45 protein-coding genes, 1 tRNA gene and 1 pseudogene (1 of these 47 cut by a window edge) are annotated in these 54,639 nt (G+C 69.3%); 14 read left to right on the forward strand and 33 right to left on the reverse strand.

All coding sequences use genetic code 11. From position 1 onward, the window contains the following. Nucleotides 1-1,139, reverse strand: partial view of an ATP-dependent DNA helicase gene (locus CCR79_RS03085; RefSeq protein ID WP_207190278.1) — the 5' portion only. The gene continues 811 nt to the left of window position 1, outside the view; only the first 1,139 of its 1,950 coding nucleotides appear in the window; the start codon lies at nt 1,137-1,139; its stop codon lies beyond the left edge, outside the window. Continuing rightward, the gene (locus CCR79_RS03090) at nt 1,126-1,743 is read right to left on the reverse strand and encodes a tetratricopeptide repeat protein (RefSeq protein ID WP_207190279.1); all 618 of its coding nucleotides are present in this window, start codon (nt 1,741-1,743) and stop codon (nt 1,126-1,128) included. Before CCR79_RS03090 ends, CCR79_RS03085 begins: the two co-directional genes overlap by 14 nt. 179 nt (nt 1,744-1,922) lie before the next feature. Here CCR79_RS03090 and CCR79_RS03095 point away from each other — a divergent pair, with 179 nt between their 5' ends. Both CCR79_RS03095 and CCR79_RS03100 read left to right on the forward strand, forming a co-directional pair. Next, the gene (locus CCR79_RS03095; RefSeq protein WP_201168596.1) at nt 1,923-3,242 is read left to right on the forward strand and encodes a methyl-accepting chemotaxis protein; all 1,320 of its coding nucleotides are present in this window, start codon (nt 1,923-1,925) and stop codon (nt 3,240-3,242) included. 23 nt (nt 3,243-3,265) lie between these two features. Beyond that, nucleotides 3,266-4,732 (forward strand): methyl-accepting chemotaxis protein, encoded by a 1,467-nt coding sequence (locus CCR79_RS03100; protein WP_201168599.1) that lies wholly within the window; start codon nt 3,266-3,268, stop codon nt 4,730-4,732. A 45-nt stretch (nt 4,733-4,777) separates the two neighbouring features. Here the strand turns inward: CCR79_RS03100 and CCR79_RS03105 are convergent, their stop codons facing one another. From CCR79_RS03105 to CCR79_RS03125, 5 genes are read right to left on the reverse strand one after another with little or no spacing between them, the layout of a single operon-like run. Beyond that, nucleotides 4,778-6,028: an aminotransferase class V-fold PLP-dependent enzyme gene (locus CCR79_RS03105; protein ID WP_201168602.1), complete on the reverse strand. Its 1,251-nt coding sequence runs from the start codon at nt 6,026-6,028 to the stop codon at nt 4,778-4,780. Next, nucleotides 6,025-7,362: a Fe-S cluster assembly protein SufD gene (gene sufD, locus CCR79_RS03110; RefSeq protein WP_201168605.1), complete on the reverse strand. Its 1,338-nt coding sequence runs from the start codon at nt 7,360-7,362 to the stop codon at nt 6,025-6,027. The genes CCR79_RS03105 and sufD overlap by 4 nt, the downstream gene beginning before the upstream one ends. Nucleotide 7,363: 1 nt before the next feature. Further along, the gene (sufC, locus tag CCR79_RS03115) at nt 7,364-8,116 is read right to left on the reverse strand and encodes a Fe-S cluster assembly ATPase SufC (RefSeq protein WP_201168608.1); all 753 of its coding nucleotides are present in this window, start codon (nt 8,114-8,116) and stop codon (nt 7,364-7,366) included. A gap of 25 nt (nt 8,117-8,141) precedes the next feature. Then, a complete protein-coding gene (sufB, locus tag CCR79_RS03120) occupies nt 8,142-9,626 on the reverse strand; it encodes a Fe-S cluster assembly protein SufB (RefSeq protein ID WP_201168609.1) in 1,485 nt (494 codons plus the stop codon). A gap of 21 nt (nt 9,627-9,647) precedes the next feature. Then, nucleotides 9,648-10,100, reverse strand: a complete 453-nt coding sequence (locus tag CCR79_RS03125) for an SUF system Fe-S cluster assembly regulator (RefSeq protein WP_201168610.1) — start codon at nt 10,098-10,100, stop codon at nt 9,648-9,650. 167 nt (nt 10,101-10,267) lie between these two features. Here CCR79_RS03125 and CCR79_RS03130 point away from each other — a divergent pair, with 167 nt between their 5' ends. Beyond that, the gene (locus CCR79_RS03130) at nt 10,268-10,534 is read left to right on the forward strand and encodes a hypothetical protein (RefSeq protein ID WP_201168611.1); all 267 of its coding nucleotides are present in this window, start codon (nt 10,268-10,270) and stop codon (nt 10,532-10,534) included. A gap of 13 nt (nt 10,535-10,547) precedes the next feature. On the opposite strand, the gene uvrB is transcribed toward CCR79_RS03130, so the two are convergent. Continuing rightward, on the reverse strand, nt 10,548-12,578 hold the full coding sequence (uvrB, locus tag CCR79_RS03135; protein ID WP_201168612.1) for an excinuclease ABC subunit UvrB: 2,031 nt from the start codon (nt 12,576-12,578) through the stop codon (nt 10,548-10,550). 205 nt (nt 12,579-12,783) lie between these two features. Between uvrB and CCR79_RS03140 the strand changes: the two genes are divergently transcribed. Both CCR79_RS03140 and CCR79_RS03145 read left to right on the forward strand, forming a co-directional pair. Beyond that, entirely contained in the window at nt 12,784-13,968 is a 1,185-nt protein-coding gene (locus CCR79_RS03140; RefSeq protein WP_201168613.1) for a pyridoxal phosphate-dependent aminotransferase, read from the forward strand. Between the two features lie 140 nt (nt 13,969-14,108). After that, nucleotides 14,109-14,183, forward strand: a tRNA-Asn gene (locus CCR79_RS03145). Between the two features lie 119 nt (nt 14,184-14,302). Here CCR79_RS03145 and cowN read toward each other — a convergent pair. From cowN to katG, 5 genes and pseudogenes are all read right to left on the reverse strand, one after another. Next, nucleotides 14,303-14,566: a N(2)-fixation sustaining protein CowN gene (gene cowN, locus CCR79_RS03150; protein WP_201168614.1), complete on the reverse strand. Its 264-nt coding sequence runs from the start codon at nt 14,564-14,566 to the stop codon at nt 14,303-14,305. Then, entirely contained in the window at nt 14,559-14,729 is a 171-nt protein-coding gene (locus CCR79_RS13870) for a hypothetical protein (protein WP_338018482.1), read from the reverse strand. Before CCR79_RS13870 ends, cowN begins: the two co-directional genes overlap by 8 nt. Before the next feature lie 27 nt (nt 14,730-14,756). Beyond that, nucleotides 14,757-14,915 (reverse strand): annotated as a pseudogene (locus CCR79_RS13875) (2Fe-2S iron-sulfur cluster-binding protein); the annotation flags it as partial. 121 nt (nt 14,916-15,036) lie between these two features. Then, nucleotides 15,037-15,243 carry a dodecin gene (locus tag CCR79_RS03160; protein WP_201168617.1) on the reverse strand — a complete coding sequence of 69 codons (207 nt, stop codon included), beginning with the start codon at nt 15,241-15,243 and terminating at the stop codon, nt 15,037-15,039. Between the two features lie 109 nt (nt 15,244-15,352). Beyond that, nucleotides 15,353-17,527 (reverse strand): catalase/peroxidase HPI, encoded by a 2,175-nt coding sequence (katG, locus tag CCR79_RS03165; RefSeq protein ID WP_201168620.1) that lies wholly within the window; start codon nt 17,525-17,527, stop codon nt 15,353-15,355. A 209-nt stretch (nt 17,528-17,736) separates the two neighbouring features. Between katG and nhaC the strand changes: the two genes are divergently transcribed. Both nhaC and CCR79_RS03175 read left to right on the forward strand, forming a co-directional pair. Beyond that, complete coding sequence (nhaC, locus tag CCR79_RS03170; RefSeq protein ID WP_201168623.1) at nt 17,737-19,269, forward strand: Na+/H+ antiporter NhaC; 1,533 nt, start codon at nt 17,737-17,739, stop codon at nt 19,267-19,269. A 187-nt stretch (nt 19,270-19,456) separates the two neighbouring features. Further along, nucleotides 19,457-21,379, forward strand: coding sequence for a methyl-accepting chemotaxis protein (locus tag CCR79_RS03175; protein ID WP_201168626.1), 1,923 nt, complete (start codon nt 19,457-19,459; stop codon nt 21,377-21,379). 15 nt (nt 21,380-21,394) lie between these two features. On the opposite strand, the gene CCR79_RS03180 is transcribed toward CCR79_RS03175, so the two are convergent. The 4 genes from CCR79_RS03180 to putP all read right to left on the reverse strand — a co-directional run bounded on the left by CCR79_RS03180 (nt 21,395) and on the right by putP (nt 26,816). Then, nucleotides 21,395-22,249 (reverse strand): SDR family NAD(P)-dependent oxidoreductase, encoded by an 855-nt coding sequence (locus CCR79_RS03180; protein ID WP_201168629.1) that lies wholly within the window; start codon nt 22,247-22,249, stop codon nt 21,395-21,397. A gap of 69 nt (nt 22,250-22,318) precedes the next feature. Continuing rightward, nucleotides 22,319-24,532, reverse strand: coding sequence for a TonB-dependent receptor (locus tag CCR79_RS03185; RefSeq protein ID WP_201168632.1), 2,214 nt, complete (start codon nt 24,530-24,532; stop codon nt 22,319-22,321). A gap of 94 nt (nt 24,533-24,626) precedes the next feature. Further along, nucleotides 24,627-25,106, reverse strand: coding sequence for a tRNA (N6-threonylcarbamoyladenosine(37)-N6)-methyltransferase TrmO (gene tsaA, locus CCR79_RS03190; protein ID WP_201168711.1), 480 nt, complete (start codon nt 25,104-25,106; stop codon nt 24,627-24,629). 228 nt (nt 25,107-25,334) lie between these two features. Next, nucleotides 25,335-26,816, reverse strand: coding sequence for a sodium/proline symporter PutP (putP, locus tag CCR79_RS03195; protein ID WP_274519787.1), 1,482 nt, complete (start codon nt 26,814-26,816; stop codon nt 25,335-25,337). Between the two features lie 451 nt (nt 26,817-27,267). Here putP and putA point away from each other — a divergent pair, with 451 nt between their 5' ends. Further along, on the forward strand, nt 27,268-30,435 hold the full coding sequence (gene putA, locus CCR79_RS03200; protein WP_201168635.1) for a bifunctional proline dehydrogenase/L-glutamate gamma-semialdehyde dehydrogenase PutA: 3,168 nt from the start codon (nt 27,268-27,270) through the stop codon (nt 30,433-30,435). Nucleotides 30,436-30,815: 380 nt separating this feature from the next. Here putA and cysK read toward each other — a convergent pair whose 3' ends face one another. Next, nucleotides 30,816-31,796 carry a cysteine synthase A gene (gene cysK / locus CCR79_RS03205; RefSeq protein ID WP_207189799.1) on the reverse strand — a complete coding sequence of 327 codons (981 nt, stop codon included), beginning with the start codon at nt 31,794-31,796 and terminating at the stop codon, nt 30,816-30,818. A 185-nt stretch (nt 31,797-31,981) separates the two neighbouring features. Here cysK and phbB point away from each other — a divergent pair, with 185 nt between their 5' ends. After that, complete coding sequence (phbB, locus tag CCR79_RS03210) at nt 31,982-32,728, forward strand: acetoacetyl-CoA reductase (protein ID WP_201168638.1); 747 nt, start codon at nt 31,982-31,984, stop codon at nt 32,726-32,728. Nucleotides 32,729-32,772: 44 nt separating this feature from the next. Here the strand turns inward: phbB and CCR79_RS03215 are convergent, their stop codons facing one another. The 14 genes from CCR79_RS03215 to gyrA form a co-directional block, all read right to left on the reverse strand. Next, nucleotides 32,773-33,069: a ComEA family DNA-binding protein gene (locus CCR79_RS03215; RefSeq protein ID WP_201168640.1), complete on the reverse strand. Its 297-nt coding sequence runs from the start codon at nt 33,067-33,069 to the stop codon at nt 32,773-32,775. Between the two features lie 130 nt (nt 33,070-33,199). Continuing rightward, a complete protein-coding gene (gene pyrF / locus CCR79_RS03220; RefSeq protein WP_201168642.1) occupies nt 33,200-33,910 on the reverse strand; it encodes an orotidine-5'-phosphate decarboxylase in 711 nt (236 codons plus the stop codon). After that, nucleotides 33,907-35,076 carry a lipopolysaccharide assembly protein LapB gene (gene lapB / locus CCR79_RS03225; RefSeq protein WP_201168644.1) on the reverse strand — a complete coding sequence of 390 codons (1,170 nt, stop codon included), beginning with the start codon at nt 35,074-35,076 and terminating at the stop codon, nt 33,907-33,909. The genes pyrF and lapB overlap by 4 nt, the downstream gene beginning before the upstream one ends. Before the next feature lie 5 nt (nt 35,077-35,081). Continuing rightward, the gene (locus tag CCR79_RS03230; protein WP_201168646.1) at nt 35,082-35,375 is read right to left on the reverse strand and encodes a LapA family protein; all 294 of its coding nucleotides are present in this window, start codon (nt 35,373-35,375) and stop codon (nt 35,082-35,084) included. Between the two features lie 34 nt (nt 35,376-35,409). After that, nucleotides 35,410-35,718 carry an integration host factor subunit beta gene (locus CCR79_RS03235; protein ID WP_201168648.1) on the reverse strand — a complete coding sequence of 103 codons (309 nt, stop codon included), beginning with the start codon at nt 35,716-35,718 and terminating at the stop codon, nt 35,410-35,412. A gap of 73 nt (nt 35,719-35,791) precedes the next feature. After that, a complete protein-coding gene (gene rpsA, locus CCR79_RS03240; RefSeq protein ID WP_201168650.1) occupies nt 35,792-37,474 on the reverse strand; it encodes a 30S ribosomal protein S1 in 1,683 nt (560 codons plus the stop codon). A gap of 138 nt (nt 37,475-37,612) precedes the next feature. Beyond that, complete coding sequence (gene cmk, locus CCR79_RS03245; protein ID WP_201168652.1) at nt 37,613-38,296, reverse strand: (d)CMP kinase; 684 nt, start codon at nt 38,294-38,296, stop codon at nt 37,613-37,615. A 27-nt stretch (nt 38,297-38,323) separates the two neighbouring features. Continuing rightward, nucleotides 38,324-39,655, reverse strand: a complete 1,332-nt coding sequence (gene aroA, locus CCR79_RS03250; RefSeq protein WP_201168720.1) for a 3-phosphoshikimate 1-carboxyvinyltransferase — start codon at nt 39,653-39,655, stop codon at nt 38,324-38,326. A gap of 5 nt (nt 39,656-39,660) precedes the next feature. After that, a complete protein-coding gene (locus CCR79_RS03255; protein WP_201168656.1) occupies nt 39,661-40,536 on the reverse strand; it encodes a prephenate dehydrogenase/arogenate dehydrogenase family protein in 876 nt (291 codons plus the stop codon). Next, complete coding sequence (hisC, locus tag CCR79_RS03260; protein WP_201168659.1) at nt 40,533-41,678, reverse strand: histidinol-phosphate transaminase; 1,146 nt, start codon at nt 41,676-41,678, stop codon at nt 40,533-40,535. The genes CCR79_RS03255 and hisC overlap by 4 nt, the downstream gene beginning before the upstream one ends. A 3-nt stretch (nt 41,679-41,681) precedes the next feature. Beyond that, nucleotides 41,682-42,770 (reverse strand): prephenate dehydratase, encoded by a 1,089-nt coding sequence (gene pheA / locus CCR79_RS03265; protein ID WP_201168662.1) that lies wholly within the window; start codon nt 42,768-42,770, stop codon nt 41,682-41,684. A 9-nt stretch (nt 42,771-42,779) separates the two neighbouring features. Next, nucleotides 42,780-43,949: a phosphoglycerate dehydrogenase gene (locus CCR79_RS03270; RefSeq protein ID WP_201168665.1), complete on the reverse strand. Its 1,170-nt coding sequence runs from the start codon at nt 43,947-43,949 to the stop codon at nt 42,780-42,782. 5 nt (nt 43,950-43,954) lie between these two features. Then, a complete protein-coding gene (gene serC, locus CCR79_RS03275; RefSeq protein ID WP_201168667.1) occupies nt 43,955-45,034 on the reverse strand; it encodes a 3-phosphoserine/phosphohydroxythreonine transaminase in 1,080 nt (359 codons plus the stop codon). Nucleotides 45,035-45,108: 74 nt separating this feature from the next. Continuing rightward, complete coding sequence (gene gyrA / locus CCR79_RS03280; protein ID WP_201168669.1) at nt 45,109-47,670, reverse strand: DNA gyrase subunit A; 2,562 nt, start codon at nt 47,668-47,670, stop codon at nt 45,109-45,111. Between the two features lie 81 nt (nt 47,671-47,751). On the opposite strand from gyrA, the gene CCR79_RS03285 reads away from it, so the two are divergent. Then, entirely contained in the window at nt 47,752-49,479 is a 1,728-nt protein-coding gene (locus CCR79_RS03285) for a potassium/proton antiporter (protein ID WP_201168672.1), read from the forward strand. A 269-nt stretch (nt 49,480-49,748) separates the two neighbouring features. Here the strand turns inward: CCR79_RS03285 and mtnA are convergent, their stop codons facing one another. Then, nucleotides 49,749-50,813, reverse strand: a complete 1,065-nt coding sequence (mtnA, locus tag CCR79_RS03290) for an S-methyl-5-thioribose-1-phosphate isomerase (protein WP_201168675.1) — start codon at nt 50,811-50,813, stop codon at nt 49,749-49,751. Between the two features lie 38 nt (nt 50,814-50,851). On the opposite strand from mtnA, the gene CCR79_RS03295 reads away from it, so the two are divergent. The 4 genes from CCR79_RS03295 to CCR79_RS03310 are packed head-to-tail and all read left to right on the forward strand — an operon-like array spanning nt 50,852 to nt 54,491. After that, nucleotides 50,852-52,177 (forward strand): TRZ/ATZ family hydrolase, encoded by a 1,326-nt coding sequence (locus tag CCR79_RS03295; RefSeq protein WP_201168678.1) that lies wholly within the window; start codon nt 50,852-50,854, stop codon nt 52,175-52,177. Nucleotides 52,178-52,203: 26 nt separating this feature from the next. Then, nucleotides 52,204-52,938, forward strand: coding sequence for a bifunctional 2-polyprenyl-6-hydroxyphenol methylase/3-demethylubiquinol 3-O-methyltransferase UbiG (gene ubiG, locus CCR79_RS03300; RefSeq protein ID WP_201168681.1), 735 nt, complete (start codon nt 52,204-52,206; stop codon nt 52,936-52,938). Then, nucleotides 52,938-53,630, forward strand: coding sequence for an HAD family hydrolase (locus CCR79_RS03305; protein WP_201168684.1), 693 nt, complete (start codon nt 52,938-52,940; stop codon nt 53,628-53,630). The genes ubiG and CCR79_RS03305 overlap by 1 nt, the downstream gene beginning before the upstream one ends. A gap of 9 nt (nt 53,631-53,639) precedes the next feature. Next, a complete protein-coding gene (locus CCR79_RS03310; protein ID WP_201168687.1) occupies nt 53,640-54,491 on the forward strand; it encodes a squalene/phytoene synthase family protein in 852 nt (283 codons plus the stop codon). The last annotated feature ends 148 nt before the right edge of the window (nt 54,492-54,639 follow it).

Raw genomic sequence — 54,639 nt, forward strand, 5'->3', positions numbered from 1 at the left:
CGCCCGCGGGTCTCGTACCACTGGACCTCGCCCTCCGCGGGGGCGAGGAAGCAGCCGAGGGCCTCCTCCAGCTCACCGGCGCGCCGGTGGCACGCCTCCAGCTCGGGGCCACGCTCGGCCACCAGAGCGAGGGCTTGCTGCAGGCCAGCCGCTGCCCCGCGCAGGGCTTCGGCCGCCTCGGCGCCCCCCGATTCGGCCACCGTGTACCAGGCATCCCGCTGCTCCCCCCCTTCCAGGGCCAGGCGCAGCCCGGCGACCGCCGCCTCCAGGGTATCGATGGCCGCGCGCAAATCCGGCATGTCGCCCGCTTCGCGCCGGTCGGCGATACGCACATCGCGAACCAGATCGCGGATCGCCCGCGCCGAGACCGAGTGACCGAAGAAACGCGCGGCCGTGTCCGGGAGCAGGTGGGCCTCGTCGAGGATCACCGCTTCCGCCTCGGGCAGCACGGCCCCGTAGCCGGCATCCTTCACCGCCCAGTCGGCCAGCAGCAGGTGGTGGTTGACCACCAGCACGTCGGCCTCGTGGGCACGCCGGCGAGCCTCGTAGAAGAAGCACGTGTCGTAGGCCGGGCAACCCTGACCGAGACAGCGCTCGGGCGTGGCGGTGATGCGCTCGGCCACCCCCTCGACGCCCTGCGGCGCCTCGGCCAGGTCGCCGCTGTCCGTCGCCCGCGCCCACTCCGCCGCCGTCTGGATGGCCGCGACCTCGTCGGGGGCGGTGAACGGCCCTTCCTCCACGGCCCGCTGCAGCCGGTAACGGCACAGGTAGTTGGCCCGCCCCTTGAGCAGGGCGGTGCGCATCGGCTGCGGGGATGCGCCCTGCAGCGCCGCCCGCACCCGGGGCAGATCGCGGTGGAAGAGCTGATCCTGCAGGGTCCGGGTGCCGGTGGAGATGATCACCCGGCGGCCGTCGAGGAGCGTGGGCACCAGGTAGGCGTAGGTCTTGCCGATACCGGTGCCCGCCTCGGCCACCAGCACCTCGCCGTCGGCTAGCGTGTCGGCCACCGCGGCGCCAAGCTGCAGCTGCCCCGGGCGCGCGGCGAACCCTTCGATGGCCCGGCTGACCGCCCCGCCGACATCGAGTTCGGCGACCACGGCCCGGGCGAAGGCTCCCCCGGGCGGCCTAGAATCGGCCAAGGCCACCGTCTCCGGTATCACCGAAGCTTCGCGCCGAGGAGGCCGCGTCCCGGGCGCCGCCCCGGTCACCGCGCTCCATGCGCGCCGCCGCCACCAGCCACCACGCCTCGCGCATCACGGCGAGGTCGTCGCCGCCGGTGTCTACGGCGCGCAGGGCAAGCTCCTCGGCCCGCTGGTGGTGCCCCTGCTGGTAGCGCACCGCCGCCAGGTTCTGCCACAGCACCGCCCGCTCCGGCGCCTGGTCCAGGGCCTGCTCCAGGTGCTGTACCGCCCGGTCGTAGTCGCGCCTCTCGTAGGCCTCCCGCGCCTGCTGCGCCAGCGCCGCGATCTCATCGGCACCGCCGCGGGTCTCCTGCCGGGCGTCGGACTGTGGCTGCGACCACCAGCCCCCCTGTTCCTGCTCCGGCTCCTGCTGCGGCTGCGGCTGCGACCACCAGCCACCCTGCTCCTGCTGTGCCTCATCCCGGTCGTCCTGCCGGGGCGCTTCGGCCTGCGTGCGCGCGTCGCCACCGCCATCGGCAATGCCGTCATCAGGAGGCACATAGCAGGCCAGCGGCGCCAGGCAGACCAGTGCCGGCAGCGCGGAGAGCTTCCGCCATCGCATCATTCGGGGGCCTCGTTACAGAACCGGGCTTTGCTGCCGCCAAGGATACCAGAGCCGGGCGGAACCCGGCGCGACGCTTTACGGCCGGACAGCCGCCACGCTATAAGGGGCACGCGCGGGCACCGCGGCCCGTTGGCGGGATCCGCAGCCGCACGGCACCCACAGCCAGGAAAGAACGCATGGACACGCCCCCGGAACACGCACACCCCGACGCCCGCGCGGTCACCCGCTCGCGCCAGGAGGTCGCCGAGCAGGTGGCCGAGCGCAGTTCGGCGATCGGCATTGAGGCGGTGCAGATCACCGAGGTCCTCAACGCCCTGGCCGCCGCCTTCGAGCGGCAGAATGAGTCGTTCAGCGACCTGCGCACCAACGCCCGCAGCATGGCCCGCAGCAACGAGGTGGTCCACCAGGCCGTCGACCGCGCCCAGCAGGTGGCCACCGAGGCCGGCAGCAACGTGGAGCACTCACGGGCCCGGATCCAGAAGGCGCTGGAGGAGATCCGCGAGCTGGCCGAGTCGGTGACGCGGGTGGAACGCCAGCTCGGTGCCCTCAACGAGGCGCTGCAGGGCGTTTCGAAGGTCTCCAGCGAGATCGCCACCATCGCCAAGCAGACCAACCTGCTCGCGCTCAACGCCACCATCGAGGCCAACCGGGCCGGCGAGGTCGGCCGCGGCTTCGCCGTGGTGGCCGAGCACGTCAAGGCGCTGGCCAAGCAGACCGCCGACGCCACCGATGACATCCACACCATCCTCGACGAGCTGACCCACATCATCGACCGCCTGGTCCAGAAAGGCGGCGAAAGCACGCTGCAGGCCGAGGCGGTGCGCGACGGCACCGAGGCGATCCAGGAGATCATGGAGACCGCCGGCAGCGCCATGGCCGATATCGACACCGACTCGGGCCGCGTCCGCGAGTCGGTGCATACCATCGACCACTACTGCCGGCGCACCGTCGAGGGGCTCGAAGAGCTGGCCGACACCGTGCGCCGGGCCACCGACACGCTGCAGGCCGCCGACCAGCGCGCCGAGAAGATCAGTCGCCACGCCCACGAGCTGATCCGGCGCACCGCCGTCGACGGGGTGGAGACCCGGGACACGCGGCTGATCCGGCGGATCCGCCGGATCGCCGCCGAACTGGGCGAGACGCTGCCGGCCGAGGCCGGCGCCGAGCAGATCGCCGCCCAGGCGCGCTCCGCCCTCGAGCAGCTCGTCGAGGGAGAAACCGGCGTACGCGCCGCCCTGATCTGCGACGCCGAGGGGCACTGCCTGGCGGCCACCGTGCCGCCGGGCGGCGCGACCGGCCTGCGCGATGCTCTGCAGGGACAGCGGCTCGACGACCGCCCCACCCGCTCGGCCCTGCGCAGCCGCGAGCCGTACCTGCTGCAGACCTACCGGCTGCAGTACGGCGGCGCGGGGCCGGTGGTCCAGGAGATCAGCGCACCGGTGCAGGCCGGGGGGCAGGTCCGGGGCTGCCTGCGGGTGATCTACGGCGGCGAGTGAACGATAGCGACGGAGCAGCGGGTATGGCGTTCATCGATTTCTTGAGGGGCCGTGGCTTCCTACCGGGGCGCTCCGGCGCTCCCCGGGCGGATACCGGACGGGACGCCCGGGAGCACGCCCTGGCGCAGGCCATCCGCGGCGTCTCGGAGGAGACCAGCCAGCTGGGCCTGGAGGTCTCCGACGTGCACGGCAACGTGGACGACACCGCCGCGCAGATGGAGCGCGAGGCGCGGTTGTTCCAGGAGCTGCGCGAGTCGTGCCAGCGCCTGTCCGAGGCGAACAAGGTCGTCGACGCGGCGGCCCGTAACGCCCAGCACGTCTCCGGTGCAGCGCGGGCCGACATGCGCCGCTCCGAAGACCGCATCCGCGATGCTCTGCAGCGGATCGCCGGGCTGAGCACCTCGGTGCGCGAGATCGAGAGCGACCTGGAGCATCTCAACGAGGCGATGCAGCGGGTCACCAAGGTGGCGCGGGGGATCGGCGCCATCGCCAAGCAGACCAACCTGCTCGCCCTCAATGCGTCCATCGAGGCAGCCCGTGCCGGCGATGCCGGCCAGGGGTTCGCCGTGGTGGCCGAGCAGGTCAAGTCCCTGGCCGCCCAGACCAGCGAGGCCACCGGGGACATGGACCGCACCCTGCAGAACCTCACCGAGCAGACCCAGGAGCTGATCGCCATCGGCCACCACAGCACGCGCCGGGCGCAGCGGGTGGAGCAGACCACGGGGCAGATGCAGAGCCTGTTCGAGCAGCTCGAGCAGTCCATGGCGTCGGTGGATGCCGAATCGGCGCGGATCGCCGAGGCGGTCCAGGAGATCGACACGCAGAGCGAGCACACCATCGAGCGCTTCGACCACAACACCGCCGAGCTGGAGGCCTCCCACTCTGACCTCGAGCGCGGCCGGGCCCAGATCGACCGCTTCCTCGCTTTCACCGAGGAGCTGATGAACCTGGCCAACGCCTCGGACGTCGATACCGAGGACACCCCATACATCGTCCGGGTCATGGAGGTCGCGCGGCAGGTGTCGGAGCGCTTCGAGGCGGCCATCCGCGAAGGCGAGATCAGCGAGGCGGACCTCTTCGACCGCGACTACCGCGAGGTCCCGGGGACCGACCCACAGCAGTATGAGACGCGGTTCGTGGCCTTCACCGATCGGGTCCTGCCCGAGCTCCAGGAGCCGCCACTGGAGGATGCGCACATCTCCGGGTGTTTCGTCATCGACAACCGGGGCTACATCCCCACCCACAATCGCCACGTCTCGCACCCGCAGCGTCCCGGCGACCCACAGTGGAACGCCCGCCACGCCCGGCAGCGGCGTATCTGGGAGGACCGCACCGCACAGTCGGCGGCGCGCAACGAGAAACCCTTCCTGCTGCAGACCTACCGGCGGGACATGGGCGGCGGCCGCTTCGAGTTGATCCGCGACGTCTCCGCCCCGATCCAGGTCCGGGGCAAACACTGGGGGGCGGTGCGGATGCTCTACGAGCCATAGCCGCCACCGGCCGGGGCGCCGGCGCCACCGCCCCGGCCGCGTCGGTCAGCCGAACAGGCGGCGGACCTTCTCCAGGGCCACCACCAGGCTCTCCACCTCGTCGTGGGTGTTGTAGACGCCGAACGACGCCCGTGCCGTGGCCGGCACGCCGTAGCGCTCCATCAGCGGCTGGGCGCAGTGGTGACCGGCGCGGATGGCGATCCCCTGCTCGTCGAGGAGCATGGCCACGTCGTTGGGGTGCGTCCCCTCCATGATGAAGGAGACGGCCCCGGCCCGACGCTGCGGCCGGCCGATGAGCTGCACCCCCGGCACCGCGGCGATGGCCTCGGCCGCGTGGCCGACCAGTTCTTCCTCCCGAGCGGCGATCCGTTCGCGGCCGATGGCCTCGATATAGCGCAGTGCCTCGCCCAGGCCGATGGCGCCGGCGATATTCGGCGTCCCCGCCTCGAAGCGCGCCGGCGGCTCGGCGTACTCGGTGCCCTCGAAGGAGACGTGGCGGATCATGTCGCCCCCGCCCTGATACGGCACCATCCCGGCCAGGTGCTCATAGCGGCCCCACAGGACGCCGATGCCGGTAGGCCCGTAGGCCTTGTGGCCCGAGAAGGCGTAGAAGTCGACCCCCAGCTCCTGGACGTCCACCGGCAGATGGGGAGCGGCCTGCGCCCCGTCCAGGAGCACGGGCACCCCTTCGGCCCGGGCCATGGCGGCGATCTCCGCCACCGGGTTGACGGTACCGAGGGCGTTGGAGACGTGGACCACGCTGACCAGCCGGGTGCGCTCATGGATCATGCCGCGCACCGTTTCCAGATCCACGTCGCCGTTGTCGTCGATGGGCACCACCCGCAGGGTGGCACCGGTCCGCTCGCAGACCAGCTGCCAGGGAACGATGTTCGAGTGGTGCTCCATGTGGGTGACGAGGATCTCATCCCCCGGCCCGACCCGGGGCGCGACGAAGCTGTGCGCCACCAGATTGATCGCCTCGGTGACCCCGCGCAGGAAGATGACCTCCCGCTCGCTGGGGGCGTTGAGGAAGCGCTGGGCCTCGGTCCGCGCCCCCTCGAAGGCCGTGGTCGCCTCCTGGGAGAGGGTGTGCACCCCGCGATGGACGTTGGCGTAGTAGTGCTGATAGCAGCCGAGTTCGGCATCGATCACCGACTGCGGCTTCTGCGCACTGGCGGCGCTGTCGAGGTAGATCAGCGGCCGTCCGTTGACCTCGCGGCGGAGCACGGGGAAGTCGGCGCGCAGCCGGTCCACATCCACCGCCCCCGGGCGGGTCGCCTCCTCGACCATGCTCATGCCTCAAAACCCTCCAGTTGCTCGCCGCCCGGCAGGAACCGGCGCAGGAGCGCACGCTCGTACGCGGCGGCCTGCGGGCAACGCACGGTCTCCACCACCTCGGCGACGAAGGCGTAGGTCAGCAGGCTCTTGGCCACGACGGGATCGATGCCGCGGGCGCGCATGTAGAACAGCGCCTGCTCATCGAGCTCGCCCACCGTGGAGCCGTGGGTGCAGCGCACGTCGTCGGCGAAGATCTCCAGGCGCGGATTGGAGTGGGCCAGCGCCCGCGGGCTGAGGATCAGGTTGCGGTTCTCCTGCTCGGCGTCGGTCTTCTGCGCCCCCGGATGGACCTTGATCAGGCCGTCGAAGACGGTCTCCGAGCGCCCGTCGAGCACGCCCTTGAAGACCTGGCGACTGCGCGTGTGCTCGGCGTCGTGGTGGACCCAGGTGTGGTGGTCGACGAAGCGCTGGCCGTCGCTGAGGTGGATGCCGGTGAGATCCCCCTCGCCGTTATCGCCTTGTACGGTCGCCTCGATGTCCACACGCACCTTGTCGCCGCCCCAGACAAAGGAGTGGGCGCCGACCCGGGCATCGCGGGCAGCGGTGCCGCTGACCGCCCCCAGCTGGCAGCCGGCGTCGCCCTCCTCGCTGATCCGGGTCAGATCCACCTGGGCGCCGGCATCGGCGATGAGCTCGGTGACCGGACAGCTGAGGTAGGCCGCCTGCGGATCACCGCTATGGTACTCCACCACACGCAGGTGGCTGGCCTCCTCGCCGTGGACGATCACACGCGGGTAGACGGCGTGGCCGGCAGTGGCAGCGCTGGTGTAGCAGACGATAAGCAGCGGCGCCTCGACCATCGCCCCGCGGGCCACCTGCACGGCCACTCCCTCGCCCATCAAAGCGGTGTTCAGGGCGATGAACGGGCTGTTGGCCGGGTCGGCGTGGGCGGCCAGATGCGTCTGCAGCCAGGCGGGTTCCTCGGCCAGCGCCTCGCTCAGGGGGCGCACCGAGACCCCGGCGGGCAGCTTGGCGTAATCCGAACGCGCCGGATCCAGCTGCCCATCAACGAAGACCAGCCGGGGCCCATCGCCGGGCGGGAGAAGTTGATCAAGCCGCCCGGTCAGGCCGTCGTCTACCTCGCCCGGGCCCTGCGGCGGGCGAAAGTCGCTGCGCAGCACCGGGGTCAGGTCGATGTGCTTCCACGCCTCCCAGCGCCGGGTCGGGAAGCCGTGGGCGTCGAAGGTGGCCATGGCCGCGCGACGACGCTCGGCCAGCCAGGCCGGCCCCGGGTCGGCGAGGTCGTCGAAGACCGCGCGCGGGTGACTCTTGAGCTCTTCCACCGCTCCCATGTCAGGCAGCCTCCTCGTCCTCGAACAGGGCGTAGCCGGTGCGCTCCAGCTCCTCGGCCAGCTCCTTGCCGCCGGAGCGCACGATGCGCCCGTTGACCATGACGTGCACGTAGTCCGGCACGATGTAGCTGAGCAGGCGCTGGTAGTGGGTGATGATCAAAAACGAGCGCTGCGGGTCGCGCATGCTGTTCACGCCGTCGGCCACAGCGCGCAGGGCGTCGATGTCCAGCCCGGAATCGGTCTCGTCGAGGATACACAGCCGCGGCTCGAGCATGGCCATGTGGAAGATCTCGTTGCGCTTCTTCTCGCCGCCGGAGAAGCCGGCGTTGACCGGTCGGTTGAGAAGCGACTCGTCAAGCTTGACCCATTGCGCCCGCTCGCGGGCCATCTTGAGGAAGCTGACCGGGTCGATCTCGCCCTCACCCCGGGCCTCACGGGCGGCGTTGACCGCCGCCTTGAGGAAGTAGCTGTTGCTCACCCCGGGGATCTCCACCGGGTACTGGAAGCCGAGAAAGACCCCGGCCCGGGCCCGCTCCTCGGGCTCCATCTCGAACAGATCCTGCCCCTCGAAGGTCACCGCGCCGTCGGTGACCTCGTAGCTCTCATCGCCGGCGAGCACCTTGGACAGGGTGCTCTTGCCCGAACCGTTGGGCCCCATGATGGCGTGCACCTCGCCGGGGCCCATCTCGAAGTCGATGCCCTTGAGGATCTCCGTCGTCTCGACGCTGGCGTGGAGGTTGTTGATCTTCAGCATGGTCCGCTTCTCCTGGGAATCTGTCTTATCCGACGCTGTCCTCGAGGGTGACCTCGAGCAGCTTCTGCGCCTCGACGGCGAACTCCATGGGCAGCTCCTGGAAGACCTCCTTGCAGAAGCCGTTGACGATCATGGAGACCGCGTCCTCCTCGCTGATGCCACGCTGCTTGCAGTAGAAGATCTGGTCATCGCCGATCTTCGAGGTGGTGGCCTCGTGCTCGAGCTGCGCGGTGGGGTTCTGGATGTCGATGTACGGGAACGTGTGGGCGCCGCAGTGGGAACTCATGAGCATGGAGTCGCACTGCGAGTAGTTGCGGGCATTGCCCGCCGTCGGCAGCACCTTGACCAGGCCACGATAGCTCTGCTGGCCGTAGTCCGCAGAGATCCCCTTGGAGATGATGTGGCTGCGGGTGTTGTTGCCGATGTGGATCATCTTGGTGCCGGTATCCGCCTGCTGACGGCCACGGGTCACCGCCACCGAGTAGAACTCGCCGATGGAGTCGTCGCCCTTGAGCACGCAGCTCGGATACTTCCAGGTGATCGCCGAACCGGTCTCCACCTGGGTCCAGGAGATCTTCGAGCGCTTACCGGCGCACAGGCCGCGCTTGGTCACGAAGTTGTAGACGCCGCCGACGCCGTTCTCGTCGCCGGGGTACCAGTTCTGAACCGTGGAGTACTTGATCTGCGCATCGTCGTGGGCGTAAAGCTCGACCACGGCGGCGTGCAGCTGGTTCTCGTCACGCTGCGGCGCGGTGCAGCCCTCCAGGTAGGAGACCGAACTGCCTTTCTCGGCAATGATCAGGGTCCGCTCGAACTGCCCGGTATGCCCGGCGTTGATGCGGAAGTAGGTGGACAGCTCCATGGGGCACTCCACGCCCTCGGGGATGTAGACGAAGGAGCCGTCCGAGAAGACCGCCGAGTTCAACGCGGCAAAGAAGTTGTCCTTGCGCGGCACGACGCTGCCGATGTACTGCCGCACCAGCTCCGGATACTCGTGCAGCGCTTCGGAGATCGAGCAGAAGATGACCCCGTGCTTGGCCAGCTCGTCCTTGAAAGTGGTGGTCACGGAGACGGAGTCGAAGACCGCATCCACCGCCACGTTGGAGCGCCGGGCGCCCTCGGCAGGCTCGCCCTCCTCCTGCACGCCCGCGAGCATCTTTTGCTCGTGCAGCGGAATGCCGAGCTTCTCGTAGGTCTCGAGCAGCTTCGGGTCGACCTCGTCGAGGCTCTTCGGCCCCTGCTTGGGGGCGGCGTAGTAGGAGATGGCCTGGAAGTCGATGGGCGGGAACTGCACGTTCTGCCACTGCGGCACGGCCATCTCCAGCCAGCCGCGGTAGGCTTCGAGCCGCCACTCGAGCATCCACTCCGGCTCGCCCTTCTTCTCGGAGATGAACCGGATGGTCTCCTCGTTGAGCCCCGGTGGTGCAAACTCCTGCTCGATATCGGTGAAGAAGCCGGCCTCGTAGCCCCGGCTGGTGAACCGTTCAATGGTTTCGTTGCTGCTCGACATGTCGCCCAAGCCTCCGGCTGCTCAGTGGCCAATAACCTGTTGACGGGCGTAGATCCCCACCGGCGCGCTGGCCGGCTCGCCCATCTCCGCCAGACTCACCGCCGCCAGGGCCTGCCGGACCACGGAGCTGATCCGCGACCAGGTGGCGCTGGCATTGCAGTCCTCGACGTGCGTGCAATTATCGGTCCCGCTCTCGACGCACTCGGTGAAGGCGATCGGCCCCTCGAGGGCCTCGATGACCTCGGCCACCGAGATCTGCTCGGGGGGCCGGGCCAGGCCGTAGCCGCCCTTGGCGCCGCGGTAGGAGCACAGCAGCCCGGCATGCACCAGCTGCTTCATGACCTTGCTAACCATCGGTTGCGGCAGGCCGTGGGCGCCCGCCAGCTGCGCGGCGTTGACCCGTTCTCCCGGCCGGCGTGCCATGGCCGAGAGGATGACAACGCCGTAATCGGTCTCGCGGTTGATTCGGAGCATGATCTCTGACTTCGCTCAATCCGTACTCAAAGGGTACATATTCCCGAACCCGAAGGGAAGACTCTTTAGAAGTCTTATAGTTCTAGGCGTGCGCCCCTCCTGGATCCCCGCGGCGGCGCCGATCCATGGCAGGATGGGGGCGACTTGCCCGATCAGGAGAGCAGCTGTTGAATCCCCGGCCGCACAAACCGCGACTGCGCACAACCTACCGGCTGATCATCGAGGAGCGTGACAACGGCTGGGAGGTAGTCTTCTACAACGAACAGGGCGGCGTGCAGCACATCGGCAACTCGCAGACCGAGATCGCGGCGCTGCGCTCGGCCTACTTCATCGCCCGTTACTACCACTACGAGCACGACGTGCTCATGCGCACCCGGCACGGCGACAAACGCCTGGATATCGAGACCCTGATGCAGAACCGCCGTCCGAGCTGAACCGCAGGCCCGCTCAGGAAGCGGCGGCCGTGGCGTCGCCGCCGCCGAGGGCCTGCTCCTCGATACGGCGGATCTCGTCCCGCACCTGCGCGGCCGCCTCGAACTCGAGATCCCTGGCGTGCTCATGCATCCGCTTCTCCAGCTCACGGATCCGCCGTACCGCCTCCGCCGGCGACAGCCCGGCGTACGCGCCGGCCTCTTCGGCCACTCCGGCCGCCCGTTGCGGCGCGCCCGGCGCCGGCACCCCGCCGCGCTCCATGATGTCGGGCACCTCTTTGCGGATGCCCTGCGGGGTGATGCCGTGGGCCTCGTTGTGGGCGATCTGCTTGGCCCGCCGACGCTCGGTCTCGTCGATGGCGCGGCGCATGGAGTCGGTCACCTGATCGGCGTAGAGGATCGCGCGGCCGCTGATGTTGCGAGCCGCCCGGCCGATGGTCTGAATCAGTGAACGGGTCGAGCGCAGGAACCCCTCCTTGTCGGCATCGAGGATCGCCACCAGCGAGACCTCGGGGATATCGAGCCCCTCGCGCAGCAGGTTGATGCCGACCAGGCAGTCGAAATGACCCAGGCGCAGGTCACGGATAATCTCGGTGCGCTCAACGGTGTCCACGTCGGAGTGCAGATAGCGCACGCGGATCCCGTTCTCCTCCAGGTACTCGGTCAGGTCCTCGGCCATGCGCTTGGTCAGCGTGGTGACCAGCACGCGCTCGTCCCGTTCGGCGCGGGCGCGGATCTCGCCATAGACATCATCGACCTGCGCGGTGGCCGGGCGCACCTCCACCTCCGGATCGACCAGCCCGGTGGGGCGAACCACCTGCTCGACCACCTGCCCGGCGTGCTCCTCCTCGAACGGGCCGGGCGTTGCCGAGACGAAGACCGTCTGCGGCGCCAGGCGCCGGAACTCCTCGAACTTCAGCGGCCGATTATCCAGCGCCGAGGGCAGGCGGAAGCCGTAGTCGACCAGCGTCTGCTTGCGCGAACGGTCGCCCTTGTACATGCCGCCGATCTGCGGAACGGTGACGTGGCACTCATCGATGAACAGCACCGCCTCCGGCGGGATGTAATCGAACAGGGTCGGCGGCGGCTCACCGGCCGCCCGCCCGGAGAGGTAGCGCGAGTAGTTCTCGATGCCATTGCAATAGCCGAGCTCGAGCATCATCTCCATGTCGAAGCGGGTCCGCTCCTCGAGCCGCTGCGCCTCCACCAGCTTGTCGGCGGCGCGCAGCTCGCTGAGGCGCTCGCGCAGCTCCTCCTTGATCTGCTCGACGGCCCGGTGCAGCTGCTCCTTCGGGGTCACGTAGTGGGTCTTCGGATAGATGGTCACCCGCGGCACCCGGCGCAGGAGCTCGCCGGTGAGCGGGTCGAACCAGCTGATCTCCTCGATTTCATCGTCGAAGAGCTGCACCCGGACCGCCTCTTCCGGGGACTCGGCCGGGAAGATGTCGATCACCTCGCCGCGGGCGCGGTAGGTCCCGCGGGTGAGTTCGGTGTCGTTGCGGGTGTACTGCAGCTCGGCGAGCCGGCGCAGGATCGCCCGCTGGTCGATGCGCTCGCCGCGGACCAGGTGCAGGAGCATCGACATGTACGCCTGCGGGTCACCGAGGCCGTAGATGGACGATACCGAGGCGACGATGACCGTATCCTGGTGCTCGAGGAGCGCCTTGGTGGCGGACAGGCGCATCTGCTCGATGTGCTCGTTCACCGAGGCATCCTTCTCGATGAAGGTATCCGACGACGGCACGTACGCCTCGGGCTGGTAGTAGTCGTAGTAGGAGACGAAGTACTCGACCCGGTTCTCCGGCAGGAACTCGCGCATCTCGCCATAGAGCTGGGCGGCCAGGGTCTTGTTGGGAGCGAGCAGGATCGCCGGGCGCTGCAGCCGCTCAATGACGTTGGCGATGGTGAACGTCTTGCCGGAACCGGTGACCCCGAGCAGGGTCTGATCCGAGAGCCCCGACTCGATCCCCTCGACGAGCTCCTCGATGGCCTGGGGCTGATCACCCGCCGGCTGAAACCGGGCGTTGAGCTTGAAACGTTCCGTCATCGAACCCCCGCATTCATCTTGGGCGCACCCTGACCCGGCGCCCTGCACACAGCGTCTACCCGCTCGACCAACGACACCACCTGCCGGACCCTGCCCACTGAACCCCGAAGCCTCAACCCCGCCCCACGCGCACTGAACCGTGAACACCCGACCCGAAAACCCTTATCATACGCACCGAGCCCAACTTTCAACGCGGAGCCAGACCATGGACCTTCAGCTTGCCGATCGCGTCCAGCGCATCAAGCCATCGCCGACGCTCGCCGTCACCGCCCGCGCCGCCGAGCTGCGCGCCGCCGGCCACGACGTCATCGGCCTCGGCGCCGGCGAACCGGACTTCGACACCCCCCCGCACATCATCGAGGCCGCCGTCCGGGCCGCCCAACAGGGGCAGACCCGCTACACCGCCGTGGACGGTACTGCCGAGCTCAAGCAGGCGGTCATCGACAAGCTCGAGCGCGACAACCGCCTGAACTACGAGCCCAGCCAGATCCTCGTCTCCAGCGGTGCCAAGCAGTCCCTGTTCAACGCCATGGCGGCGGTGCTCAACGAGGGCGACGAAGTGGTCATCCCAGCGCCCTACTGGGTCTCGTACCCGGACATGGCCCTGGTCTTCGGTGCTCAGCCGGTGTTCGTGGCCGCCGGTGCCGAGAGCCGCTTCAAGATCACCCCCGAGCAGCTCGAGCAGGCCCTGACCCGCAAGACCCGCATGGTCATCCTCAACAGCCCGTCCAACCCCACCGGCACCGCCTACACCCGTGACGAACTGGCGGCGCTGGGCGCCGTGCTCGAGCAGCACCCCCAGGTGGTGGTGGTCAGCGATGACATCTACGAGCACATCCTCTGGCGCGATGAACCCTTCACCAACATCGCCATGGCCGCCCCGCAGCTGGTCGACCGGACCATCGTGGTCAACGGCGTCTCCAAGGCGTACGCCATGACCGGGTGGCGGATCGGCTACGCGGCCGGCCCAGCCCCGCTGATCGGCGCCATGAAGAAGGTGCAGTCGCAGAGCACCTCCAACCCGGCTTCCATCTCCCAGGCCGGCGCGCTGGCCGCGCTCAACGGCGATCAGGGCTGCATCCAGCCCATGCTGGAGCAGTTCAAGGCCCGCCACGACTTCGTCGTCGAGCGGCTGAACGCCATGCCGGGGGTCAGCTGCACACCCTGCGACGGCACCTTCTACTGCTTCCCGCACATGGAGGAGGCGATGAACCGGGTCGGCGCCAAGGACGATGTGGCCTTCGCCGAGCAGCTGATCAACGACGCCGGCGTCGCCCTGGTCCCGGGTTCCGCCTTCGGTCTCCCCGGGTACGCGCGCATCTCCTATGCTACAAGTATGGAGAACCTGGAGCGCGCCATGGACCGGCTGCAGCAGGCCCTGGGCGGCTGATCGGCCCCGCTCCTCGCCCCCGCGATGGCCCCGGGCGATCGCGGGGGCGGCAGGACGGGCACGGAAAACCCCATAGAGGCTTGACCAACGCAGTGGAGGATCGGCAGAATACGCAGCGCATCGTGAGGTGACACCACGCTTCCCCGGTAGCTCAGCGGTAGAGCAAGTGACTGTTAATCACTGGGTCGGCGGTTCGAATCCGTCCCGGGGAGCCATCCACCATCCCTTCCTGTCGGCCACCCGACTCCGCGGGCGCAAGGTGATAACCCTGTATCACCGGGAGGCCGGGCGACCCCTCACCGGTATGAGAGGCCGCCACCCCCAAGTCCGGATCTCAGCAGCATTCCCGCTCGATGGCGGAGAGCATGCTGAGACCCGCATCATCGCCGCGCTGAACGAATAACTCCCGGATCACGTTAATCTGCGCGTGGACCATCAGGCGCGTATCCGGCTCTGAACCATCCCGGCCGCCCAGCTCACGCTCCAGATACCGCCGCACTCGGCTATTCTCCGGCTCCTCTGCGATGTGGCGGTCAACGCACTGGAGCAGGCGCTGGATGGCCCGCTCACAATCCAGACCGGGGCTGAGCTCAGACATCGCCGTACTCGATCACCAGGTCCTCGTCACGCACCACCATCTGGCACATCAGACGCCAGTTGGTGGGCAGATCATCGACGCGCATGCGATCGATCTCCGCTTGGGTGACCTTGCCCAGCTCGAGCAGGACCCGCTCCTCGCGGTCCGTCAGTGGACCCGCCATTGTCCCTTTTGCGACACCGTAATGGACATAAACCAGACAACTGCCACACTCGCCGTCCTGGCAATCGAAAGAGATCGGGATGTGGTTCCGGCGGGCCAGTTTCAGGACCGGCTCCGTATGACTGCCTGCCACCGCCTCTACGGTTTGCTCCCCGTGGTCTGGATGCCGAAAGGTCACGCTGGGCATAGCTCCACTCCTGCCTTGCCAAATGGGTTATGGATCGATCGAAGCACCACCCATCCAGCAACTTTCGGGCCATGGCGCGACCGCCCTCCACGGGCCCAGAGGTCATGCGGCAGAGGCGAACCTATTCCAGGGTGAAGCCGACCTTGATCGTCACCTGCCAGTGACTCACTCGCCCGTCCTCGATATGGCCTCGGGTATCCACCACCTGGAACCAGCGCAGGTGGCGAAGGCTCTCGCCGGCACGTGCGATGGCGTTGTTGACGGCCTCCTCGATCCCGTCGGGCGACGAACCAGTCAGTTCGACGATCTTGTAGACGTGGTCACTCATCCGTGATGCTCCTGATGACTGGGAAGTGGACAGCGGCCGATGCCCGGCTCCGCTCTGGCGGGGCCGGGCATGCCCTTTCACCCCGGCCCGGACCGGGGTGAAACCGCGGTTACGCCTCCAGGTCGTATCGGTCGGCGTTCATGACCTTGGTCCAGGCCGCGACGAAATCGTGGACGAACTTCTCCTGGTTGTCGTCCTGGGCATAAACCTCGGCGTAGGAGCGCAGGATCGAGTTGGAGCCGAAGACCAGGTCCACCCGGGTCGCCGTCCACTTCACTGCATCGCTGCTGCGCTCACGGATCTCGTAGCGGTTCTTGCCCACCGGCTTCCAGGTGTAGGCCATGTCGGTGAGGTTGACGAAGAAGTCGTTCGTCAGCTGCCCCTCGCGATCGGTGAGCACGCCATCCTTCGCACCGCCGTGGTTGGTGCCGAGCACCCGCATGCCGCCGACGAGGACAGTCATCTCCGGCGCCGTCAGACCCATCAGCTGCGTGCGGTCGAGCATCATCTCCTCGGGCTGGACCGCGTAGTCCTTCTTGAGCCAGTTGCGGTAACCGTCGGCGAGCGGCTCGAGGTACTGGAAGGAGTCGACATCGGTCATCTCCTGGCTGGCATCGCCGCGCCCCGGGGCGAAGGGCACCGTGATCTCGTGGCCGGCCGCCCGGGCCGCCTGCTCAATGCCCACGTTGCCAGCGAGCACGATGGTATCGGCCACGCTGGCCCCGGTCTCGGCAGCGATGCCCTCAAGAACGCCAAGCACCTTCGCCAGACGCTGGGGCTCGTTGCCCTCCCAGTCCTTCTGCGGGGCAAGCCGGATACGGGCGCCGTTGGCACCACCCCGGTAGTCGGAGCCGCGGAAGGTCCGGGCGCTGTCCCAGGCGGTGGCGACCATCTCGCCGATGCTCAGGCCGCTATCGGCGATCTTCGCCTTGACCTCATTCACATCGTAGTCCGTCCGGCCGGCCGGCACGGGGTCCTGCCAGATCAGATCCTCGGTCGGTGCCTCCGGTCCGATGTAGCGCGTCCGCGGCCCCAGATCCCGATGGGTGAGCTTGAACCAGGCCCGGGCGAAGACCTCGTCGAAGTAGGCGGGGTCGTTGTAAAAGCGCTCGGAGATCTTGCGATACGCCGGATCCATCTTCATGGCCATGTCCGCATCGGTCATGATCGGGTTCAGGCGGATCGACGGATCCTCGACGTCGACCGGCTTGTCCTCCTCCTTGATGTCCACCGGCTCCCACTGCCACGCGCCGGCGGGGCTCTTGGTCAACTCCCACTCGTAGTTGAGCAGCAGGTGGAAGTAGCCGTTATCCCAGCGCGTGGGATAGGTCGTCCAGGCGCCCTCGATCCCGCTGGAGACCGTGTCGCGCCCGATGCCCCGGGAGACCTTGTTGTTCCAGCCAAGGCCCTGTTCGTCGACATCGGCGGACTCCGGGTCCGGACCGAGATGCTCCACGTTGCCGTTGCCGTGACACTTGCCCACCGTGTGCCCGCCGGCGGTCAGGGCGACGGTCTCCTCGTCGTTCATGGCCATGCGCTCGAAGGTGATGCGCACGTCTTCGGCGGTCCGCAGCGGATCCGGGTTGCCGTCCACGCCCTCGGGGTTGACGTAGATCAGGCCCATCATCACCGCCGCCAGCGGGTTCTCCAGCGACTCACGGTCGTCACCATAGCGGCTGTCCTCGGCATCACTCGGCGCCAGCCACTCCTTCTCCGAGCCCCAGTAGATGTCCTTCTCCGGGTGCCAGATGTCCTCGCGCCCGAGGGAGAACCCGTAGGTCTTCAGGCCCATGGACTCGTAGGCCACGTTGCCGGCAAGGATGATCAGGTCGGCCCAGCTGAGCCGGTTGCCGTACTTCTTCTTGATCGGCCAGAGCAGACGCCGCGCCTTGTCCAGGTTGACGTTGTCCGGCCAGCTGTTGATGGGGGCAAACCGCTGGTTGCCGGTGCCGCCGCCGCCCCGGCCGTCCGCCACCCGATAGGTGCCGGCGGCGTGCCAGGCCATGCGGATCATCAGCCCGCCGTAATGGCCCCAATCCGCCGGCCACCACTCCTGACTGTCGGTCATGAGTTGGTGGAGATCCCGCTTGACCGCGTCGAGATCGAGCTTCTTGACCTCCTCACGATAGTTGAAGCCCGGGCCCATCGGATCGGGTTTGTGGTCGTGCTGGTGCAGGATGTCGAGGTTCAGGGCGTTGGGCCACATGTCCATGTTGGACTCGCCCACCTGCGTCATCGCGCCGTGCATCACCGGGCAGCCGCCGGTCTTTTGCTGATCGGTCATTGTTATCTCCGTTGCTTCCTGCGGATTGCCGTTTTGAACAATTCCATTTTGCGCTTGTGCGCAGTCTCACTCAAGACGGCTCCCTGATCGAATGTAGCAATCACAGTGTTCCTGTCACCCTCCGGGGCTACCCGGCGGGTCAACGCACCGCTTGCAATGACATCCATCATCGCGATAATGCCGGCTTCCCTGGCAACCCTGGAGTCTGCATGAGCGACACCAACGAGAACGGTGCGCGGGAGCCGGAGATCCCGCTTCCGAGCGTGACCACGGCCCTGCTCCCCATCGCCTTCACCATGGGCCTGATGGTCTTTCAGATCCTCGCCTTCGATGACTTCGTCCCCCACGTACCACTGGCCCTGGGCATCGCCTTCACCGGCCTGCTCGGCTGGTACCACGGCATCCGCTGGTGGCGGATGGAGAACGGCCTCTACCACGTCGTCCATATCGGTCTTCAGTCGGTGGCCATCCTGATCACAGTGGGCATGATCATCGGCACCTGGATCCTCTCGGGGACCGTGCCGCTGCTGATCTACTACGGCCTGCTGCTGATCACCCCGGAACTGTTCCTGCTCGCCGCCATGATCCTCACCGCCGTGGTCTCCATGGCCGTGGGCACCTCCTGGGGCACGGTCGGCACCGTGGGTCTGGCCCTGGTGGGCGTCGGCGAGGGGCTGGGCATTCCCATGGCCCTGACCGGCGGCGCCATCGTCTCGGGCGCCTTCTTCGGCGATAAGATGTCGCCGCTGTCCGACACCACCAATCTCGCCCCGGCCGTCACTGGCACCAACCTGTTCAGCCACATCCGCAACATGATGGCCACCTCCGTGCCGGCGCTGATTGTTGCCGGCACCGCGTACTGGGCCATCGGCTTTGGCTACGCGGACACCGGCCTGGAGAGCGGACGCATCGAGACCATCCTCGAGGGCCTGGAGGCGCAGTTCACGCTGCATCCGGTGCTGCTGCTGCCGGCGGTTCTGGTCATGGCCCTGGCGCTGCTGCGTTTCCCGGTGCTGCCCACGCTCTTTGCCGGTGCCATCGCCGGCGCGGTCATGGCGGTCCTCGTCCAGGGCACGGACCTGACCACCGCGATCATGGCGATGCAGGACGGCTTCGTCAGCGAGACCGGCGTCGAGTCGGTGGACGACCTGCTCTCCACCGGTGGCATCCAGTCGATGATGTGGACCATCTCGCTGGTGCTCATCGCCCTGGCCTTCGGCGGGATCCTGGAGCAGACGCGCAGCGTCGAGGCCATCCTCAACGCCATCATCCAGCGCATCCGAGGCCGCTTCTCGCTGTTCGCCGCCAGCACCGGCAGCGCCGCCGGCACCAACCTCATCTCCGGCGATCCTTACCTGTCCATCGCGCTACCGGGCCGGATGTACGCCCCGGTCTATCGGGGACAGGGACAATCGACCCTGAACCTGTCGCGTTCGGTGGAGGAAGGCGGGACCATGATCAACCCGCTGATCCCTTGGGGCGCGGGTGGTGCCTTCACCGCCGGTGCGCTGGGCATCCCGACGCTGGTCTACGCCCCCTTTGCCATCGTCTGCTGGCTGTCGCCGCTGATCGGCCTGCTCTTTGCTGCGACCGGGTGGTTCATGCCACGCGCCACCGAGGAAGAGCAGCAGCGCTGGCAGGACAACCATGAATCCATCATGGTCCAGGGCGGCGTGGTCAACTCCGCCGATCTCGACCCCGAGGAGCTGGAGCGGGCCTTCGACCGCTACCGGCGTCGCTGACTAGGGCACGGCAATGCCGCTGGGTTGGCCCAGCCACCCCGGCGGCATTGCCCGATGCCTACCCGACCGATTTGCGCCTCCGATCCGGCGTAGGCACCATTGGGGGGTCGCCTGCTCAAGCCATCCAACGCGTCTTTCCAGTTAACGAAAAACCAACAGACCGCCTGCAACGGGGAAGCGAATCCTCATGCTCAGTGCCGTCCGTCTCACCCCGAAGCTGCTCCTCCTCTTTGGCGTCCCCACTCTGCTGGCCTTTGTCATCGTCGGCGGGATCGCCACCCACCAGGCCAACGACCGCTTCAGCACCGAGATCACCGACTCGACTCAGGAGCTGAGCGAGGCCGGTGCCGAGGCCATCAGCCAGTGGCTCGACACGCACACGGCCTACGTCTCCGCCCTGGCGCACAGCGAGGCGCTCGCCTCCGGCAACCCCGATCGGATCGGTGACTTCCTCGCCGGCCAGGGCGAGCACATGAGCGACGAATACGAAGTGCTGATCTTCGTCGACACCGAGGGGACGGCTACCTACCACCACGGCGGCGAGCAGACGGATCTCTCCGGGCGCGACTACTGGCAGACCATCGTCGAAGAGGAGCGGGAGACGCTGGTCATCTCCGATCCGGTCCACTCCGCCAGTACCGGCAATCCGATCACCGTCATCGCCCGGGCGGTTACCGATGCCGGGGGGGATGTCATCGGCCTGGTGGCGGTGACCGTCACCCTCGACACCCTGGCCGATGCGGTGGCATCGACTACGGATCGCGCTGGCGCCCTCGCCTGGGCCTTGAGCGCCGACGGCCTCACCGTCGCCCACCCGGACGAGGACGTGCGCATGGAAGAGAACGCGCTGGAGTCCGGGGATACCGACTACCAGGCGATCGCCCAGCGCATGGTCGACGGTGAGCGAGGCGTGGGCACCTTCAGCGGGGCCGACGACACCGCCTACACAGCGGCCTTTGCCCCGGTCTCCGGACTCTCCGGCTGGTCGCTGGGGATCGCCGTGCCAGAATCAGAACTGATGGCCGCTGCCCGCGATCTGCAGCAGAACCTGCTGATCGTCTTCGCCGCGGCGGTGGTGCTGCTTGGCGGGATCATCGTCCTGGTGGCCCGGCGCATCGCGCAGCCGATCGCCGCCACCGGCCGGGCACTGGGCGAGATCGCCAGCGGCGAAGCCGACCTCACCCGCCGCCTGGAGGTCCATTCCCGGGATGAGGTGGGCGAACTGGCCACCAACTTCAACGCCTTCATCGACCGGCTCCAGGGGTTGATCGGCTCGGTCGCCGACGCCTCAACCCAGCTCTCCGCCTCCGCCGAGGAGCTGTCGGCCTCGGTGCGCGAGACCAGCGGCCAGCTGCGCGAGCAGCAGTCCGAGACCGAGCAGGTGGCCACCTCCATGAACGAGATGGCGGCCACCATCCAGCAGGTCGCCGAAAACGCCTCGGACGCCTCCGAAGCGGCCCGCCGGTCCGATCAGGCCGCCCAGTCGGGCTCGGAGGTCGTGCAGGAGAACGCCGACGAGATCCGTCAGGTGGCACAGCAGGCCGAGACCGCCGCCGGCGTCGTCCAGCAGCTCAATGAAGACGCCGAGCGGGTTACCAAGGTGCTCGACGTGATCCACGAGATCACCGAGCAGACCAACCTGCTTGCCCTCAACGCCGCCATCGAGGCAGCGCGCGCCGGGGAGAACGGCCGCGGGTTCTCGGTCGTCGCCGAGGAGGTGCGCAAGCTGGCCACCCGCACCCAGACCTCCACCGAGGAGATCCGCGAGATCCTCGATACCCTGCGCGGGCGCATCGAAGAGGCGGCCCAGGCCATGGAGAACGGCCGCAGCAGCTCTGGCCAGGCAGTAACCATTGCCTCGCGCGCGTCGGAGTCGCTGGGTGCGATCACCGAGTCCGTAGGGACCATCAACGACATGAACACCCAGATCGCCAGCGCTGCGGAGGAGCAGTCGGCGGCCTCCGAGGAGATCAACCGCTCGCTGACCCAGATCAAGGCGACCATCGACGCCACCGCAAGCGGCGCCTCCCAGGTCGCATCGGCCAGCGAGGAAGTCGCCCGGCTGGCCGCCGACCTGCAGGACCGCGTGGGGCAGTTCCGCGTCCGCTGACCGGGGCTGCCCCGATCAGCCGCCGCGGCGCAGGGCGGGCACCGCCGTCAGGGCGCGGAGCAGCGTGACCAGGGGCGAGCGGTACTGCAGGGTGCGCCCGGTGCCGGTGACCCCGCGGATTCGGGGCACCAGGACATCGGCCACCCGTTCCGGGGGCTCGGCCAGGCGATCAATAATCGGCCGGGCGCTTTCGGGCAAATCGGCGAGCAGCAGCTCGGTGCGCACCAGCCCGGGACGCAGCTCGTGGACGCCCACCCCGCGCTCGCCGGCGGCCTGCAGCTCGCGACGCAGCTGACGGGAGAGCTCCGCCACCGCCAGCTTGCTGACCCGATGCGGGATGGAGGTCCGCGAGAAACGCGCCCCCAGCTCCGAGAACCCGAAGTTGAACAGGTGGTAGCACGGCTGCTGCGCCGCCGGTTGGGCCTGCATGCGCCGCAGCGCCGCCGCACAAAGCTGCATGGAGCCGGTGAGGTTGGTCGCGCAGGTGCCAGCAATGTCCGCCGTATCCAGCCCGGTCAGCGGCCGCTTGAAGCGCCCGGCGGTACCGGCGTTATTCACCCAGCGGTGGATGGTCCCCAGTCGCTCGACGGCGAAATCCGCCAGCCGCTCGGCCTCCCCGGGGTCGGCGACGTCGGCGGCGAGGACGTGTAGACGCTCCCCGGCCCCCGTGGCGGCGGCCAGCTCGGTCCGCGCCGCATCCAGCCGCGCCGGATCCCGGGCGCAGACGACCACGGTATCCCCGGCGGCGAGGAAACGCTGCGCCATGGCCAGGCCCAGGCCGCGGCTGCCGCCGGTGAGCACCACCCCGAGCGGCGGCCCGGCGGCCGCGGAGGCGGGGTGGTTGTGCGGGGATGCGGAGGGCTCGCTCATAATCGCTGCAAGCTAGCCGGCAGCCGGCCCCGGGTCAACGCCCGGGGCCGGCTGCCGCCACGCCACCGGCTAGAAGTTGTAGCTCGCCCCCAGGGTGTAGTTGCGGCCGAGGATCGGCGCCGAGCTCTTGAAGAAGCTCTCGTGGCGTCGGCCGTCCTCGTCGAGGAGGTTCCGGCCGCGGAAGAACACGCGCAGCTCCTCGACATCCTGCGGTTCCCAGCCGATATCGAAGCCGACCAGGTTGTAGCTGCCGGTCTCGGTCTCCGCCGGGCCGGTATCCGTCTGCCGGAAAACGTGTCGCCAGTCCACGGCGAAGTCCAGAGTCCGCCAGGCGGTGTCCACGCCGATCCCCAGCCGCGGCGCCGTCATCCGCGGCAGGCTCCCGCCGTCGCGGAAACGCCCGCGCAGGTAGTCGCCGCTGGCCCGGGCGGTCACCGGCCAGTCGGCCACGGTGAGATCGTGCTCCGCCTCGAACTCCAGGCCGTAGAGGTGGACGTCGGCGGCGGTGTTGTAGACCAGCTGATCGCCGCCGTCCTCTTGCACAACTTCATCGTCATCCGCCCCAACGCGCAGGGGCTCGCCGTTGTCGTCGAAGCTCTGGAAGTAGATGTAGTCATCCACCCGGTTGTAGAAGACCGCGGCGTCGTAGCGGACCGCCCCCTGGTGGCGCTCCAGGGCGATGTCCAGGTTGAGGTACTGCTCCTCGCCGAGATCCGGATCCCCCACCTCCCAGGTGCCGGCGGCGCCGTGGCGGCCGAAGGCGTAGAGCTGCTCGGCCGAGGGGGCGCGCTCGGCGTAGGTCACCGAGGTGCGCAGGCGGTGGGCGTCGTCGAGCTCGAAGCGGGCACCGGCGGAGGCGCTGCCGGTGGTGAAGGTGCGGCTGCCGAGTTCCTCCTGGAAGTTGCGCTCGGGCACGTCGACCCCGTTGATACTGCCGTCTTCGGCGACCTTCTTGATTTGCTGGTCCGCCACATCCGCCGGCCGTGAGCGCTCGTGGTTGAGCCGGGCACCGAACTCCACGGCGCCGAAGCCGGTGGGCAGCTCCTCGACCACGAAGACCCCGGTGGAGGTGGTCTCGGTGGGGCGAATGAGGTCGTCGCCATCGGCCGCGCCGATGTAATCCACGTCGTGGAAATCGATGCCGACGGTCCCGCGCAGCCCGCCGAGGGCGTCCAGGGGATCGTGGGTCAGCTCCAGCCGGGCGTCGAGCTCGTCCTGCTCGAAGGTCGCCTCCGGCTCTCGCTCGTCCAGCCGTCCGGTGCTCGTGTCGTACTCGTACTCGATCTCATCCTGGACGAACTCGGTGTAGGAGAGATTGAAACGGGCGGCCGAGAAGCCGTCGAACGGGTCGTAGAACTCACTGCGCAGATCGAAGCGGTCGTGCTCGGCGTAGATCCGCTCGTACTCGTCGGAGAGCTCGATATCACTTGTATGCACCGGGAAGAAGGCCTCCGGCACGCCGTACTCGATCTCCCAGCGGTCGTAGCCGACGCCGATGTAGCCCCAGTCCTCCGACCACATCCCGGTCAGCGACCAGCTGTCGTCCTTGACGTCGCTGTTGACCAGCGTATCGCGGATCAGGTGATCGCCGTCGCGTCCCTCCTCAAGCTGGAAGCCGGCGATGTCGGCGTCGTCGCTGCGACTGAGGCTGTAGTCGGTGCGCAGGGCGAACCCCTCGGTCAGGGGCACCTCGACACCGGCGTAGCCCTGGCGCTTGTTGGCATTGTCGGTGTAGGCGCCGTAAAGGCGGCCGGAGACCTGGTCGCCGATAAACGGGTCAAAGCGGCTGGTGACCATGTTCACGGCCCCGCCGGCAGCCCCGGAGCCGTACATCAGTGTCGCCGGCCCGCGGATGAACTCCACCGACTGCGCCCGCCGCGAGTCCCCCCCGACGGCGTGATCGACGCCCTCGTCCGAGACATCGCTGATGCGCATGCCGTCCTGCAGCTCCTCGACCCGGGACCCCTGCAGGCCACGGATCGTGGGCCGGCCCACGCCGGGCCCGAAGTCCGCGTTGCTGATCCCCGGCAGGCCGTCGAGGACCTCGCCGATGGTCCCGCCACCGCGACGGCGCTCCAGCGCCTCACCCTCCACCACCGAGATCGGGCGCACGAGTTCGCTCTCCGTGCGGCTGCCCAGGGGATCGCCGGTCACGGTCACCTGGGGCAGGACCTCGGCCCCCGAGTCCCCAAGCACCGCCGCCGGTGCCGCCAGCCCCGCCAGACCGGCCGCCGGCAGTGCGCCGCGCCACGACACCGCGAGGGTCCGGAACCGGAGTATCATGCTACCTCCTTCATGCAAATGCGAATGCGAATGCGTCCTGTTTATTTTATCCGCTCAGCCGTATGCCCGCCAGGGGCTGCGGCAGCCGCGACCCCTACGGCCGGAAGCGCTCGTCCGCCCGACCCTCGGCGAAGCGGGCCCGGGCCTCGTCCAGCCAGCCGCGGCGCACCGGGCCCTGTGGACCCAACTCCGGCGTACACGGCTTGATGTCGAGTAGCGGCGTGCCGTCGAGCATGTCCGGCCCCCGGATCTCGAGGGTGTTGCCGCGCACCGCCTCCAGTCGCACGGTGGACAGGCCGATGGGGTTCGGCCGCCGGGGCGCCCGGGTGGCGAAGACACCGTGGGGGCGATCATCGAGAAAGGGGACCACCTCGAGCTCGTAGCCCTCGCTGCGGTCGAAGAGAAAGATCAGGGTGATGTGCGAGAACCCGTCCAGATCCTTGAGCCCGGCCGCGTAGGCGGGATCGACCTCCACCTGGCCGGTGAAGTCGCCGGCACCGCTCGGCTGGACCGGCATACCGCGACGTTCGGTGTGCGGGGTGCGGATCACCCCGATCGGCTGCATCTCGATCATGCGCTCCTCCTCTGCAGGCAGGTCACGCCCCTGCGGGGCGCAAACGCGCACAGTCTGCGTCATTGCGCGGGCGCATGCAGCCTTGTTGCATCAGCACACGGCGCACGGGGGAAGTGCAGGCGCACATCGAGGGCAAGGATCCCGCCCGGACCCAATGCCTGGCGCGGCGAGGGATACGTGCCCCCGCCGCCCAGGTACCAACGAGCCCCGGGCGGCGGGTGCGACGGGTCAGTCCATACGCGCCCGGACGCGATCGAACTCGCGCTCGATCTCCTCGCCGGGACGGCCACCAATGCGGCTGAAGACCAGGATCGCCAGTGTCCCGAGGATGAAGCCGGGCAGGATCTCGTACATATCGAACAGGCCACCCTCGAGCAGATCCCAGACGACCACCGTCACCGCACCGACGACGATCCCCGCCAGCGCACCGTTGCGGGTGGTACCCCGCCAGAACACCGAGAGGATGATCACCGGGCCGAAGGCGGCACCGAATCCAGCCCAGGCGTAGGCGACCAGGTCGAGGACCGCGGCGTCCGGATCGAACGCCAACAGCGTTGCGAAGAGTCCGATGACGAGCACCGTGGCACGGCCGACCCAGACCAGCTCGCGATCGCCGGCGCGCGGGCGCAGGAAGCGCTTGTAGAAGTCCTCGGACAGGGCCGAGGAGGAGACCAGCAGCTGCGAGTCGATGGTGCTCATGATCGCCGCCAGCACCGCCGCCAGCAGGCAGCCGGCCACCCACGGGTTGAACAGCGCCTGGATCAGGGCCAGGAAGACCGTCTCGGGGTTGTCCAGGGTGCCGGTCCCCTCGAAGAAGGCGATACCGGCAAAGCCGGTGAAGATCGCCCCGAACAGGGCAAAGACCATCCAGCTGATGCCGATGAACCGGGCCGCCGGGATGTCCTTCGGGCTGCGGATGGCCATGAATCGGGTCAGCACGTGGGGCTGCCCGAAGTAGCCCAGCCCCCAAGCCATCAGCGAGATGATGCTGAACAACGTCACGTCGTGGAAGGCATCCAGCGCCCCGGGCTCGAAGTCCGCCACCGCCCCGGCGGTCTCCGACCAGCCGCCGAGATTCATCACCGTGATCACCGGCACCAGGATCAGCGCGACGAACATCAGGATGCCCTGGATGAAGTCGGTCCAACTAACCGCCAGGAAGCCGCCAAGCAGGGTGTAGACCAGGATCACCGAGGCGCCGACCGCCAGGGCCAGCGTGTAGTCCACGCCAAAGGTGTCCTCGAACAGCGTGCCCGCCGCCACCAGCCCGGCCGAGGTGTAGAAGGTGAAAAAGAGCAGGATCACCAGGGCGGAGACCACGCGCAGGGCGGAGGTCCGGTCCCGGAAACGGTTCTCGAAGTAGGCGGGGATGGTGATGGAGTCCCGCGCCACCTCGGTGTAGCGGCGCAGCCGCTCGGCGATGAACTGCCAGTTGAGGTAGGCGCCGATGGCCAGGCCCACCGCGATCCAGATCTGATTCATCCCCGAGGCGTAGACCGCCCCGGGCAAGCCGAGCAGCAGCCAGCCGCTCATGTCCGAGGCGCCGGCGGACAGGGCCGCAGTCCCCGATCCGAGACGCCGCCCGCCGAGGATGTAGTCGGCCAGGCTCTTGGTGAAGCGGTAGGCGAAGAGCCCCACCAGGATCATGAGGATCAGGTAGACGACAAAGGTCGCCAGCAGCGGGATGTTCAGGTCGAGCTCCCCGTTCATTGGTCCTCCTCCCGCAGCTTGCGGCGCACCAGGCTCGCCAGCGCGAGCACCACCACCAGCAACATCGGCACCAGCAGCCAGAACCAGGTGGCTGCCGTGAGGTTCTCTTCCATAGCCCGCTCCTCCGCTTGTGCAACGCCCGCCGCCCGGCGGCCGCGGGTCAGGGTCAACGATTACCGGGTGCAGATTCCGTGCCGCTGCGCACCGCCCGGCATCCCCGGACGCAGGCGCGGCGATTGCACCATGCGTGACCGGGGATGAAATACCAGGCACTGCGATCGTGCAAGGCACTGCGCCGGCATACCGCCCTCGCCGACCCGGCCGACAGGCGCCACAATCAGGGAAAGCGCCGCCCGCTCGCAGGCCGAGCACTGCGCGCGGGGCGGGCTGGCACGCGCCCTGCACGCAGCAGGCGATGTCCGCCCTGATTCGATCCGCCCGAGGAGGTGCCATGAGCGCGTTCGTCCATCCGGACCCCGAGCAGCTGCTGCCCGTCGAGCGCCAACCCCTGGCCGCGGCCTATCGCATCGACGAGCCCACCCGCAGCCAGGCCCTAATCCGGGAGGCCGAGTGCGACCCGCAGACCCGGGCGCGTATCCAGGAGCGGGCCCGCACCCTGGTCCACGGCATGATCCGTGCCCAGCGCCGCCAGTCCTCGCTGACCGCGCTGCTCCACGAGTACGACCTCTCCAGCGAGGAAGGGGTCGCGCTCATGTGCCTGGCCGAAGCGTTACTGCGCATCCCCGACGCCCCCACGGCCGATCGGCTGATCCACGACAAGCTCGGCGCCGGAGGCTGGTCATCGCACCTGGGCCGCGACCGCCGCCTGCTGGTCAACGCCGCCACCCTGGGCCTGGCGCTGACCGGGCGGATCCTCGATGCCGGCGAAGCCGAACGCTGGTTCGGGGCTCAACTGCGCGGTGCCATGGCGCGCCGGGGGGCGCCACTGATCCGCCGCGCGGTGCGCCGCTCCATGGGCCTGCTCGGCGAGACCTTTGTCCTCGGCCGCGACATCCCCGAGGCGCAGCGGCGTGCCCGCAAGCTCGAAGCCAAGGGGTACCGCTACTCCTACGACATGCTCGGCGAAGCGGCGCGGACCGATGCCGACGCCGAGCGCTTCTTCCAGGCTTACTGCGCAGGGATCGAACACTTTGGCCGCAGCGCCGACCCCAACGCATCGATGGACGCCCGCGCCGAGGTCTCGGTGAAGCTCTCGGCCCTCGACCCGCGCTTCGAGCCCGGCCAGGAGGAACGCGTCCGGGAGACGGTCATCCCACGGCTGCAGGCGCTCTGCCGACGGGCCCGGGAGGCCGGCATCGCCCTGTGCGTGGACGCCGAGGAAGCGGCCCGGTTGGATCTGACCCTGGACGTGCTCGAGGCGGTGATGGCCGACCCCGAACTGGCCGACTGGCACGGCCTGGGGATCGCGGTGCAGGCCTACCAGAAGCGGGCGCCGGAGTGGATCGAGTGGCTCGCCGAACGGGCGCGGCACCACCAGCGACGGCTGCGGGTCCGCCTGGTCAAGGGCGCCTACTGGGACACCGAGGTCAAGGACACCCAGATCCAGGGCCTCGACGACTACCCCGTTTTCACGCGGAAGGCGGCCAGCGACGTCTGCTTCCTGGCCTGCGCCCGGCGCATGCTGCGCTACCCCGAACAGATCTACCCCCAGTTCGCCACCCACAACGCCCACACGGTGGCCGCCGTGCTGGAACTGGCCGAAGAGCAACCCTTCGAGTTCCAGCGCCTGCACGGCATGGCCGACGAGCTTTACGATCAACTCGTCGACGCCCGCCCCGGCCGGGGTGTCCCGGTGCGTATTTACGCGCCGGTGGGCCAGCACGAGGCCCTGCTCCCCTACCTGGTCCGTCGGCTGCTCGAGAACGGCGCCAACTCCTCCTTCGTCAACCGGATCCACGAGGGCGATGTGGAGACCCTGATCGCCGATCCGGTGGAGCACCTGCGCTCGCGCCCGACCCTGCGCCACCCCCACCTGCCGCTGCCGGCCGGGATCTTCGGCCCGGACCGAACCAACAGCCGCGGCATCGACTTCTCCAACCGCCAGGAGACCGCGACCCTGGCCGAGGCGATGACCGCCGCTGCCGAGTCCCGGCGTGAGGCGCGGCCGATCATCAACGGCCGTGGCGCCCCCGAAGCCGACGGCACCTGGGCCGACGTCTGCAGCCCCACCGACACCGGGCAGCGGGTGGGCAGCGTGCTGTGGGCCGGCCCCGAACACCTGGAGCAGGCCCTGGCCGGCGCCGCCGCAGCGTGGCCGCGCTGGGCCGCCACACCGGTCGAAGAGCGCGCCCGCGCCCTGGAACGCCTGGCCGATCTCTACGAGGCGCACACCGCCGAACTCATGACCCTCTGCACCCTGGAGGGCGGCAAGACGCTGCGCGATGGCATCGCCGAGGTCCGCGAGGCGGTGGACTTCTGCCGTTACTACGCCGCCCAGGCGCGACGACTGATGGCTGAGCCGACGCCGCTGCCCGGCCCAACCGGCGAGACCAACACGCTACAACTCCATGGCCGCGGCACGTATCTGTGCATCAGCCCCTGGAACCTGCCGCTGGCGATCTTCACCGGTCAGATCACCGCCGCCCTGGCCGCCGGCAACGCAGTGATCGCCAAGCCGGCGGAGCAGACGCCGCTGATCGCCCAACGGGCGGTGACTCTGATGCACCAGGCGGGCATCCCTGGCGACGTGCTCCACCTGCTACCCGGCGAGGGCGGGCGCATCGGGCCGCCGCTGGTCGCCGACCGGCGCATCGACGGCGTGGCCTTCACCGGCTCGGTGGCTACGGCGCAGCAGATCCACCGCACCCTGGCCGGGCGTGACGGCCCCATCGTTCCCCTGATCGCCGAGACCGGTGGCCTCAACGCCCTGATCGTGGACTCCAGCGCCCTGCCCGAGCAGGCGGTGGTGGATGTCCTGCGCTCGGCGTTCTTCAGTACCGGTCAGCGCTGCTCGGCGCTGCGCCTGCTTTGCCTCCAGGAGGACATCGCCGAACCTTTTCTAGAGATGCTGCGCGGTGCCATGGACGCCCTGCGGGTCGGCGACCCGCGCTGGCTGGCCACCGACATCGGCCCGGTCATCGATGCCTCGGCCCGGGCCCGGCTGGAGGCCCACCATGAGGCGATGGCCGCCGCCGGCCGGGTGGTCCATCGAACACCTCTGGGCGACGCCGGAGCCCGCGGCCATTTTGTCCCCCCGTCGCTCTACCGGCTGGACGCCATCGAGGACCTGCAGGAGGAGTTCTTTGGGCCGATGCTCCACTACACCACTTGGCGGGCGGGGGAACTCGAGTCGGTGGTGGAGCGGATCAACGCCGCCGGTTATGGGCTGACGTTCGGTGTGCACAGCCGCGTCGACAGTCATCGGGATGCGGCCACGCGGGCGATCCGCGCCGGCAACGCCTATGTGAACCGGGATATCGTCGGTGCGGTGGTCGGCTCGCAGCCCTTCGGCGGCGAGGGGCTGTCGGGCACCGGTTTCAAGGCGGGCGGTCCGAACTACCTACTGCGCTTCGTCAACGAGCGGATGGTCACGGAGAACACGGCCGCGGCCGGGGGCAATGCCTCGCTCTTCGCCCTGGGCGAGGATGACGAGGCGTAAGCGGCGAGGAGCCGGCGGGCAGACGGTTCACCTGCTTGAGCGTCGACACAGCCCGGAGCCGGTGGATGCTGCGGCCGTGGGAGGCGGGGGCGCGACAAAGGCGCATTGAGCGCACCGAGCAGCGCAGCCCCCTCGGGGCATGCGGGGCGAACCTTTGCCGGTTCGCACCGCATAGCGCGTAGCGTACGAGCGCCGCGCAGCGGCGCGAGCTTTACGCGCGGCCCCGAGGGGGGAGCAGCGCAGGGGACCCCGAAGGGGTGCGCTCGTCAGCGCCGTTGTCGCGCCCCCGCCTCCCACGGCCGCAGCGAGCCGTTCTCGGGTTTCGCCCGCCGCATCGCCCAAGCAGGTGGACCGCCTGCCCTCTCACCACCGCCTGCCGTTTACGCCTCGTCGTCCAGCCCCTCGAACAGCGGGGTCGAAAGATAGCGCTCGGCGCTAGAGGCGAGGATGACCACCAGACGCTGACCGGCCAGCTCCGGGCGCGCGGCCACCCGCACCGCCGCCGCCAATGCCGCGCCGCTGGAGATCCCGCAGGGAATCCCCTCCAATCGTGCCACACGACGACTCATGGCCAGCGCCTCAGCGTCCTCCACCTGCAGGGTCTCATCCACCAGCGCGGCATCCAGGGTCTCCGGCAGGAAGCCGGCACCAATGCCCTGCAGACCGTGAGGGCCGGGTGCCCCGCCGGAGAGCACCGGCGAGCCGGCCGGTTCCACAGCGTAGGCGCGGAACCCCGGCCGACGCTCCTTGAGCAGACCGGCGACCCCGGTCAGCGTACCGCCGGTCCCCACCCCGGCGATCAGCCCGTCCACAGCGCCACCGGTGTCCCGCCAGATCTCCTCGGCGGTACCACAGCGATGGGCGCGGGGATTGGCCGGATTGCTGAACTGAGCCGGCTGGAAGCTGTCGGGGATCTCCTCGAGCAGTGCATCGGCCCGGTCGATGGCGCCGCGCATGCCCGCCGCCGGGTCGGTCAGTTCGACCCGGGCGCCGTAGAAGGCGAAGAGCTTGCGGCGCTCGGTGGACATGTTCGCCGGCATGGTCAGGATCAGCCGATAACCCCGGGCCGCGGCGATGAAGGCCAGACCGATGCCGGTGTTCCCCGAGGTGGGCTCGATCAGCGTTGAATGCCCCGGCGTGATCCGCCCCTGCGCCTCCGCCGCCTCGATCATGGCCAGGGCGATGCGGTCCTTGACCGAGCTGAGCGGGTTGAACATCTCGAGCTTGGCCAGCAGCTCGGCGGCGAGCCCCGCCTCGGCGCCCAGCCGCGGCAGGCGCACCAGGGGCGTGCGGCCGATGGTGGCCACGAAGTCGTCGTAGATCCGCCCGCTTTCCGGCGCGGGCCCCTCCGTCTTTGTCATTCCACCTCCCCAAAAAAGGATTCGCAGGAGCGTTTCCATCCCGCAGCATAACCCACCGCCACGCTGCGCTGCGTCATTTGCAAAAGGATGCATAGCCCCTATTCTGGGGAAAAAGCCGCAGGCAGCCGCTCCTGCCAAGGCGGCACGACCACGGACAAGGAACGGCATCGAAGGGGGAGAACCTTATGAGCCAGAAGACGGCACTGGTAACCGGCGGGCTCGGCGGTCTCGGCGCGGCGGTGTGCGAGCGCCTGGGCCGCAGCGGACACACCGTGGTGACCACCTACACCTCGGACAACGGCCGTGTCGACAAGTGGCGGGAGCGGCTCCAGGAGCGCGGCGTGACGACGCCGGTGCACGCGGTCCAGTGCGACGTAGCCGACTGGGACTCCTGTGCCGCCATGGCCGAGGCGGTGCGTGAACGCGCCGGCCCGGTCGACATCCTGGTCAACAACGCCGGCATCACCAAGGACGGCAGCTTCAAGAAGATGACCCGGGAGAACTGGGACGCGGTGATGCGCACCAACCTGGACAGCGTCTTCAACGTCACCAAGCAGTTCGCCGACGACATGGCCGACCGCGGCTGGGGCCGCGTCATCAATGTTGCCTCGGTCAATGGCCGCAAGGGGCAGTTCGGGCAGTGCAACTACGCTGCGACCAAGGCCGGCATGCACGGCTTCACCATGTCCCTGGCCCGGGAGCTGGCACGCAAGGGCGTGACGGTGAACACCGTCTCGCCGGGCTATCTGGCCACCGACATGGTCATGTCCATGAAGGAGGAGGTACGTCAGCAGATCATCGAGACCATCCCGGTGCAGCGGCTCGGCGAGCCCGACGAGGTGGCCTCGCTGATCGAGTATCTCGCCTCGGAGGACGCCGGCTTCATCACCGGCGCCAACCTCGACATCAACGGCGGCCTGCACATGGAGTGATCGCCGGTGGCGGGGGCGGCCCCGCCGCCCCCGCCTTCACCGCCCTAGTTGGCGTCCTCCACCCGGATCCGTTCCCGGTTGTCCTCCACGTTCGCCGGGCCCACGCCGCTGACGCGACTGAGGTCGTCGGCATCCCGGAAGGGACCGTTGGCCTCGCGCTCCTCGACGATCTCGGCCGCCCGCACTTCGCCGACGCCGGTCAGCCCGGCGGCGAGTTCTTCGGCACCGGCTTCATTGATGTCCACGCCCCCGGCGGCCTGGACAGCCCCGGCGGTGAGCGTGAGTGCGGTGAGGGTCGCGGGGATGGACGCGCGGATAGCGCCGCTGAGTTGCTCAGGCATGTCGGATCCTCCTTGATGCTTGTGCCTGTAAGTCGCCACTCCCTGGCGACGGACGACACCGTCTTGCGACGGCGTCGGTATTAATGTAGCAGCCCACCCCGGCCGGGCCAATCGGGGACGGCGCCGGCGTTCACCCGGCGGCGGCAATCTCGGCGCCGATCCCGGCGGCGGCGGCGGCAGGATCGTCGGCGGCGGTGATCGGGCGGCCGACGACCAGGTAATCACATCCGGCGGCCACCGCCGCAGCCGGGGTGGCGATGCGCTGCTGATCCCCGACCGCCGCCCCGGCCGGACGCACGCCGGGGGTGACCCGAAGCAGGCCACCGCCGAAGCGCTCACCGATGGCTGCGGCCTCCTCCGGCGAGCAGACCACGCCATCGAGCCCGCTGGAACGGGCCAGCCCGGCCAGCCGCAGCACCGCCTCACGCGGCGGCCCGGCCAGGCCGATCTCCTCGAGGGTGGCGGCGTCGTGGCTGGTCAGCACGGTGACCGCCGTGAGCAGGGTCTGCCCGTCGGCAGCCGCCACCGCCTCGCCGGCGGCCTCGAGCATCCGCCGTCCGCCGAGGGCGTGGACGTTGACCATCCAGACGCCGAGTTCCGCCGCCGCACGGCAGGCACCGGCCACGGTATTGGGGATATCGTGGTACTTGAGGTCGAGGAAGACCTCGAACCCCCGCCCCTGGAGTCGCTCCACCAGCTGCGGTCCGGCGCGGGTGAACAGCTCCTTACCCACCTTCAGCCGACACAGCCGCGGATCGAGCTGCGCGGCCAGGGCCTCGGCCGGGGCCGCAGCGGGGAAGTCCAACGCCACGATCAGTCGCGGCCCGGCAGGTACGTTCATCCGCCCTCCGTCTCGTTCTGCGGTCGAATGCTCGCCCAGCTCTGGCAGCCGGGGCACTGCCAGAACAGGGTCCGCCCCGAGAAACCGCAGCGCCGGCAGCGGTAGAGGGCGCGACCGGCCTCCAGCTTCTCGAAGAGATCGAGCAGGATCTGCATCTCGCGCGGGTCGATGGGCTCACCCACCGAGTGGGTCAGCGCCACCAGGCGGCGGATGCCGTCCAGCGAGGGCTGCCGGCGCAGCATCAGCGTCAGCTCGCGGATCGCCGCCTGCGTGCCGCGGCGCTCACGGATGACCTCGGCCAGGCGGACCATCAGGCGGCCGTCCGGCATGCGCGTGACCGTATCCCGCAGGAAGGTCTCCATCTGCCCCGGGCGCCCCAGCCCGCGGTAGGCGGCGGCCAGGCCGTCGAGGATCTCGGGCAGCAGCGCCGGATCCTGCGTACCCACCGCCTCATACGCCTTGACCGCGGCCTTGTAGCGTCCCAGCTCGCGCTCCAGGTCACCGAGGAGCATGTTCGCCCGGGCACAGTCCGGGTCGGCACTCAGCGCCCGGCGTAGCGCCTTGCGGGCGTGCTCGGTGTACCCCCGGCTCAGGGCGTGGGCGGCCTGCTCGCAGCGCAACTGGCCGATCCGGACCCGATAGTCGCCCTCGCCCACCCGCTCCAGGTGCTCGGCGGTCTCGATGGCGCGGTCCCATTCGCGCTCATGCTCGTAGATGGTCAGCAGCCGGCGCAGGGCCTGATCGACGTGGGCGTCCTGCTCCACCACCTCCTGGAAGAGCTTCTCGGCCCGGTCGAAGACCCCTGCCTTCATGTAGTCCTCGCCCAGCGCGAGCAGCGCGTAGGTGCGCTGGCGTCGGGTCAGCGACGGACGGGCAATGAGGTTCTGGTGGATGCGGATGGCCCGGTCGACCTCGCCCCGCCGACGGAAGACGCTGCCCAGCGCCAGGTGGGTCTCAGCGGTATCGCTGTCGACCTCGACCATGCGGGTGAACACCTCCAGCGCCTTGTCCCGCTCCTCGTTGAGCAGGTAGTTGAGGCCCTGGAAGTAAGCATCCGAGATCGGAGGGGAGTAGGAATCGTGGTGCTCGTCACCTCCGCCGCGCCGGCCGATCCACCATCCGGAAAGGGCGGCTACTGGCAGCAGTAGCCACAGCAGCTCGTGCATCGGGGTCAGTCACTGTCTCCCAGCGGCACGCGGCGCATGGCCTGCAGCTGCCGCTCGGCGTAGCCGAGCTGCCGCCGGAGCCGGGAGACTTCGCGGCGACGGCGCCAGACGGCGCCGATGCTGGTCAGGGCGCCGAGGGCGGCGCCGACGATGAGCGTGATCACCAGGGCCACGGACAGCGCCACCTGGAACTCCGCGAAGAAGACATCCACGGCGACCGGATCCGCATTCAGCACGGAGAAGGCAAGCCCGATAAGAATGATCAGAAGGATACCGATGATGGCGAATATGCGTCGCATGGGCCGGCTCTCACCCTCTATGGCTGGAAACGATTCACTGCGAGCGCAGCGGCGCCTGGTGGCGGCTGCTGTTTACGCGCTCCCGCAGCTCCTTACCCGGCTTGAAGTGTGGCACGTACTTGGCTGGCAGCGCCACGGGTTCTCCGGTCTTGGGGTTGCGGCCCATCCGCGCTGGGCGGTGGTGGAGGGAAAAGCTCCCGAAGCCGCGGATCTCGATCCGCTCGCCGTTGGCCAGGGTCTCGCTCATGTGCTCGAGCATCTTCTTGACCGCGTCTTCAACGTCCTTGTGAGCCAGATGCGGCTGCTTGGACGCAATGGCCTCAATGAGCTCGGACTTCGTCATGGGTCGGGGGTCTCTGCTTGCTGGCTCGGATCGGCGGGACCGGGGGGCGCACGGCCCCCCGGGGTCACCGGACTCAGTTGTCCTGGTTGCCCTTCATCTGCTCCTTGAGCAGATCGCCGAGCTGCGTGGTGCCGGCACTCGGCCCCGGGCGGGCGTGCTCCTGCACCGCCACCTGCTCCTCCTCGGCCTCCTGGGCACGCAGGGAGAGGTTGACCGTGCGGTTGCGACGATCGACGCCGACGAACTTGGCCTCGAGCTCCTGCCCCTCCTCAAGGACCGAGCGGGCGTCCTCGACGCGCTCCTTGGCCAGGTCCGAGGCGCGGATGTAGCCCTCGACACCGCCGCCGACGTCCAGGGTCGCGCCCTTGGCCTCGACGGAGAGGATCTTGGCCTTGACCGTGGCGCCCTTCTGGTGGTCGGCCAGCCACTGGCTCAGCGGATCCTGCTCCAGCTGCTTGATGCCCAGCGAGATGCGCTCACGCTCGGGGTCGATCGACAGGACGACGGTCTCGACCTCCTCGCCCTTGCGGTAGTTGCGCACCGCCTCCTCGCCGGCCTCGTCCCAGGACAGGTCGGAGAGGTGAACCAGGCCGTCGATGCCGCCCTCCAGGCCGACGAAGATGCCGAAATCGGTGATCGACTTGATCTGACCGACGACGCGATCGCCCTTGGCGTATTTGGCGGCGAACTCATCCCACGGGTTCGGCTGACACTGCTTCATACCCAGCGAGATGCGGCGGCGCTCCTCGTCGATGTCGAGGATCATCACCTCGACGTCGTCGCCGACCGCAACCAGCTTCGCCGGATTGACGTTCTTGTTGGTCCAGTCCATCTCGGAGACGTGGACCAGGCCCTCGACGCCCTCCTCGATCTCGACGAAGCAGCCGTACTCGGTGATGTTGGTGACCTTGCCCGGCACGCGCGCCCCCTCCGGGTAGCGCTGCGCGATGGCCTCCCACGGGTCAGCGCCGAGCTGCTTGAGGCCGAGCGAGACGCGGTTGCGCTCGCGGTCGAACTTGAGCACCTTGACCTCGATCTCCTGGCCGACCTCGACCACCTCCGAGGGGTTCTTGACCCGGCGCCAGGCCATGTCGGTGATGTGCAGCAGGCCGTCGATGCCGCCGAGGTCGACGAAGGCGCCGTAGTCGGTCAGGTTCTTGACGATGCCCTTGAGGGTCTCGCCCTCCTGGAGCTTCTCGAGCAGGGCCTCGCGCTCGGCGCTGTACTCCTCCTCGACCACCGCGCGGCGGGAGACCACCACGTTGTTGCGACGGGCATCGAGCTTGATGACCTTGAACTCGAGGTCCTTGCCTTCCAGATAGGTGGTGTCGCGCACGGGGCGGATGTCCACCAGGGAGCCGGGCAGGAAGGCGCGGATGTGGCCCAGATCGACGGTGAAACCGCCCTTGACCTTGCCGCTGATCTGACCGGACACGGTCTCGCTGTTCTCGTAGGCCTTCTCGAGGGCACGCCAGGCGTAGGCGCGCTTGGCCCGCTCGCGGGAGAGCCGCGTTTCGCCGAAGCCGTCCTCGACGGTGTCGAGGGCCACCTCGACCTCGTCGCCGACGTTCACCTCCAGGTTCCCGGCCTCGTCATAGAACTGCGAGACAGGGATCACCGCCTCGGACTTGAGGCCGGCGTTGACGATCACGTCCTCGTTGTCGATCCCCACGACCTTCGCCGTAACAATGGCGCCAGGCCGCATATCGGTGTTCGCAAGGCTCTCCTCAAAGAGTTCCGCAAAGCTTTCGGTCATCGCTCAGTCGATCCAGGACCGTGTCACGGTCAGTTGTTGGTGGTGGATTTCGGCGGCCACGGCCGCCGGCCCTTCCTTTAATACGATTTACGGCCGCCTGCCACCCCGCGGGGGGCGGCGGCGACGCGCTTGTGCCGATTATCCCAGCCGTCCCCGCACTTGCGCCAGTACCCGTTCGATCACCGTTTCGATGGCCAGGCCAGTGGTATCGAGGTATTCGGCGTCCGGGGCGGGCTTCAGTGGCGCCGTGGTACGGGAGGCGTCGCGTCGGTCTCGCTCGGCTATCTCTTCCGACAGGCTCGCAAGGCTAACATCGGCCCCCTGCTCCTTCAACTGGTTATAGCGCCGCCGCGCGCGCTCCTCGGCGCTGGCGGTGAGAAAGACCTTCACCGGCGCGTCGGGGAAGACCACGGTGCCCATATCGCGGCCGTCGGCCACCAGCCCCGGGGGGCGGCGGAAGTCGCGCTGACGCTGCAGGAGGGCGTCACGCACCGCCTGCAGAGCCGCCACCTGCGAGGCCAGGGCCCCGGTGGTCTCGGTGCGCAGCTCGGCCGAGACGTCGTCGCCGTCGAGGAGGATCCGCTCCGCCCCGTCGGCGACCCGAAACTCCGCCGGCAGCACGGCCGCCAGCTCGGCGGCCCGCGGCGCATCGTCGGCGGCCACACCCTGGCGCTGGCAGTAGAGCCCGGTCAGGCGGTAGAGCGCACCGCTGTCCAGGAAATGCCAGCCGAGGGCAAGCACCACGGCCTTGGCCACGGTGCCCTTTCCGGCCCCGCTGGGGCCGTCGATGGCAAGTACGGGAGGGGGATTGGTCTGGGTCATGAAGTTTCAGGTTTCGACGGTTAGGGTTCAGGGGGTATGGGCGGGCCCGGCGTCGACCTCCACCCCCATCCCCAGCCGGCGCAGCAGTTCCACAAAACCGGGGAAGGAGGTGCGCACGTTCTCGCAGGACTCGATCGCCACCGGGGCCTCGGCACGCAGGGCGGCGATGGCGAAGGCCATGGCGATGCGGTGGTCGGTATGACTGTGCACCTGCCCACCGTCGAGCACCGGCCGGCCGACGATGCGGGCCCCATCCTCGCGAGGCTCGACCGTCACCCCCAGCGCCTGCAGGCCCTCGGCCATCACCGCGATGCGGTCGGACTCCTTAACGCGCAGCTCGGCGGCGCCGGTGAGCAGCGTCTCGCCCTCGGCGCAGGCGGCCGCGATGAACAGCGCCGGGAACTCGTCGATGGCCAGTGGCACCAGCTCCTCGGGGATGGCGATGCCACGCAGCCCGGCGGAACGCACCCGCAGGTCCGCCACCGGCTCGCCACCGACCTCGTCGGTACCCAGCACCTCGATATCGGCGCCCATGCGCCGGAGGATCTCCACCACGCCGGTGCGGGTGGGGTTCCAGCCGACATGGCGCAGGGTCAGGTCCGAGCCCGGGGCAATGCTCGCCGCGACCAGCAGGAAGGCGGCCGAGGAGATGTCCGCCGGGACGTCGACGCGGGTCCCGTACAGACGCCGCCCGCCCTCCAGGCAGACCGTGGCCAGATCGCGGGAGACCGGGTAACCGAACCCCTGGAGCATGCGCTCGGTGTGATCGCGGGTGGGGGCCGGCTCGGTGACGCAGGTGTGGCCGGCAGCGCGCATGCCGGCGAGCAGCAGCGCCGATTTCACCTGGGCGCTGGCCACCGGCAGCGTGTAATCGATGCCGGTCAGCGGGCTGCCTCCGTGGATGCGCAGCGGAGCGGTGCCGGCCTCGCTGGTGGTGATCCGCGCGCCCATCTCCGCCAGGGGCTCGGTGACCCGGCGCATCGGGCGACGGTTGAGCGAGGCATCGCCGGTGAGCACGGTGTCGAACGGCAACCCGGCCAGCAGTCCGGCGAGCAGGCGCATGGAGGTGCCGGAGTTGCCCACGTCCAGCTCGGAGGCCGGCGGACGCAGCCCTTCCCAGCCCACCCCGTGGACCGTCACCGCGCCGTGCTCCGGACCGTCGATGGCCACGCCGAGGCCGCGGAAGACCTCGATGGTGGCCAGGACATCGGCCCCCTCGAGCAGACCGGTGACCTGCGTGGTGCCATCGGCCAGGGCGCCGAGCATCACCGCCCGGTGGGAGATCGACTTGTCCCCGGGGACCCGGGCCTCGCCGCGGATCGCCCCGCCCGGGGCGACCCGCCAGTTCTCGTTTTGCATCGCGCTCACGAGCGCCCCTCCAGCAAGCGCAGGAAGCCGGCGCGGGCCTCCTGGGCATTCTCGAACACACGCAGGACCCGATCGTCGTCACCGGCGGCCAGCGCGTCGGTCAGCCGCCCCAGATCCTCCTGGTAGCGGCGCAGTGCCGCGACCACATGCGCCCGGTTGGCGGTGCAGATATCCCGCCACATGGCCGGATCCGACGAGGCGATGCGGGTGAAGTCGCGGAAACCACCGGCGGCGTACTCAAAGATCTCCTGCCGGTCATCCCAGCCGGCCAGGGCATCCACCAGCGCATAGGCGAGCGCGTGCGGCAGATGGGAGGTGGCCGCCAGGACCTCATCGTGGTGATCGGCCTCCATGCGCACGACTTGGGCACCGGCCGCCCGCCACATGGCCGCGACGCGCTCGACCGCCTCCTCGGGGTTCTCCGCCGTGGGGGTCAGGATGACCCGACGGCGATCGTAGAGTTCGGCGAAGGCGGCCTCCACGCCGCTGTTCTCGGTGCCGGCGATCGGGTGGCCGGGCACCAGCCACGCCGGCGGCGTCCCGTAGACGGTACGGGCGTCCTCGATCACCGAGCCCTTGACGCTCCCGGCGTCGGTCACCACGGTACCGGGCTCCACCGCCCCCTCGAGGGCGGCCAGAACCCCGCACATGGCACGCAGCGGCACGCAGATCACCACCAGATCGGCGCCTCGAACCGCCTCGGCCGGATCGTGGCAACCGCGGTCGATCACCCCCAACGACCGGGCACGCTCCAGGTTGGCGGCGCTGCGCCCGCAGCCGACCACCTCCTCCACCGCCGCATGGCGGCGCAGGGACAGGGCCAGCGATCCACCGATCAGGCCCACGCCGATGATCGCCAGGCGCCGGATCACGCCGTACCTCCGTGCAACTGCCGGGAGAGCGCGGCCAGGAAGGTGCGGTTCTCCACCGGCGTGCCCACGCTCACACGCAGGTGCCCGGGCAGGTCGTAGGCGTCCACCGGGCGGACGATAACCCCGCTGCGCAGCAGCCCCTCGTTGAGCTCCGCCGCCCGATCCCCTGCGTCGAAGGTCAGGAAGTTGCCGGCGGACGGCAGCGGGGCGAAGCCCAACTCCTCCAGGCCGCGGCGCAGTACCGCGCGCTGCTCGGTGTTGAGCGCCACCGAACGCTCCAGGTACTCGCAGTCGGCCAGCGACGCGACCGCCGCCGCCTGGGCCGGGCCCGAGCAGTTGAACGGCTGGCGCACGCGGTTCATCAGCTCGGCAACCGCCGGATGCGACAGGGCGTAGCCGGCCCGCAGGCCGCCGAGGCCGTGGACCTTCGAGAAGCTGCGGGTGACGATGAGATTCGGGTAATCGTCGAGCCAACGACTGGCATCGGGGTAGTCCGCCTCCTCCACCGCGTACTCGAAGTACGCCTCGTCGACCACCGCCAGGGTCGTCGCCGGCACGGCGTCGAGAAACCGGCGCAGCGCCTCGCCCCCGACCCAGGTGCCGGTCGGGTTATTGGGGTTGGCGACGAAGACCACCTGGACCGATTCGTCCGTGGCGGCGGCCATCGCCTCCAGGTCGTGGCCGCGGGGCTGCTCCGGGTGCCCGGCGGGTAACGCCGGTACCACCCGGGCCTCGGCCCCCGCCGCCTGGGTCACGATCGGGTAGACGGCGAAGGCGTGGGCCGAGAAGACTGCGCGGCGTCCAGGGCCGAGAAAGGTCTGCGCCACGAGGGCGAGGACATCGTTGGAGCCGTTGCCCAGCGTCACCCGCCCCGGATCCACCCCGTGGCGCTCGCCGATGGCGTGCCGGAGTTCGAAGCCGTTGCCGTCCGGGTAGCGGTGACCGGCCTGGACCGCGGCGGTGGCGGCCTCCGCCGCCCGCGGCGAGGGCCCCAGCGGGTTCTCGTTGGAGGCGAGCTTGATCACCTCCTCGACACCGTAGTCGCGGCGCAGCTCTTCAATGGGCTTGCCGGGTTCATACGGGGCAAGCCCGCGTACACCCGGATTGGCCAGATCGAGAAATGCGGATTCGGATGCAGCCATGGATCAGATCGCCCTTGGATAGGAGCCGAGAACACGGAAGAGGCTGGCACGCTGGCGCATCTCCTCCAGGGGGCCGCGCAGGTGCTCGTCCTCGGCGTGCCCGAGGATGTCGATGAAGAACACGTACTCCCACACCCCCTGCTGGCGCGCCGGACGCGACTCGATCCGGGTCATGTCGATGCCGTTGCGCGCCAGCGGCTCAAGGAGCTGGAAGAGCAGCCCGGAGCGGTTGGCGCTGGAGACCACCAGCGAGGTCTTGTCGTGACCACTCGGCGGCGGGGACTGGTAGCCGAGAACCAGAAAGCGGGTGGTGTTGCCGTGGTAGTCCTCGATGCGCTCCTGGAGCAGCGGCACGCCGTAGCGCTCCGCCGCCGCCTCGCTGGCGATGGCCGCGGCGTTGGGCTCCAGGGCCGCCAGCCGGGCCGCCTCGGCGGTGCTGGAGACCGGATGGCGCTCGGCCTGCGGCAAATGGGTCTCGAGCCAGGCGCGGCACTGCGAGAGCCCCTGCTGGTGCGAGTAGACCCGCTCGACCGAGGTCAGCCCACCGGCGTGGCTGGCCAGGGCGTGGTGGATGCGCAGCTCCACCTCGCCAACGATGGCCAGCTCCGAGTCCAGGAAGCGGTCCAGGGTGTGGCTAACCACCCCCTCGGAGGAGTTCTCCACGGGGACCACGCCGTAGTGCGCCGCCCCCGATTCCACCTCGCGGAATACGCCGCCGATGGTGGCCTGAGGCGACATGCCGGCATCGTGGCCGAAGTGCTTGCTGGCCGCCTCTTCGGTGAAGGTGCCCTGCGGGCCGAGGAAGGCGACGGTCAGCGGCTGCTGCAGCGCCCGGCACGCGGACATGACCTCGCGGAAGAGGACCGTGACCTGCTCACGGGTCAGCGGCCCCCGGTTGCGCTCGACGAGCCGCCGCAGGATCTCCGCCTCCCGCTCAGGCCGGTAGACCTTGAGCGCTTCACCGCGGCGGGCCTTGGCGCGGGCCACCTCCTCAGCCAGGCGAGCCCGCTCGCTGACCAGCTCGAGGATCTGGTCGTCGATCCCGTCGATCCGTTGCCGCAGCGCGGCCAGGTCGTCATTGTCGACGGACATCGCTCCCCCTCAGCGGATCACGCGGACCTTCAGAACCCCCTCGATGCCGCGCAGTTCCTCGGCCACCGCTTCCGGCACCTCGCCCTCGACGTCCACCAGGGTGTAGGCTAGGCGTTCCTGCGCCTTGTTGAACATGTCGTCGATGTTCAGACCGTGCTGCGCCAGCAGACTGGAGATCTGACCGAGCATGTTCGGCACGTTGGCGTTGACCACGCACAGGCGGTCGCCCTTGCCGCTGCGCGGCATGCTCATGTCCGGGAAGTTGACCGCGTTGCGCACGTTGCCGGTCTCCAGGTAATCGCGCACCTGATCGGCCACCATGATGGCGCAGTTCTCCTGGGCCTCGTGGGTCGATGCCCCGAGGTGCGGCAGCGTCACCGCCCGCGGATGGTCCTTGACGGCATTGCTGGGGAAGTCGCTGACGTAGGCGTGCAGACGCTCCTCGTTGAGTGCCTCGAGCACGTCGCCCTCATCCACCACCTCGGCGCGCGAGAAGTTGAGCAGCGTAGCCCCCTGGCGGGCCTGGGCCAGGCGCGAGGCATTGATCAGCCCCCGGGTGGCGTCGATCAGCGGCACGTGGATGGTGATCATGTCCGAGCGCGCCATGACATCGCCCACACTGTGCGCCGCCTCGACCCCGGAGTCCAGGGCCCAGGCGGCATCCACGGTGATCTGCGGGTCGAAACCGACGACCTTCATGCCCAGGGCCCGGGCGGTATTGGCCACCTGGACGCCGATGGCGCCGAGGCCAACCACGCCCAGGGTGCGCCCGGGCAGCTCAAAGCCGACGAAGCGCTTCTTGTTGGCCTCCATGGCCTCATGCAGCTCGGCGTCGCTGCCCTGCAGGCCCCGGGCATACTCCCAGGCCGGACAGATGTTGCGCGCGGCCAGGAACAACCCGGCGATGACCAGCTCCTTAACCGCGTTGGCGTTGGCACCCGGGGCATTGAACACCGGCACGCCGCGCTCGGTCATGTCCCCGACCGGGATGTTGTTGACGCCCGCCCCGGCGCGGCCGATGGCCACCACGGAATCGGGAACCTCCTGGCCGTGCAGGTCGGCGGAACGGACCAGGATGGCGTCCGGGTGCGCGATGTCCGAGGAGGTCTCGAAACGCTCGCGGGGCAGCCGGTCCAGGCCCTTCACCGAGATGTTGTTCAGCGTGAGGATGCGGTACATGGGATTCACCCGTTTCGCCTCTCGAAGTCGGCCATGAACTCGATCAGCCGGTCGACACCGGCTTCGGGCATGGCGTTGTAGATCGAGGCCCGCATGCCACCCACCGAGCGGTGCCCCTTGAGGGTGGTCAGACCGGCCGCCTCGGCCTCCTCGAGGAAGGTCTTGTCGAGGCTGTCGTCGGCGAGCACGAAGGGTACGTTCATCCACGAGCGCGCCTGCGGGTCCACCGGGTTGCTGTAAAAGCCGGAACCGTCGATGGCGTCGTAGAGCTTCTGCGCCTTGCGGTGGTTGATCTCGGCCATCGCCTCGAGCCCGCCGAGCTCCTTGAGCCACTGGAAGACCAGCCCGGCAATGTAGAGCGGATAGGTGGCCGGCGTATTGAGCATGGAGTCGGCGTCGACCTGCTGCTTGTAGTCCCAGACCGTGGGGGTCTGCGGCATCGCCTGGCCGATCAGGTCCTCGCGGACGATGACCAGGGTCACGCCGGCCGGGCCGATGTTCTTCTGCGCCCCGGCGTAGATCAGGCCGTAGCGGCTGACGTCGATGGGCCGCGACAGCAGCGTCGAGGACATGTCGGCGACCAGCGGCTTGTCCCCGACGTCCGGCAGCCAGTGGAACTCCACGCCGCTGATCGTCTCGTTGGGGGTGAAGTGGACGTAGGCGGCGTCGTCGGAAAGCTGCCACTGCGACTGCGGCGGGATGTGCATCATGTCCGGCTCGCCGGAGGCGGCGACGTTAACGTCGCAGAACTTCTTCGCCTCGGCGATGGCCTTCTTGGACCACTGCCCGGTGTAGATGTAGTCGGCGCGCTGCCCGCCACGGAGCAGGTTCATCGGAATGGCCGAGAACTGGCCAGTAGCACCGCCCTGGAGAAAGAGCACCTTATAGTTGTCCGGGATCTGCAGCAGTTCCCGCAGGTCGGCCTCGGCCTTCTCGGCGATGGAGACGTACGCCTTGCCACGGTGGCTCATCTCCATGACCGACATGCCGGTGCCGTGCCAGTCGAGCATCTCGTCGGCGGCCTGGCGCATCACCGCCTCGGGGAGCATGGCCGGACCGGCGCTGAAGTTGAAGACTCTACTCATGCGGTGATCCTCGGTTGCGAAACACGAATTCCCGGGGCCCCGGGCGGCGCTGCCGCCCGGCGGCCCGCGACTCCCTAGGCCTCGGGCGCCTCCGGCGCCTCCGTCTCGGCCAGCCCCTCGACCCGCTCGAGGCCGACCAGCTGCTCATCCTCGTCGAGGCTGATGAGTTTCACCCCCTGGGTGTTGCGCCCGACCCGCGAGACATCGGCCACCGGGGTGCGCACCAGCGTACCGCTGCGGCTGACCAGCATGATCTCGTCGTCCTCGGCGGCCTGCACGGCACCGACCACCCGGCCGTTGCGCTCGGTGGTGCGGATGCAGATCACGCCCATGCCGCCCCGACCCCGCCGCGGGTAGTCGGCCACCGGGGTGCGCTTGCCGTAGCCGTGCTCGGTGGCGGTGAGGATATCCCCCTCGCCGAGGATCAGCAGCGCGATCACCCGCTGGCCGGATTCCAGGCGGATGCCGCGCACGCCGCCGGCGGTCCGGCCCATGGCACGAACATCCGACTCGTGGAAGCGCAGCGCCTTGCCCGCGTCGGAGAGCAGCATCACCTCGCGATCGCCGTTGGTGATCTCGGCATCCACCAGGGTGTCGTCACCGCGCAGCTCCAGGGCGATGATGCCGCTGGAGCGCGGCCGCGAGAAGTGCGACAGGGGCGTCTTTTTGACCGTGCCGTTGCGCGTGGCCATGAAGACGAAGTGGTTCTCGTCGAACTCGCGCACGGGGACGACGGCGTTGATGCGCTCATCCTCCTCAAGGGGCAACAGGTTGACCATCGGCCGCCCGCGCGAGGTGCGGCTGCCCTGCGGCAGCTCGTAGACCTTGCGCCAGTAGCACTTGCCGGTGCTCGAGAAGCACAGCAGCGTGTCGTGGGTGTTGGCGATGAACAGCTTGTCGATGAAGTCCTCGTTCTTCATCGCGGTGGCGCTCTTGCCCCGGCCGCCGCGGCGCTGCGCGCGGTAGCCGTCCAGCGGCTGCGCCTTGACGTAGCCGTGGTGCGAGAGCGTGACCACCATGTCCTCCTCGCTGATCAGATCCTCCAGCGAGAGCTCGGCGGTATCCTCGCGGATCTCGGTCTTGCGCTCGTCGCCGTACTGATCCCGGATCGCCACCAGTTCCTCGCGGATGACCTCCATCAGCCGCTCGCCGCTGTCGAGGATGTGGATCAGCTCGGCGATCCGCTCGAGGAGGTTGCTGTACTCCTCGACGATCTTGTCCTGCTCCATGGCCGTCAGGCGGTGCAGGCGCAGGTCGAGGATCGCCTGGGCCTGCGCCTCGGAGAGGCGGTAGATGCCCGAGTCGGCATCGAGACCGAAGTGATCGGCCAGCTCCTCCGGGCGCGTGGCGGCGGCCCCGGCGCGCTCGAGCATCTCGGTAACCACCCCGGGGCGCCAGTCCCGGGCGACCAGCTCGGCCTTGGCCTCCGCCGGCCCCGAAGAGCCCTTGATCAGCGCGATGACCTCGTCGATGTTGGCCAGGGCGACCGCCAGCCCCTCGAGCACGTGGGCGCGCTCGCGGGCCTTGCGCAGCTCGTAGATGGTGCGCCGGGTGACCACCTCGCGGCGGTGACGGATGAATGCTTCGAGCACCTGCCGGAGGTTGAGCGTACGCGGCTGGCCCTCGTGCAGCGCCACCATGTTGATGCCGAAGACCGTCTGCATCTGCGTGTGGCGATAGAGGTTGTTGAGCACGATCTCACCGGCCTCGCCGCGCTTGAGCTCGAGGACGATGCGGATGCCTTCCTTGTCCGATTCATCGCGCAGCTCGGAGATGCCCTCGAGGCGGCGCTCCTTGACCAGCTCGGCGATCTTCTCGACCAGCCGCGCCTTGTTGACCTGATAGGGCAATTCGGTGACCACGATGCGCTCGCGGTCCGCGGTCATCTCCTCGACCTCGGCACGGGCGCGCAGGACCATGCGCCCACGACCGGTGCGGAAGGCCTGATGGATGCCGGCGGTACCGAAGATGATGCCGCCGGTGGGTAGGTCCGGGGCCGGAACATACTCGATGAGCGACTCGACGGGCAGCTCCGGGTCGTCGACCAGGGCCACGCAGGCGTCGATCACCTCGCGCAGGTTGTGCGGCGGGATGTTGGTGGCCATGCCCACGGCGATGCCGGAGCCGCCGTTGATGAGCAGGTTGGGCAGACGCGTCGGCAGCACGTGGGGCTCTTGCTCGGAGCCGTCGTAGTTGTCGACGAAGTCCACCGTCTCCTTGTCGATGTCGGCGAGCAGCTCGTGCGCCAGGCGCGCCATGCGCACCTCGGTGTAGCGCATCGCTGCCGGCGAGTCGCCGTCGATGGAGCCGAAGTTGCCCTGGCCGTCCACCAGCCGGTAGCGCATGCTGAAGGTCTGGGCCAGGCGCACAATGGTGTCGTAGACCGCGGCATCACCGTGGGGGTGGTACTTACCGATGACGTCACCGACCACACGCGCCGACTTCTTATACGGCTTGTTGTAGTCGTTGCCCAGTTCGCGCATGGCGTAGAGGACACGCCGGTGCACGGGCTTGAGGCCGTCGCGGACATCGGGAAGGGCACGCCCGACGATTACGCTCATGGCGTAATCGAGGTACGACTGCCGCATCTCGTCTTCGAGGTTTACAGGGAGGATCTCGCGGGCAACGCCGGTCATGCGCTCTTCTCAAGACTCTCCAGGGGAAAAGGTCGATGGTACCATACCGCCGCCCAACCGGGAGCGCAGGGAGCCGTCCGCTTGGACCTGACCAATCAACTTATCCTGTTCGGCGCCGCACTGCTGCTGGTGAGCATCCTCGCCAGCGTGGTCTCGGACCGCGTCGGCGCCCCGATGCTGCTGGTCTTCCTGGCCATCGGCATGCTCCTCGGTGAAGAGGGGCTGTTCGGGATCGACTTCGACGACATTCAGGCCGCCCATCTGATCGGCAGCCTGGCGCTGGCCATCATCCTCTTCGACGGCGGCCTGCGCACCCAGGCCTCCACCTTCCGGGTGGCCCTCAAACCGGCGCTCACCCTGGCCACCGTGGGCGTGATCATCACCGCCGGCATCACCGGCGGGGTGCTGGCCTGGGCCTTCGACCTCGACTGGAAACAGGGCCTGCTGATCGGCGCCATCGTCGGCTCCACCGACGCGGCGGCCGTCTTCGGACTGCTCCACGCCCGCGGACTGGAGCTCAAGCAGCGCGTGGCCGCCACGCTGGAGATCGAATCGGGCTCCAACGATCCGATGGCGATCTTTCTGACCATCATGCTGGTCGAGATCCTCGTCCAGCAGCCGGATCTGCTCGCCGCCGCCGCGGCGCTCGAGTTCGTCCAGCAGCTCGGCCTCGGCGCCGCCTTCGGCGCCCTCGGCGGCCTCACCCTGGCCTGGCTGATCAACCGCATCAACCTGACACCCGGGCTCTACCCCCTGCTGGCGCTCGGCGGCGGCCTGGCCATCTTCGGCGGGGCCGCGGTCCTCGGCGGCAGCGGCTTCCTGGCCGTCTACCTGGCCGGGCTGATCGCCGGCAATCGGCGGCTGCAGGCGGCGCAGAACATCCGCCGCTTCCACGACGGTTTCGCTTGGCTGGCGCAGATCACCATGTTCGTGGTGCTCGGGCTGCTGGTCACGCCCTCGGAGCTGCTACCCGTTGCCGCCCAGGGCCTGCTCGCCGCCGCGGTGCTGATCCTGGTCGCCCGCCCCCTGGCGGTCTTCGCCTGCCTGGCCCCCTTCCGGTTCCCCTGGCGCGAGCAACTGTTCATCTCGTGGGTGGGCCTGCGCGGCGCGGTGCCCATCATCCTCGGGCTCTTCCCGCTGCTGGCCGGGATTGAGCAGGCGGAGCTGTTCTTCAACGTGGCCTTCTTCGTGGTGCTGGTCTCGCTGGTGGTTCAGGGCTGGACCATCGCGCCGGCGGCGCGGCTGCTCGGCCTTGAGGTGCCGCCGGACAGTGGCGCCACCCAGCGTCAGGTGATCGACGTCCCGCACCAGACCGACTACGCGTTCATCGCCTACCGGATCACCGAGAGTTCGCCGGCGCTCTACGAGCCGATCAACCGGCTCAACCTGCCGTCATCGGCCCAGCCGGTGGCGCTGTTCCGCGAGGGCGAGGCGCTGCAACACCCAAGGCGCGAGGTGCTGCGCCCGCGGGACTATCTGTACCTGCTGGCCCTGCCCCGGGACATCGCGGATCTGGACCGCCTGTTCGTTGCTCCCAGCGGGCCGGCCTACCTGGCGGAGCAGCGCTTCTTCGGCGAGTTCACGCTGGACGGCTCGGCGCGGCTGGGGGACATCGCCACCGCCTACGGCATCTCCATGCCCAGCGGTGCCCGGCCGGAGCAGTCGCTGAGCGACTATCTGCTGTGGATCTTCAACAACCGGGCGGTGGTCGGTGACCGGGTGCGGATCGACAATCTGCAGTTCACCATCCGGGAGATCCAGGATGGGCGCATCGCCAAGGTGGGCATGCGCATCGGGCAACGGAGCTGAACGGTACCCTGGGCGCCCGCCCCCGAACCGGCCCCGCGTCCGCCGGGGGCTGATCGGGCTCGCCGAACGCGCCCCTGCGGGGTTCCCTGTGCTGCTCGCCCGCGCAGGGCCGCGCGCAAAGGAACGGCGCTGACGCGCCGTTCTGCGCTGCGCGCTGACCAGCGCGAACCGGGAAAGGTTCGCGCTGGCCCCCTGCTTGGGCTGCGCTGCTCGGCGCGTTCGGAATGCGCCCGCTCAGCCCCCGGCGGATGCGGGGCCGCTTTGGCGACTCAGCCAGCGCCCTCGAGCAGGCGGGCCATGCCGTCGGCGTCCGGCTGATGGACCACACCGCGCTCGGTGACGATGACATCCACCAGCTCCGCCGGCGTGACATCGAAGACCGGATTCCAGGCGCCGACCCCCTCGGCCTTCGGCGCGACCCGGTGACCGCCGGCATAGAGGACCTCGCGGGCGTCCCGCGTCTCGATGGGGATCTGCTCGCCGGTGGCCGTCTGCGGATCGATGGTCGAGGTGGGAGCCACCACCATGAATCGCACCCCGTGCTGGCGCGCCGCCAGGGCCACGGCGTAGGTGCCGATCTTGTTGGCCACGTCCCCGTTGGCTGCAATGCGATCGGCACCGACGATCGCCCAGTGCACCTGTCCGGTGCGCATCAGGGCAGCCGCGGCGCCGTCGGCCAGCAGCTCCACCGGGATGCCGTCGGCGGCCAACTCCCAGGCGGTCAACCGAGCCCCCTGCAGCCACGGCCGGGTCTCGTCGGCGAAGACGCGCTCGATTCGGCCATCCGCCCAGGCGGTGCGGATCACGCCCAGCGCCGTGCCCAACCCGCCAGTGGCCAGCGAGCCGGTATTGCAGTGGGTGAGCACCCCGCTGCCCGGCTGGATCAGCCCGGCGCCGGAGCGGCCCATGCGCTGGTTGGCTGCAACATCCTCGGCGTGGATGGCGTGGGCCTCGGCAAGCAGGGCCGACGCCGGATCCTCGTCCTCCGACAGCCGCGAGGCGCAGGTCTCCATGCGCGCCAGGGCCCAGGCGAGGTTGACGGCCGTCGGCCGCGAGCGGCGCAGGGCATCCAGATCCTCGGCCATACCAGCCTGCCACCCGGCGCCGTGGGTTCGCCAAGCCGCAGCACCGGCCAGGGCCGCACCATAGCCGGCGGCCACACCGATCGCCGGCGCGCCACGCACCACCATGTCGGTGATCGCCTGGGCGACGGCCGCAGCGTCGGTGCAGCAGACGTACTGTTCCTGACCGGGCAGCAGACGCTGATCGAGCAGATAGAGCCCCTCGTCGCGCCACTCCAGCGCCCGGACCGTGTCGTGGGAGGCGGTATTCAAGTCGTGGTACCCTCGCTGCAGTAAAAACGGAGCGTATTATGGAACGTGTCGACACTCTGATCCACGCCCGCTGGGTCATCCCGGTCGAGCCGAGCGGCAGCGTGCTCGAGGACCACGGGGTCGCCATCCGCGACGGACGTATCGTAGCCGTCGCCGGCAACGACGAGCTGCGCGGGAGCTACCGGGCGGATACCCAGCACGATCTCGGCGAGCACGTCCTCATCCCCGGGCTGATCAACGCCCATACGCACACCGCGATGACCCTGCTGCGCGGCATGGCCGACGACCTGCCGTTGATGACCTGGCTCACCGAGCACATCTGGCCGGCCGAGCAGCGCTGGGTCAGCGAGGCCTTCGTGCGCGACGGCAGCACCCTGGCGATGGGCGAGATGCTCCGCGGCGGGGTGACCTGCTTTAACGACATGTACTTCTACCCCGAGGTGACCGGCGAGGCCGCCCGTCAGGTGGGCATGCGTGCCCAGCTCGGGATGATCGTCATCGGCGTACCCAGCGGCTACGCGCAGAGCCTGGACGAGTACCTGGAAAAGGGCCTGGCGCTGCACGAGCGTTTCCGCGACGAGCCGCTGGTGCGCACCCTGTTCGCGCCCCACTCGCCCTACACCGTGGATGACGGGTTCCTGGGGCGGATCGGCGAGCACGCCGAGCGCCTGGACGTTCCCGTACACATCCACGTCCAGGAGACCGCGGACGAGGTCCAGCAGAGCCTGCGCGAAACCGGCAAGCGCCCCCTGCAGCGCCTCGAGGAGGTCGGCCTGGTCTCACCGCGGCTGCTCGCCGTGCACGCCACACAGCTCGAGCAGACCGAGATCGAACGCCTGGCCGCCGCCGGCGCGCACGTGCTGCACTGCCCGGAGGCCAACCTGAAACTGGCCAGCGGCTTCTGCCCGGCAGCCGCACTGACCCGCGCCGGTGTCAACGTCGCCCTGGGCACCGACGGTGTGGCCAGCAACAACGACCTCGACCTCATCGGCGAGATGCGCACCGCCGCCCTGCTGGCCAAGGCGGTCTCCGGCGATGCCGCCGCCCTGCCCGCCGAGCAGGCGCTGGCCATGGTGACCATCAACGCCGCGCGCGCCTTCGGCCTGGAGGAGGAGATCGGCTCCATCGAACCCGGCAAGTCGGCGGACCTGACCGCCATCTCGCTGGCCGATCTCAACCAGCACCCGATCTACAACCCCCTCTCGCAGCTGGTCTACGCCGCCAACCGCCAGCACGTCACCGACGTCTGGGTGGCCGGCGAGCCCCGCGTGCGCGACGGGCAGCTGACCACGCTGGACCCGGCCGAGACCATTGCCCGGGCCGAGCAGTGGCGGGAACGGATCGCAGCGGAGCGGGCTCAGTGAGGGCCAACGGTAACGGAGGGCAGCCCATGAACCAGGCCGACCCGGGCAGCGAGCGCAACGAGGACACCCGCGAAACAGCGCAGTTCGATGCCACCGGCGACTGGTGGGAGCCGGACGGCAGCCAGCGGGCCCTGCACGACATCAACCCGGTGCGCCTGGAGTGGCTGGAGGCACGGCTCGACGGGCTGGCCGGCAAGCGCATCCTCGATGTCGGCGCCGGCGGCGGCCTGCTGGCCGAGGCCATGGCGCGCCGCGGCGCCCAGGTACTCGGCATCGACACAGCCCGCCAGGCACTGCAGACCGCCAAGCTGCACGCGCTGGAGGCGGAGATCACCGGCGTCGACTACCGCCAGTGCACGGTGGAAGAACTGGCCGAGGAGGCGCAGCGCGGGGAGGTCGAACCCTTCGACGCCGTGGTCTGCATGGAGATGATCGAACACACCCCGCGCCCGGAGTCGGTGGTGGCCGCCATCGCCACGCTACTGCGCGACGGCGGCGATGCCTGCTTCTCGACCATCAACCGCACCCTGCGTGCCTACGCCCTGGCCATCGTCGGCGCCGAATACATCCTCGGTCTGCTGCCCCGGGGCACGCACCAGCATGAGCGCTTCGTGCGCCCCTCGGAGCTGACCCGCTGGGGGCGCCCCCAAGGGCTGGTACTCCAGGAGGTCACGGGGCTGGGCTACAACCCATTCACCCGCACGGCGTGGCTGAAGCAGGACACCTCGGTGAACTACTTCGCCCACCTGCGCAAGCATTGATGAACACGCGGCGCGGCGTCCTCTTCGATCTCGACGGAACCCTGGTCGACACGGCACCGGATCTGATCGCCTGCGTCCAGGAGCTGCTCGCCGAGGCGGGGCGGCCGCCGGCGCCGACGGGTGCGCTGCAGACCACGGTCTCCCACGGCGCACGGATCATGGTCAGCCACGCCTTCTCGGTACCCCCAAGCGACCCGCACGCGGTGGCCCTCGAGCAGGAGCTGGTCCGGCGCTACCGGGCCCGCATCGCCGATGAGAGCCGGCTCTTCCCGGGCATGGCCGCGGTGCTCGACACCCTCGAGGGGCAGGACATCCCCTGGGGTATCGTGACCAACAAACCGACGCACCTCACCGAACCGCTGCTCGAGCGCCTGGCACTGGACACGCGCGCCGGGGCGGTGGTCTGCGGCGACACGCTGGACCGGGCCAAGCCCCACCCCGACCCGATCCGGCACGCCGCCGCCACGCTGGGCTGCGCCCCCGAGGCGTGCTGGAGCCTGGGCGATGCCCGCCGGGATATCGACGCGGCGGTGGCCGCCGGCGCCCGCGGGCTGGTGGCCCTATTCGGCTATCTGCACGCCGGCGACCGCCCGGCCCTGTGGGGCGCCCACGGGCTGATCCGTCAACCCGCGGAGCTGCTGGGTTGGCTTGAGCCCGAAGCAGGCGCCAGACTCGACCGCTCCGCTGTCTGAAACCGCGCCATGCCCGCACCCGCCATCCCCGACGACCTGCTGGCCCGGACGGCCCCGCCGGGCTCCAGCCTGGACTACGCCCTGCGCCTGGCACCGGAGCAGCAGCGCCGGCCGCTGCAGGCGATTGCGGCGTTCACCAGTGAGATCCGGCGCATCCCGCTGAGCACTCAGGAGCCCGACGTGGCCCGCACCAAGCTGCATTGGTGGCGCACCGAGCTGGCGCGGATCCTCGAAGGGGGCGGCGAGCACCCGCTGGCCGCCCCCCTGGCCGCAGCGGTCCACGATGACCAGCTGCCGGGCGCGGAGCTGCGCGCCGTGCTCGATGAGGCCGACCGCACCCTGGACGGCGACCGGCCCGACACCTTCGCCGAGCAGCGCGAGCTGACCGAGCGCCACGCCGCGGCCCCGCTACGCCTGGCCGCCCGGGTTCTGGTCGGCGACGACTCGGCCACCGGGTACGCGACGGCACTGGGCAGCGCCATCGCATTGACCCGCAGCCTGCGTCTGCAGGGGCTGGCCGCCCGTTACGGCGACAGCGACCTACCCCGGGAGACCCTGCGCGGGGCCGGAGTGCCGGCGGAGGGAGCGCTGCTCCAAGCCGATGGGACGGCCCTGCCCTCGCTGCTCCGGGCGCTGGACGCCCAGGCCGGGGCCATCGAGCCGCTGTTCTCGGCCGCGGGCCGGCGGGCGCCGACGGACCGCGCCGCGGCGCGTGCGTTACGCCCGGTCACGGCGTACGCCGCGCTGCATCAGGCCCTGCTCCTGGAGATCCGTCGCCGCGGGCCGGCGGAGCTGATCCGCGGCCGGCTGACGCTGACGCCGCTGCGCAAGGTGTGGGTCGCCTGGCGGGGGCGGCTGTAGCCTAAGGCGGGCCCCCCGCCGTCGCCCCCTGTTTCAGCCCCCCGTCGCTCCCTGTTTCAGGCCCCCGGGCCGGATCGGCGGACGCGCCCCTGCGGGGTTCCCTGTGCTGCTCGCCCGCGCAGGGCCGCGCGCAAAGGAACGGCGCTGG

The organism is Halorhodospira halophila, from assembly GCF_016653405.1.
Taxonomy (GTDB): Bacteria; Pseudomonadota; Gammaproteobacteria; order Nitrococcales; family Halorhodospiraceae; genus Halorhodospira; species Halorhodospira halophila_A.

Excerpts from the sequence above, each read along its gene's own strand:
- cowN (WP_201168614.1), bottom strand. The coding sequence starts at position 14,566 with ATGTCTGAGCTCAGCCCCGGTCTGGATTGTGAGCGGGCCATCCAGCGC.
- CCR79_RS03095 (WP_201168596.1), top strand. The coding sequence starts at position 1,923 with ATGGACACGCCCCCGGAACACGCACACCCCGACGCCCGCGCGGTCACC.
- CCR79_RS03125 (WP_201168610.1), bottom strand. The coding sequence starts at position 10,100 with ATGCTCCGAATCAACCGCGAGACCGATTACGGCGTTGTCATCCTCTCG.
- putP (WP_274519787.1), bottom strand. The coding sequence starts at position 26,816 with ATGAACGGGGAGCTCGACCTGAACATCCCGCTGCTGGCGACCTTTGTC.
- sufC (WP_201168608.1), bottom strand. The coding sequence starts at position 8,116 with ATGCTGAAGATCAACAACCTCCACGCCAGCGTCGAGACGACGGAGATC.
- serC (WP_201168667.1), bottom strand. The coding sequence starts at position 45,034 with ATGAGTAGAGTCTTCAACTTCAGCGCCGGTCCGGCCATGCTCCCCGAG.
- lapB (WP_201168644.1), bottom strand. The coding sequence starts at position 35,076 with ATGCACGAGCTGCTGTGGCTACTGCTGCCAGTAGCCGCCCTTTCCGGA.
- CCR79_RS03105 (WP_201168602.1), bottom strand. The coding sequence starts at position 6,028 with ATGAGCATGGTCGAGGAGGCGACCCGCCCGGGGGCGGTGGATGTGGAC.
- tsaA (WP_201168711.1), bottom strand. The coding sequence starts at position 25,106 with ATGATCGAGATGCAGCCGATCGGGGTGATCCGCACCCCGCACACCGAA.
- CCR79_RS03310 (WP_201168687.1), top strand. The coding sequence starts at position 53,640 with ATGCCCGCACCCGCCATCCCCGACGACCTGCTGGCCCGGACGGCCCCG.
- uvrB (WP_201168612.1), bottom strand. The coding sequence starts at position 12,578 with ATGACGGAACGTTTCAAGCTCAACGCCCGGTTTCAGCCGGCGGGTGAT.
- nhaC (WP_201168623.1), top strand. The coding sequence starts at position 17,737 with ATGAGCGACACCAACGAGAACGGTGCGCGGGAGCCGGAGATCCCGCTT.
- cmk (WP_201168652.1), bottom strand. The coding sequence starts at position 38,296 with ATGACCCAGACCAATCCCCCTCCCGTACTTGCCATCGACGGCCCCAGC.
- ubiG (WP_201168681.1), top strand. The coding sequence starts at position 52,204 with ATGAACCAGGCCGACCCGGGCAGCGAGCGCAACGAGGACACCCGCGAA.
- CCR79_RS03270 (WP_201168665.1), bottom strand. The coding sequence starts at position 43,949 with ATGTACCGCATCCTCACGCTGAACAACATCTCGGTGAAGGGCCTGGAC.
- CCR79_RS03180 (WP_201168629.1), bottom strand. The coding sequence starts at position 22,249 with ATGAGCGAGCCCTCCGCATCCCCGCACAACCACCCCGCCTCCGCGGCC.
- CCR79_RS03100 (WP_201168599.1), top strand. The coding sequence starts at position 3,266 with ATGGCGTTCATCGATTTCTTGAGGGGCCGTGGCTTCCTACCGGGGCGC.
- sufD (WP_201168605.1), bottom strand. The coding sequence starts at position 7,362 with ATGGGAGCGGTGGAAGAGCTCAAGAGTCACCCGCGCGCGGTCTTCGAC.
- putA (WP_201168635.1), top strand. The coding sequence starts at position 27,268 with ATGAGCGCGTTCGTCCATCCGGACCCCGAGCAGCTGCTGCCCGTCGAG.
- aroA (WP_201168720.1), bottom strand. The coding sequence starts at position 39,655 with ATGCAAAACGAGAACTGGCGGGTCGCCCCGGGCGGGGCGATCCGCGGC.
- hisC (WP_201168659.1), bottom strand. The coding sequence starts at position 41,678 with ATGGCTGCATCCGAATCCGCATTTCTCGATCTGGCCAATCCGGGTGTA.
- CCR79_RS03215 (WP_201168640.1), bottom strand. The coding sequence starts at position 33,069 with ATGCCTGAGCAACTCAGCGGCGCTATCCGCGCGTCCATCCCCGCGACC.
- gyrA (WP_201168669.1), bottom strand. The coding sequence starts at position 47,670 with ATGACCGGCGTTGCCCGCGAGATCCTCCCTGTAAACCTCGAAGACGAG.
- pheA (WP_201168662.1), bottom strand. The coding sequence starts at position 42,770 with ATGTCCGTCGACAATGACGACCTGGCCGCGCTGCGGCAACGGATCGAC.
- cysK (WP_207189799.1), bottom strand. The coding sequence starts at position 31,796 with ATGACAAAGACGGAGGGGCCCGCGCCGGAAAGCGGGCGGATCTACGAC.
- sufB (WP_201168609.1), bottom strand. The coding sequence starts at position 9,626 with ATGTCGAGCAGCAACGAAACCATTGAACGGTTCACCAGCCGGGGCTAC.
- CCR79_RS03090 (WP_207190279.1), bottom strand. The coding sequence starts at position 1,743 with ATGCGATGGCGGAAGCTCTCCGCGCTGCCGGCACTGGTCTGCCTGGCG.
- CCR79_RS03295 (WP_201168678.1), top strand. The coding sequence starts at position 50,852 with ATGGAACGTGTCGACACTCTGATCCACGCCCGCTGGGTCATCCCGGTC.
- CCR79_RS03230 (WP_201168646.1), bottom strand. The coding sequence starts at position 35,375 with ATGCGACGCATATTCGCCATCATCGGTATCCTTCTGATCATTCTTATC.
- CCR79_RS03140 (WP_201168613.1), top strand. The coding sequence starts at position 12,784 with ATGGACCTTCAGCTTGCCGATCGCGTCCAGCGCATCAAGCCATCGCCG.
- phbB (WP_201168638.1), top strand. The coding sequence starts at position 31,982 with ATGAGCCAGAAGACGGCACTGGTAACCGGCGGGCTCGGCGGTCTCGGC.
- CCR79_RS03160 (WP_201168617.1), bottom strand. The coding sequence starts at position 15,243 with ATGAGTGACCACGTCTACAAGATCGTCGAACTGACTGGTTCGTCGCCC.
- CCR79_RS03305 (WP_201168684.1), top strand. The coding sequence starts at position 52,938 with ATGAACACGCGGCGCGGCGTCCTCTTCGATCTCGACGGAACCCTGGTC.
- rpsA (WP_201168650.1), bottom strand. The coding sequence starts at position 37,474 with ATGACCGAAAGCTTTGCGGAACTCTTTGAGGAGAGCCTTGCGAACACC.
- katG (WP_201168620.1), bottom strand. The coding sequence starts at position 17,527 with ATGACCGATCAGCAAAAGACCGGCGGCTGCCCGGTGATGCACGGCGCG.
- CCR79_RS03175 (WP_201168626.1), top strand. The coding sequence starts at position 19,457 with ATGCTCAGTGCCGTCCGTCTCACCCCGAAGCTGCTCCTCCTCTTTGGC.
- CCR79_RS03235 (WP_201168648.1), bottom strand. The coding sequence starts at position 35,718 with ATGACGAAGTCCGAGCTCATTGAGGCCATTGCGTCCAAGCAGCCGCAT.
- CCR79_RS13870 (WP_338018482.1), bottom strand. The coding sequence starts at position 14,729 with ATGGCGGGTCCACTGACGGACCGCGAGGAGCGGGTCCTGCTCGAGCTG.
- CCR79_RS03185 (WP_201168632.1), bottom strand. The coding sequence starts at position 24,532 with ATGATACTCCGGTTCCGGACCCTCGCGGTGTCGTGGCGCGGCGCACTG.
- pyrF (WP_201168642.1), bottom strand. The coding sequence starts at position 33,910 with ATGAACGTACCTGCCGGGCCGCGACTGATCGTGGCGTTGGACTTCCCC.